The organism is Streptomyces sp. NPDC101776 (assembly GCF_044766845.1).
In the GTDB taxonomy this organism is placed as follows: Bacteria; Actinomycetota; Actinomycetes; order Streptomycetales; family Streptomycetaceae; genus Streptomyces.
Genome location: NZ_JBIWMV010000016.1, coordinates 7,921 through 65,591, shown reverse-complemented (window position 1 = coordinate 65,591; position 57,671 = coordinate 7,921). Strand labels below are relative to the sequence as shown.

Sequence of the window (57,671 nt, the reverse complement as noted above, 5' to 3'; positions counted from 1 at the left end):
GGTGACAAGGGTGGCGGTCTTGTTCTTGCTGCCGGCCGGGAAGTCCAGGTCGAGGATCTTGAAGGAGAGAGTGCTCATGCGTGCTTCCTCGGGTGAAGGGTGATGGTCGGGGGAATCGCCTCGCGGCGAGGTGTACGACGTGAACCGGATCGAGGCAGGCAGCCCGTGTCGAGCAGGGGTTCAGCCTTGGGCGCCGTGTACATCGCCGATGCAGGGACTCAGGCGGGCCCTGCAACGGTCGAGGGCGGCGCGGCTTCTTCGCGAACGCGTTCTTGAGGCAGTCGTCCTGCCCAGACCTGTCACCGCCGGTGAAGACGACGTACCGGCCGCCTTCGGCCACGGCCTGCCGGTACAGCGCCCGCAACCGGGCCTCCTCGCTTGAGCCGGTCCGCTCGGCGGTGGAGGAGGTGGCGGCGTCCGCCGAAGTGGGTGCCGCAGACAGGCCGGACGCGAGGACGCCGTCCATGGGAGCTGCGACGCCGGAGGCGGCCAGGACGCGCTTTCCCATGGGTGGGCTCCACATCTGTGGGGTGGACACGGTGAAGTATCTGCCGACGCAGACAATATATCTGCTGCAACAACTGTTGCAACGGCAGATTCTTCCATGCCTGTCCTTCTGTCATCCTTGAGGAGTGAATGAACAACTGCTGAACGATGACGACGTGACGCTCTTCGGTCTCTTCGTGGAGGCCCACAGCCGTATAAAGCCCCTGGTGAACCGCGATCTCGATATACCGCAGACCTGGTTCGAAGTGCTGCTGCGACTGGGCCGCACCCCCGGCCACCAGCTCCGCATGACGGACCTGGCAGAGGCCGTGTCCTTCAGCTCGGGCGGCTTCACCCGGCTCGCCGACCGCATGGAAAAGGAAGGACTCATCCGCCGCGACCCCGATCCTGCCGACCGACGAGCCGCACTCGCCGTACTGACCGACAAGGGCGGTCAGGCGCTCGACCACGCACTGACCGCCCACGTCTCCCACCTGCGCAACCACCTCGCCGGACCACTCTCAGCCGAGGACCGCCGCCACCTCGAGCGCATCCTGCGCACGCTCCGCGACGCGAACGCGTAAGTTCCTGTCCTTGATCCTGATCACCGTCGCGGGAACGGCCGCCGCCAGAGCCTGCCCTGGCTCCGCATGACGGTTCCTCAGGTGCTTTTGATCCCTGGCCGTGAGGTGTGTGCGGGCTGGATCATCTGGGTGGCGGGGGCCGACAGGACGGCTCGGCGGTATCGCCAGGAGTGCGGTGGTCCGCTGCCGTGGACGATGGCGGCGAAGGCGTCGGCAGACCGGTGAGCGAGTCATCGCGATGCAGCGTGGCGAGCAAGCGGAGTGCCCGGTATGTGGCAGGTCGCGGACGGTGGGGGTGGAGCGGTCGAGGACGGCTGTGTACCGCTCGGACCGTTGCCGGGTGCGGGCATGCCGTCAGCGACGGGCTTCTCGGAACGGCGTTACGGAAACGCCGCGGCCGAACGCGGTGTTCGGCGTCCTGCCGGCGGACCGATCTTGGCGAGCACGCTGCGGTAGCCGCGTCCCGGCATCCTGAGCCCCGCTGGGCCTACGACGGCCGTCACGACCGGTGCCGTACGCCCAGCTCCTCGCACTGATCGAGGCCGCGTCCAGGCCCAGCCCCAGAGCCTCACCGACACCCCCGACCACGAGGTCACCCGTTCCTGCACGGGCGCCGCTCCCCCCTCCCCGCCGCGGCCCGTCAAGGTCACCGACGAGCGGGGCACCGTCCTGGCCGCCGCGGACGGCGGGGTCCTGCGCCTGCGCCGCGTCCTGGACCCCACCGCACCCGGCATCCGCCCCGAGACGGCGGCCGGCCGGGTCGGCTGCGCCCGGGAGGCGGCCGACGGCACCCACGCCCGGGCGGTGTTCGCCACCGTGCGCACCGACCGGCCGGCACGGGGCCGACGGGCGGGGCCCCGGCCTCTAGAACATGCCGTTGCCGTTGGCGGAGGTCTCCGGGACGTTCTGGATGACGTCCCAGTGCTCGACGATCTTGCCGTTCCGCACCCGGAAAAGGTCCAGGATCGCCGTGCCTCGGTCTCCCGGATAGTTGACGTAGTCGCTGTGGATGGCCACCAGGTCGCCCTCGGCGATGATCCGCTTCGGGGTGACCGTCAGCTGCGGTGCCGAGGCGAAGTAACCGCCGAGGCCGGCCTTCGCGGCGGGCACGCCGCTCTGCATCTGCGTGTTGTGCTGGAGGTAGCCGGGGTCCCAGTAGCGGTCGAGGGCGGTCAGGTCCTTGTGGACGATGAGCTCGTCGAAGGCCTTGACGACCAGCGCCTCGTTGGCCTGGGTGAGCCGGTGGTCCAGGGGCTGCGAGACCTGCGGCGAACTCAGCGTGGAGAACATGTCGTTGCCGCTGGCCGTGGTGTCCGGCACGTTCTGGATCACGTCCCAGTGCTCGGCGATCTTCCCGCCCTGGAAGCGGAAGATGTCGATGACGGCCGCGCCCTTGGTGCCCGGGACCAGCACCACGTTGGAGTGGAGCATCACGAGGTCGCCCTGCGAGATGACCCGCTTGACGTTGTAGCGGGCGTCGGGGAACTGCTGGTGGATCGAGGTGGCCAGGGCCTTCAGGCCCGCCGCCCCGTCGGCCGCGGTCGGGTTGTGCTGGATGTAGTCGGGCCGTACGTAGCGGTCGACGACCGCGGTGTCACCGTGCTCGAACACCCTCTTGGTGACGGTGATGGCGATGGTCTTCTGGTAGCCGAGGCGGGCGGCATCGCCGTAGCCGCCCCGGCTGTGCGCCGTGTGCCCGGCGGCCGGGCCGTGCGGGGCCGCCACGGCGGGTACGGCGGTCGCGCCCAGGACCGCGGCGGCGGCGAGGAAGGCGACGGCGGCTCTGCGGGCGGGAGTGGTGGGGGCAGTAAGGGGCATGGTGCGCTCCAAACGTCTCATGCGTGCGAAACCAGGGAGTAACTTGAAGTTTCAAACTCTGCATCGGCAGACAATCACCGAGAGGCGTCCCTGTCAATCACCTTTGCCGCCCCTTGGCGTTCCTTGACCATTCTCGACGCTCCTGCCTGGAGCGCAGGGTGAAGGTGCTGTCCTTGGCGAGAGCCGGCGTGCCGGTGCCGGACACGCGAAGGGCTCCTTCGCCGTGCTGCCCGCCGGGCGCCGGGAAAACAGCGTCGGGGGCGGCAACCTTCTCGCCCTCTATGGCAACTGGGAGCCGGAAGGTCGAGTCGAACAACCGGATGGACGGGCATGGCGGCAACGAAGCACGCCGCGCCGCAACCTTGCGCGACCGCCGTTCGAATCCCGGGCCCGGCACTGCTAGGCTGCGTCCTCCATTGTTGTTGAATATGCAACCAATGCGCACGTCATGGCAAGGAGAGGGCGACCGGGGGATGGTCCTCGATGACGCGTCCGCGGAGTTCCACGAATTCTTCGAACGCCACTACGCCGAACTCGCCCGTCTGGCACACCTCCTGACCGGCGAGTCCGACGCGGCGGACGACCTCGCGGCGGATGCCCTGGTCGCCCTGTGGCAGCGTTGGGACCGGTTGCGGCAGGCCGACCACCCGCTCGCCTACGCCCGCGGTGTGGTGGCCAACCTGGCGCGGGGACGGATCCGCAGCACAGTCCGGGAGCGACGCCGCATCACACGGTTCCGGTCCCGCGGTCCGGAGAAGGTGGAGGGGCCGGACACGGCGGCTGTGCTGGATGTCCGCGCGGCGCTCGCCCGGCTGCCGTACCGCAAGCGCGCCTGCGTGGTGCTGAGACACGCCCTGGACCTGTCGGAGAAAGAGACGGCGGCAGCGCTGGGCATCTCGGTCGGAACGGTGAAGAGCCAGACCTCGAAGGGAATGGCCGAGCTGGAAAAGCTCCTGGGCGCACACGCGGCCGGGGACCTGGTGCCAGGGAGGAGGAACCGGTGAACGAGGAGATCGACCGTCGGCTGCGCGAGGCCGCCGAGGCCCACCGGCCCGACCGCGCGCGGATGCTGGCCCGGGTGGAACGCGGCATGGCCGGCCCCGCCGTCCGTCACCGCGCGCGACCGTTCGCACGGTCCGGGACCAGGGTCGCCCTCGCCGGGCTCGCCGCCGGCGGCATCCTGACGACCGGCGGCCTCGCCGTCGCCGCCATCGTCGCGACCCCGCCGCCGACGCCCACCGTGACCACGCCTGCCACGCCGTCCCCGACCGTCAGCTCCCCGCACCCGACATCGGCCCGCCCCACCCCGGTCGCGCCGCCCCCGGTCACCAGCCCGGGCAGCTCGCGCCCGACTCCCTCGGCCACCAGCCCCTCGCCGACCGCCGACGAGAGCCGGAACGGGCCGCTGTGGTCGGCCGGTTCGCTGGATCCGAAGAGCACTGTCTACTGGACCCAGAGCAACCTCGTCCTCAAGGCGACCCAGCCGCTCACCTCGCTCACGGTCGAGATCCGCATCGTGCAGACCGGCGGGGCGAAGAGCACCGGGACCTGGCAGACCCTGCCGGGTGACGACTTCACCGTCACCGTCCAGGAGGTCGGCGGCGCGCTGGTCTACCGCTGGGTCCTCAAGCCGGGCCTGACCGTGCCGGCGGGGAACCATGAGTTCGCCGCGCAGTTCAACAACGGCGCGGGCGGGCACAGTGCCGCGGGCGACGGCTACCGCGTCGGCGCGCGGGGTTCGGGCGGTTCCGCGTCGGTCCGGGGAGGGTTCGTCCCGACACGGTGAACGCCGCTGAGCGGCAACCTTTGTGGGCGTGGCGGCAACTGGCGGGTGACCGGGACCGGATCAAGTCCCGCTGTGCCAGAAGGCCATGCCGTTGTCAGATCAGAACCGCTCTCATCGTCGCCGCCCGGCGATCCGCCGCGTGATCGCCGCCTCCGTGGTCCTCGCCGCCGCGGGCGCCGCCGTACCACTGGTCGCCCTGGCCGCACGCACGCCGGAGGCCGCCGCACCGGCCACGGCCGCCGACGCGGCGGCCGGCAGCGGCCGTTACTTCGGCACGGCAGTGGCCGCGGGCAGGCTCGGCGACTCCACGTACTCCGCCGTTCTCGACCGAGAGTTCAAGATGATCACCCCGGAGAACGAGATGAAGTGGGACGCCATCGAGCCTTCCCGCGGGTCGTTCACCTTCGCCGCCGACTCGATCGTCAGCCACGCCTCCGCGCACGGCCAGCGCCTGCGCGGCCACACCCTGGTGTGGCACTCCCAACTGCCGGGCTGGGTCAAGTCCATCACCGACGCCGGCACCCTGTGCACGGTGATGAAGAACCACATCACCCAGGAGATGACCCACTACAAGGGCAAGATCTACGCCTGGGACGTGGTCAACGAGGCCTTCGCCGACGGCGGCAGCGGCCGGCACCGCAGCTCCGTGTTTTAGGACGTGCTGGGCGACGGCTTCATCGAGGAGGCCTTCCGTACCGCCCGGACCGCCGCCCCCTCCGCCAAGCTCTGCTACAACGACTACAACATCGAGAACTGGTCCGACGCCAAGACCCAGGGCGTCTACAAGATGGTCAAGGACTTCAAGGCGCGCGGCGTGCCCATCGACTGCATCGGCTTCCAGAGCCACTTCGCAAGCAGCGGCCCGCCGGCGAGCTTCCAGACCACCCTGTCCAACTTCGCCGCGCTCGCCGTGGACGTCCAGGTCACGGAGCTCGACATCGCCCAGGCGTCCGCCACCGCGTACACCAACGCCGTCCAGGCGTGCGTGAACGTCGCTCGCTGCACGGGCATCACGGTATGGGGCATCCGCGACAGCGACTCCTGGCGCACCAGTGAGAACGCGCTGCTGTTCGACGCGGGCGGCACCAGGAAGCCCGCCTACAGCGCCGTACTCACCGCCTTGGGCAGCACCGGGAGTACCGGCAGTGGCGGCACACAGGCCGGGGACATCACCTCCGGCACCGTCTACACGCTCTCCAACGCGGCCGCCGGACGCGTTCTCGACGAGCCCGCGGGACAGAGCGACAACGGCACCCCGCTCCAGGTGTGGGACGCCGGCGGCGCCTCCAACCAGCAGTGGCGGGCGGCCCGGAACAGCGACAGCTCCTACACCCTGACCAACATCGCCAGCGGCCGGGTGGTGGACGAGCCGGCCAACCAGACGGCCAACGGGACGAGGCTGACGGTCTGGGACACCAACGGCGGTGCCCACCAGCACTGGAAGGCCCACCGGAACAGCGACGGCTCCTACACACTGACCAACGTCGCCACCAGCCTGAACGGTCCGTGGACCCCACAGGCCGCCACCGAGTCCAACCCCTTCGCCGGCAAGGCCAACAGCGGCGCCACCTGGACCAACGACATCAGCCACGGCGACCTGGTCCGCAACAACCCCGACCAGACCATGACCATCGACCCCTGCAACCTGCAGTTCCTCTACCAGGGCAAGACCCCGAACACCCCGCCGAGCACCTCCTACGACAACCTGCCGTACCGCCCCGGCATCCTCACCCTGAAGCGCTGACCCGCCTCCCGGAGTCTCCAGCCCGACGAAGATGACGAATGGCGCCCCCATCGAAGAGATGGGGGCGCCATTCGTGGTGAGTGCTGCGCCGCTACTTAAGCGCTGTACCACCCGAGTTGTGATAGGCGATCGTCTTGTTGATCAGGTTTCCGCCGTCGGACTCGACCGTGGTCTGTTCGTCCTGCCCTGCACCGAAGAACAGGCCGGCGACGTGGGCGTTCGCGACCTGGTCCATGTGGGCGAAGAACCAGTCCACCTTGTCGTCCTTGTAGTGGTTGCGGGTGTTGTTCTGCGCCATGTTGCCCAAGGGGATCTGCCACAGGACCACCGGCTTGCCCACGGACTCGGCCATCGTCCTGTAGAACTTCAGCGCGGCGGCGGCCTTCTGGTCGTTCCAGAAGTGGTCACTGCCGCCGTGGGCCGACTGCGCGTACCAGCCCGCGTCGCGGTCCGACACATCGGTGGCCAGGAAGTCGGCGTTCTTCGCCCCGAAGCTCGCGTAGTCCTTGACGCACGCCTGCGTGTTGGTCTCCCAGTCGAAGCAGGAAAGGTGTATCCCCGCGGCGGTGTTCGGCGCGTACTTGTGCGCCATCGAGATCAGGCACTGGGCGAGTCCGGCGGCGCTGTTCTCCTGCGATCCGCAGTCCTTCGGATTCGCGCCCGAGACCTGTGCGGGAACCTGGTGCGGATCGCCGAGCGAGCGGACGAAGCCCCAGAAGTCGGGCTCCAGGTCGATCGCGTCGTGCGACGTGCCGATCTTCTGGAGGAAGAAACGGTAGTCGTTCAGGTAGCGGGTGAGCAGGTCGAGCCGGTTGATGGCCTTGACCTCGCCCGGACCGTCGCCCTCGCCTGCCGCATCCCCGAGGTCGCGCAACGAGTACCAGGTCCAGAGCATCTTCTGCGGCCGCGGGCTGCCCTTGTACGTCGCATGGGCCGCCACGTCGTCCCGCCAGGTCACGTACGTGCCGGGCGCCGTGGTGCTGCCGTTCCAGCAACCCCACCAGCCCGACCACCCGTCCTGGCATTTCGCTGCCGTGTAGTAGTCCGACGAGGGCGCGGGCTGGCTGTGCACATAGGCGTAGCGCGCGTCGAACGGTGCGGCGGCCGCCGAGGCGTCGGACATCGAGCCGCCGATGAGCACGGTGTCACTGCCCATGAACCGCTTCGCCGAACCACCGCTGCCACCCGCGGGCGACGAAGGCGAAGGCGATGGTTGATTGTGGCTCGGAGTCGGGCTTGCGGGAACGCCGCCGGCCGGCGCGGTGGGCGTACCGCCGCCGCCGACACTTCCGGCCGGGACGAGTTGCCACTGCTGATCGGCGCCGCCTTGGTCGCGGTTCTGGACGACGCCGCCCCCGTCGGCCTTGGCGGCGTTGCGGACACCGACAGCCATGCCACTGAAGCGATTGACCAAACGCACGTATCCGTTGGACGACTTGGCCAGCTTGAACTGCTGATTCCTGCCGTTCAGGTCTTTCCACTGCACGAGTGCGGAGCCCGCGGTCTTCGACCGGCCGAGGTCGTCCAGCACCTTGCCGGAGGTCCGGTTCTTCAGCCGGTAGTACCCGTCACCCGCGTCGATGAACTGCCACTGCTGGTTGGCCCCGCCGTGGCGCGCCCACTGCACCACCGCCGCGCCGTCGTTCTTGGCGGAGCCGCGGTCGTCCAACACTTTGCCGCTGTTGCGGTTGACCAGCACGTACCACTTCTTCAGATCCAGGGTTTTCTGGTCCGCCGAAGCCTGGCTGACCACGACAGCCGAGCCGGCCACGACCACCATGGCGAGACCCGCCCAGAGTCCCCGACGCGCGAGCAACCGACGACCACGATGCCTCGGACGACCACCGCGCGTGGGTGGACCGGGGACATGTCTGTGCTCTCGTTCCAGGGACATGCCTGTGCTCTCTTTCAGCTGTTGCATCTGACCGGACCACTTGGCCGGACAACGCTGAGTGGTCCGAGAGGCCGAAAAAGGTTGCCGCGAAGAGCCACAGTTTTGTCTCGCCTTGACCGCTTCCCGTTCGCTGCGGAGTGCGGCACGGCTGACGTCGGCGGTGGCGAACGCCTGATGGCCGCTCCCGGCCCTCGCCCGCAGGCGAGTTCACGGGCCAGGGCCACGACGGAGAGTTCGGCGGGCCCGCGCGACGGTTCCATGACCGGTGGGCGTGGTTCGGTGTCAGAGGGTCCGGGCCGCAGCGGCGTCGCGGAGGAGTCCGGCGAAGGTCAGGGCGGCGGGGGTGAGCGAGTGGCCGGCCATGCGAACCAGGAGGATGCGGCGGACGGGGGCCGGCGGCTGGAGGGGCAGGACGTTCACGCCGGGTCGGATGCCCTCCAGGGCCAGCGTGGGAGCAAGGGCGACGCCGATGCCGGCGGCGACCATGGCCTGGGCCTCCTGGTAGTCGTGGGCCTCGTAGGCGATGTGGGGCTCGAAGCCGACGGCGCGGCAGCCGCGCACGAGGGCTCCGGCCACCGGGTGATGCTCGGCGCGGGTGATCCAGGAGTCGTCTGCGAAGTCGGCGAGTGAGGCGGCGTCGCGGCCGGCGAGTGGATGGTGGTCGCCGACGAGAAGGGCCGGCGGGTCATCGAGGAGTGGGGTGACGACGATGTCCTCCCGGTCGATTCGGCTCCAGTCGTAGTCCCACATCAGCGACATTTCGATCTCCCGGTTCTCCAGCATGGTCCAGAGTCCGGCGATGCGGGCGCTGCGGACGGTCAGCCGTACGTCGGGGTGAGCGTCCCGGAAGGCGATCACGGCCTGCGGGAGGAGCGAGGCACCGACGGTGGGGAAGGTGCCGATACGCAGGGTGCCCGCGCGCAGGCCGGCGAAGTCGGCGAGTTCGTTCTCCGCGGCCTGCAGTTCGCGTTCGATCCGTTCCCCTCGTTCGGCCAGGGCCCGTCCGGCGTCGGTGGCGGTGACGCCCCGGGCGTGGCGTTCCAGCAGGGGCTGTCCTGCCTCCGTTTCCAGACGGCTGATCTGCTGCGATACCGCTGACGGTGTGTAGTTGAGGGCGCGGGCGGTAGCGGTCACCGAGCCGCGCCGGGCGACCTCGGTGAACAGCAGGATGCGCCGGACGTCGAGCATGCCGCCACCTCCAGCGTTCACTTCAGCTTAATAGCCATGCAGATTTCCGAGATTGTACTTCACGCTGCCGTAACCCACCGTGGGGGACACCACGCACGGCGAGACCGTCGGTGGGCTTCCCCTTCCCTGGCTGTGAGGAGTCGGTTGTGCTGCGTCTGCAGGGCGAGATGATCCGCGGAGGAACCAGCAAGTGCTGGATCTTCGACCACCGCGACGTGGCCGCCACGGGCGTGGATGTCGATGCCCTGCTGCTCGCCGCCTTCAATGCCGCCGACCCCCGTCAGATCGACGGCGTGGGCGGCGCTTCCTCCACCACCTCCAAGGCAGCCGTCGTACAGGCGTCGACCCGACCCGGTGTGGACATCGAGTACGCCTTCGCACAGGTCGGCATCGGCGACGAACGCGTGGAGTGGGCCAGCAACTGCGGCAACTGCGCCACTGCCGTGGCCCTGTACGCCGTCCACCACGATCTCGTGCCGATCGAGTCGGACACCACCACCGTCCGGATGCTCAACGTCAACACCGGGGCCCGCCTCACCGGCACGATCCCCACCCCCGCGGGCGTGGCCCCGGAGGAGGGGAGGGCCGTGGTGCCGGGTACCTCGGCGCCCGGCGTGCCGGTCCTGCTCGGGTTTCAGGACCCGGCGGGCTCGACGACCGGCCGCGCACTGCCGACCGGCCGGGCACTGGACGAGCTGACCGGCCCGGACGGTCCCGTCGAGGCATCCCTGGTGGACGCCGGCGCTCCGGCCGCGCTGTTCGAGGCCAAGGCGTTCGGCCTGGACGGCACGGAGTCCCTCACCGGGTTCGCCACCGCCGTGCCCGCGCTGACACTGCTGCGCCGCCAGGCAGCGCTGGCCATGGGCCTGACCCGCGAGGGCGACCCGGTCAGCCATGCGGTGCCGAAGGTGGGAATCGTCGCCCGACCTGCCCCCTATCGCACCACACAGGGCACACTCGTCAACCAGGACGAGTACGACCTGGCCGTACGCATGGTCTCCATGCACGCCCCACATCCGGCGATCGGTCTGACCTCCGCCGTGGCTCTGGCCACCGCCGCCGCCACCCCCGGCACCCTCGCCCACCGCGTCGCCCGGCAGACCGCCGACGGCACGCTGCGCCTGGGCACCCCCGCCGGCGTGATCACCACCCAAGCCGTCCCCGCACCGGACAGCGCGTCCCCCACGGTGCTGCTGCACCGCGCCGCCCGGCGTATCGCCCGAGCCGAACTCCTCGTTCCCGTCCTGGAAGGACGCCCCGCATGAGCCGCAACGACGCCGCCCCGGGTACCGTCACCGCGCCACCGGACCGCCTCCGCCGGATGCTGTCCCACCTCTACATCCAGTGCTTGATCGCCGTCCTCCTCGGCGCCGTAGTGGGCTGGCTGTGGCCGTCTGTCGGCGCTGATCTCAAGCCGCTCGGCGACGGCTTCATCGCGCTGGTGAAGATGTTCATCGCGCCGATCATCTTCTGCACGGTCGTCCACGGCATCGCCTCCATGGGCAACGCCCGCGCGGTCGGCCGCGTGAGCTTGAAGGCCCTGGTCTACTTCGAGGTGCTGACCACCGTGGCCATGGTGATCGGCCTGGTCGTCGTCAACGTCGTCAAGCCGGGCAGCGGTCTGCACGTCGACCTCTCGACCCTGACCACCAAGGGCCTGCCGCCGGCGGCGACCACGGCTCACGAGGGCTTTGCCGAGTTCGTCCTCGCCATCATCCCAGCCACCCTGGTCAGCGCCCTGACCGGCAACGAGATCCTGCCGGTGCTGCTGGTGTCGGTGCTGTTCGGCTTCGGCCTGCACGCCAGCGGAGAGGCCGGCCTGGGCATCGCCCGGGGCATCGAGAAGTTCTCCACGGTCCTGTTCACGCTCATCCGCTGGATCATGCGGCTCGCCCCCATCGGCGCGTTCGGCTCGATGGCGTTCACCATCGGCAACTACGGCCTGGGCACCCTGCGCCACCTGGCCCTGCTCGTCGGCTCGTTCTGGCTGACCGCCCTCTTCTTCGTTCTGGTCGTCCTCGGGACCGTGATGCGCCTGAACGGACTGCGGCTGCTGCCCTTCCTGCGCTACATCAAGGAAGAACTGCTGATCGTCCTGGGCACGTCCTCCACCGAGCCCGTCCTGCCGCGCATGATGGGCAAGCTCCAGCACCTGGGCGCCTCGAAACCGGTCGTCGGCATCACGCTGCCCGCCGGGTACTCCTTCAACCTCGACGGCACCGCCATCTACCTGACCATGGGCTCGGTCTTCCTGGCCCAGGCCCTCGGCATCGACCTCAGCCTCACCCAGCAGCTGTCCATGCTCGCTGTCATGCTGCTCACCTCCAAGGGCGCCGCGGGCGTAACCGGCTCAGGCTTCATCGCCCTGGCCGCCACCCTCAGCGCCGTGCCGCACGTCCCCGTCGCCGCCCTCGCACTGATCTTCGGCATCGACCGGTTCATGTCCGAAGCCCGCGCCCTGACCAGCCTCGTCGGCAACGGCGTCGCCACCCTGGCCGTCGCCCGGTGGGAGGGCGAGCTGGACGAGGACCGCGCGAAGGCCGTCCTGCGCGGAGAGATCCCCTACGCCCCCACCCCCGCTCCCGCCGCGGTGACAGCCGAGCCCGAACCGACGGAGACACCAGCACCAACCCACGTCCCCGTCCCCGCCGCAAGCTGACGTCGCGCTGCGACAAGTGCGTGCCAGTCAGCGTGCGTGAGGGACAGTGCGGGCCCTGCCCGTCCACCAGGTCCTCGCCGGCAGTACACCCGTCATGGTCACGACTCAGAAGGTGCTCGTCGCCCGGCCGGGCGACGAGCCTGGGAGCCGGCTGCTGACCTCAGATGGCCACCCCCGACGATCACCGTTCTTGCACGAATCTGGCACCCGGCAATAGATCACCATGCACAGCAAAGAGGCCCAGGTCGCTGACCTGGGCCTTTGTCATGGAGCGGGTGACGAGAATCGAACTCGCACTCTCAGCTTGGGAAGCGACGGCGCTTGCCGAGATGGATAGCTTCTGACCTGGCCGTATGCACTCCGGCCCGGCACCGGGCACAGCGGATCGCGCCGTTGTTGACCGTGACTGACCGGTCTTAAGGGCACGCTATGGGCACGCCGCCCGGCCAGAGGCAGAGGGAGCCCCTGCACGGCGGCCGAGAGGCATTCTGAACCGCACCGGGTGCGAGTGCCGGTCGGCGGTCGCCGTTGCAGAAGCGCACGCCTGGGAGACCGGCTCCGAATGATCAGCAGTCGCTCAAATGTATGGATCGGCCTGATGTCCAACAGACAGGTTGATCCGGTGCGATGCCGCTGACCACGGCATCCTTCGACAGCACGACCGCCGCCGCCCAGGACTCAACCACCTGGCGTTCCACGTCGAGGATGCCGCCATCCTCGAGAAACTGACCGCCGACGCCGCTCAGCACGGCTGGCACCTGATGCTCCCCGAGCGGCATCCATACGCCGACGGCGCACAGCACTACGCCGCCTACCTGGAGAATGACGACGGCTTCGAGGTCGAACTCGTCGCGATCAAGTCACCCGAACGAAACTGAGATCAACTGATCCACAGGTCTTGACGATTACTCCAGGCAACCCGCCCTGACCAGCTAGTCATTCCCTACCGCACAGCGGGGAAACCTCACTTTCAGGCGGTGGACCGAAGGTGTTCCTGCGCCCACTGTTCAAAACTGGTCAGGTCGATGCCCAGCGCGCGCGGGCGAACTGCGGGCGGGCCGGCTGGCCGACCACATTCAAGAACTCGTGGGTGGCGCCCATGTCCGGCATGCCGGCTGCGAGGGCCTGGTCCTCGGTCATGTCCGGCGCCGACAGCGGGACCCCCAGAACGCGGGAGAGGATACCCGCGATCTGCGTCATGGTCAGGTAGTCGCTCGCGAGTTCCAGTTCCACGCAGTGGTACTTGTCGGGCGCGGACAGGGCGGCCGCGGCGGCACGGCCTACGTCCTGTGCCGCTACGAGGGCAAGGTGCGTGCTCGGTTTGATGACGGTGACCAGCCCCCCTTCGACTCCGCGGGGGAAGTAGAACCGCATGGACGGCTCGAAGTTCTCCATGAAGAACGCCGGTTTGATCAATGTCCAGCAGGAGAAGTCCAGTTCGCGCAGGCGGTTCTGGATGGCCGCCTTGGTCCCCAGTGGGGCTTCCATCATCGCCCAGCGTCCTTCGGCCCAGCCCGGGGCCTGGGTGTGCTGCCCCGCCCCGCTAGTCGAAGACTGGACGAACTGCTCGACCCCGGCGGCCCTGGCGGCCGTCATGAGGTTGTCCGCCTGGCTGACCTCGCCATCGAAGTCGACACCCTGCTCGGTGTATGCGGGCATCTGTACAGAGAAGACGGCCCGCACGCCGTCCACGGCCGCTTCAAGCGTCGCCGGGTCGGTCAGATCGCCCACGATCAGGTGGGCGCCGAGTTCTCTGATCGCCTGTGCCCGCGGTGTGTGCGGGTCGCGTACCAGTGCACGCACCGGTGTTCCCTGCGAGAGCAGGGCACGGGCGGTGGCCCCGCCTTGGCGGCCGGTAGCCCCGGTGACAAGGATCGGTATCGCAGCAGTAGTCATGAGTGCATCTCCTCAGCGATCAGGCACAGGCCGTGCCTGCCTCTACGGTTCATCACGCCCTGGCCCGCCATGAGCTGAATCGGTTGCGCTGGATGGACCGGCCCACCGGCCAGGTCATTCGGCGCTACCAGCGAGAGCGCCCCGGCAAACTGGTGCACGTCGGCATCAAGAAGCTCGGGAACATCCCGGACGGTGGTGGCCATCGGACCATGCCCCGGCAACAAGCCGCAGCGAACCGGCAAGCGGCAACCGAGGTGCGCCGGGGCGGCAGCCCCGTGATCGGCTGTAGCTTCATCCGCACCGCCATCGACGACCATTCGGTGCTGGCGGGCCCCTATGGAATATGGCGGGGTGCCAGGTGGCGTTGAAGACCGATGTGGCGGAACTGACAGACGGGGCCAGCCCGACGCAGGATGTCGTCGGAGACGAGGGTCAGGTGGGCCATGTCCCGCTCGGAGCAGGACCCGTTGGGGCGGGCCTTTCAGGCTGCGTGTGGGTGCAGGCGTGCGGCGCTGCGCCTCAGTCGGATGGCTCCGGTGAGCGGGATCACCATGGCGATCAGGAATGCGCCGATGAGTTCGGCGGCGCCGAGGCCGCCGGTGGCAGCGAACAGTGCGGCAGTCGCGGGTGTCACCAGTAGGGGTGAGAGGGAGCAGATGCCGCCCAGTTGCTTGTCCCGCCTGGTCCATGCTGTGGAGCGCCAGATCCGCACGGCGGCAGAGACGGCCAGTACGAGGCCGATGCCGAGGACCCAGAAGAACGGGGCAGCCAGAACCATCATGACCAGGGTCAGAGTGGTGCGCGCGTTGCTTTCCGGCTGCAGCGGGTTGACGCCGGGCTCTTCGGCGATCGCGGCGGCGGCGATCTCTCGGGGGGTGCCGAGCTTGTCCAGGGCCTGCTGGACCGTCGTGTTATCGGCGCCCTGCGCCAGCACAGACTCGATGTGCTCGCGCAGGTCTGCCACCAGGTCTCGGCGCCGGTCGCCGGACAGCACTGCTGCCTCTCTGTCGACCGAGGCCAGGTATGTGCGAACCAGCGGGTGGGTCAGGGGGTCGCTCATTTATTCAGCTCCAGAAACGAGGAAACGGTCGACAGCATCACGGAAACTGGGCCAGTGCCTGGAGAACTCGTCCAGGGCTCGTCGACCCTGGTCCGTCAGCTCGTAGTACTTGCGAGACGGCCCGCTGGCCGACTCCACCAGGAACGTGTCCGCCAGGCCGCTTCTGCGCAGACGGGACAGCAGCGGATACAGCGTCCCCTGGCTGGTCGCCATGACCGGCGTATCCGCAAGGACCTCCAGCAGCTCCACCCCATAGCGGGGCCCGTCACGCAGCAACGCCAGGACGCAGTACTCCAGCACGCCCTTGCGCAGCTGGCTCACACCGCGGGCGTCCTCGTGATTGCTTGCTTTGCCAGCTACCATGCAATGCATACTATGCGAGCGTGTCAACCCCGACACTGGCGACCTCGCATGATCGAGAGTCGCGCATCCCTTGCCCGATGAGGGCTCGTAGTCACCGTGTGTGGCCGTGGGGAGCGTAGCGACTCCAGGTTCCTCCGGCTTCTGCGACGAGGCGGGCGTTCAGGCCACTGGGCGGATCCGACCACCGGTCGTCTCTCGCAACGCGGCTTCCATCCGGTCACGGGCCTCGGTCTGGGCAGCGATCCGTTCATTGAGGACCACCAGCCGTTCCAACGCGACCCGCCCGCCCTTGTCCGAGGGCCGTGCGGCGGCCACATCGCCCTCCAGGCACGGCAGGAACACCCGCACGTCGTCCAGGGTGAGCCCGGCGGCCAGATATTGCGGGCCCGCACCACCGCGCGCTCGTCGTAGACGCGGTAGCCGTTGGGGGTCCGCTGCGAGGAGATCAGTCCGGCCTGCTCGTAGTGCCGCAGCCCACGGGCGCCGGTTATCCTGGCCAGCTCACCGATCCGCACCCCTCCCACCTCCCGGGCCACGGGCAACGCCCTTTGCCTTGGCCACTCGTTGGTGCTTGTGGTCCGAGCCCACCATTCGGTGACCTCTCGACACGTCCGAGCCGTCCCAGCTCCCGCACAGACCGGGAGCGGCTCTCAGGCGAGGCGCTTACGGCCCCAGAAGAAGAGGAACACCGTGACAGTGGCCGTCAGGACCAGCAGGATCGACGCGCCGAACCACTGCAGGCCGTTCATCTGGGAGACCGGCAGGTAGTCGACCGACCAGCCGACGACATCGGCCTTCTTCATGCACAGGTCATGCGCCTGTTCCGTCTGTGCTTCATTGCAGGTGCTCCAGCCGAGGAGTTTCCCGTCGCCGGTGATGTACGGGGGGTTCGACCAGTTCACCTGGTGCGCGCCTGGGGGCAGCGTCGGCATCACGTGTTGGAACGAGACGCCGTTGTTCGTCGTGATCGTGACGACGTTGGCGAGCGACAGCAGGAAGTGCGCCAGGAAGTGGGACCAGGCAATCTGGACGACGACGGTGAAACCGAGGGTGACCACCATGGCCACCAGCGTGCGGCGCAGCACCACGCCGATCGCCACCCCGCCGAAGACGGAGAAGAGGGCAAGGGCGACGGGCACAGGCCCCGTGTTGTTGAAGATGGGTCCGGAGGTCCACTCCGAGCCCGTGGACTCGTCGTAGAGGTTCCACCACCACCCGAACCCGACCGACAGCGCGACCGTGCTGACCACGACCACCAGCGCGGTCAGGGCCAGTTTCGTGGTCAGCCAGCGAGTCCGGCTCACGGACTGGGTGACGACCAGCTTGGCGGTGCCGTTCTCCAGGTCGCCGGCGAACAGCGGGGCACCGAGGAAGACACCGAGCAGGATCGGCATCAGCCGGAGTCCCGTGGACGTGGAGTCGTACCCGGCGGTATGCAGCTGGGAGCGCTGGAAGACGATGTACGCCACGGCGAGCGCGGAGGCGCCGAGGATGGTCCAGAACGCGGCCCGGTGCTGGCGCCAGACCAGCCAGGTCATGCCCTTGAAGGGCTGGGGGAGTCGGGGGAGTCGGCCGGTGCCCGTGGTGCCCGGGGCCGTGGAATTGGTCGTCGTCGAGGTGCTGGTGAGAGAGCTCATGCTGCCACCGTCCGGGTGTTGTACGCCTGGTCCTGGACCTGGGCGGTGGGGGTGATCAGAGATGGTGCGTCGGGTGAGCGGAGATAGGCGAGCAGGAGTTCTTCCATGGTCGGGCCGTCCGTCTCCCAGGGACCGGTGGCCGGGTCATCGGGGCGGATCAGGGCGGTGAACTGCCGGCCGCTGATCCGGGACTCGACGAGGGGGTGGTACGCGAGGGAGGCGGGCAGGCCCTCGCCGTCCTTGGTGCCGGTGACCATGGTGTGTACGGACAGCAGCTCGTCCACGTCTCCGGCGAGGCGTACTCCGCCGTCGGAGAGGACGACCAGGTAGTCGCACACGCTCTCCAGTTCGGCCAGGACGTGGGTGGACATCAAGACGGTGGTGCCGTGCTCGGCAGTCTCGGCGAGGATGGTGCCCATCAGTTCCTGGCGCGCGACCGGGTCGAGGTCCGACATCGGCTCGTCGAGCAGCAGCAGGTCGGGGTGCTTGCCGAGGGCGACGGCGAGGGCGACGCGGGTGCGCTGGCCGCCGGACAGGGCGCCGATCTTCGCGTCGAAGGGCACATTGCCCGCGCGGACGATGTCCTCGGCGGCGCGCTGGTCCCAGCCGGGGTTCAGTTCCTGCCCCAGCCGCAGGGTCTCAGCCACGGTGAACCGGCGGAACAGGGGCTTCTCCTGGGCGAGGAACGAGGTGCGCCCCGAGTCCACCGAGCCCGGTGCCGCGCCGAACCCGCTGAGCCTGCCCTCCGTCGGCTCCAGGACGTGGGCCATGATGCTCAGCAGCGTGGTCTTGCCCGCCCCGTTGGGACCGACCAGCCCGCAGATCCGTCCCGCCGGGAGCCGGAAGGAACAGTCCTTCAGTGCCCATCCCCGGCGGTAGCGCATCCCCAGGCCGTACGCCTCAAGTGCCGACTCCCCCGCGTACATACCGTCACTCACCAGTGCTCCTAGTTGTCGTGGCCGCCGTCTCCGTACCGGCGGCGTACTGCTTCTCCATGGCCGAGGCGACCAACGCGGCCACGTCCTCCTGCTCCAGACCCGCCTCGGCCGCCCGGGACACCCACGCCACCAGCTCCCCGTACAGCGGCGAGTCGGTGCTTGCCGAGGGGCGGGCCAGCGTTCGGCGTACGAACGTGCCCTGGCCGGGTCGCGGTTCGACCAGGCCCTCACGCTCCAGCTCGCGGTACGCCTTGAGGGTGGTGTTCGGGTTGACCGCGCTGACCTCGGCGACGTCCTTGGCGGTCGGCAGCCGGTCGCCCGGCACCAGTACGCCCAGCCGCAGGGCCTGCTTGGTCTGCTGCACGATCTGCTGGAAGGCGGGGACTCCGCTCCGCCTGTTGATGCGGAACTCCACGATTGCCACCACCATTTCACTACTCGATTAGTGGAATGATGATGGAGGGGTGCGCGGGTGGTTGTCAACGGCGATCGGATGCGAATCGACCAGCGGATGAAGGGCTGGCCGGCCTTGCTGAGGCGAGTGGTGGCCGTCCGGATGGCGAAGTCCTCGTCGTCACGACCGAGCAGGCCGCCCCCGCCCGGCAAAAGCTCTCGTGACGCCCAACCAGGCCTCAAACGCAATGACTGCCGCCAGATCTCCGAGACCCGCCAAGGAAGGAATCAATCGAACGAGGAAGTACTCCCTCAAGCGGCTCGACACGGCACAGCAGTCTGGAGACTGTCCCGCAACTGCTGGAAGACCGGGCCTTGAAGGGATCGGAGATTAAGGAACGATCGTTCTTGACTGATCGTTCCCCAACTGTCTAGTGTGGCGGTCATGGGCAGGCCAAGAGCATTCGACGAGGACGAAGCGGTGCGCGCCGCCGTGGATCTGTTCGGCGGGCGTGCGTATGACGGCGTGTCCGTCGATGACCTCGTCAGCCACCTCGGCGTGCACCGCAACAGCCTGTACAAGACGTTCGGCAGCAAACGCGGCCTCTACCTGATCGCTCTGCGCCGCCATCTCGCCGACGACGTCCGTCCCTTGCTCGACGCCCTCGCCGGCGCATCGGACACCGCGGACGCGCTGCGCCTCGTCACGACGGCCGACCTCCGCCTGCTCCTCCTCGCGGCGGTCGAACGCGCACCGGTCGACGAGGAGGTCGCCGGCGAGGTGAAGGCCGCGTTGGCCGCCGTCGACCAGGCGATCGCCGACGCGCTCGGCGTTCCCGCCGACCTGGCCGCCGCCCTCACCGCCGCCGCGCTGGGCATCATCCTGCGCGGCAACCCCGCAGGCGTCGCCACCGCGCTGACACAACACCTCGGCCCTCTCACCTGAAAAAGGAACCCGACATGGCACTGATACGTATCGACGGCGACGACCTCGTGGTCGAGATCGAGGGTCTCGACAAGCTCTGGTCCTTCAAGGGCAGTCTGACCATCCCGCTCGCCAACGTCCGCGGCGCGACCGCCGACCCCGGTATCGCCGCCGAACCCAAGGGGATCCGAACGGCGGGCTCCCACGTCCCCGGTGTGATCACCGCGGGCACCTTCCGTCAGCATGGTGAGAAGGTCTTCTGGGACGTCAGGGATCCGTCGAAGGCCGTCGTGGTCGAACTCGCCGACGAGAAGTACGCACGCCTGATCGTCCAGGTCGACGACCCCCGCGCGACGGTTGCCCTGGTCGAAAACGCCCTGGTCTGAAAGGAGGTAGGCCAATGTTTCGCCACTTGGCAGCGGCTTTGATGGCACTGGCCGTCGTCACCGCCACCCCGGCTGAGGCGACGCCCGGTCTTGTCCCTGCCACTGACCGCGAGGTCGTCTTCACGGCCGACGGTACAATCGTGTACGGCACCCTGCACGTTCCCGAGCATCATGCCGGGCAACGGCTGCGGGCGGCACTGCTCCTGCCCGGCAGCGGACCCACCGACCGCGACGGCAACCAACCGCCCGCATCCTCACCAGACACCCTGGCACAGTTGGCCGACGCGCTCGACGGGGACGGAATCGCCACGCTGCGGTTCGACAAGTACGGCACAGGCCGCACCGGACTCGGCGCCTACCGGGACCACCCGGAAGGACTCGACTACCCAGCATTCGTCCGCCAGGCACGGGCCGCCTACATGGCATTGCGCGATCAGCCGGAGACCGACCCGCACGAACTGCTGCTCGTCGGGCACAGCGAGGGCGCGATGACGGGACTGCTGCTGGGTGGCACCGTCCGCCCGCGCCCGGCCGGCCTGGTGCTGCTGCAACCGCAGGCGATCCGCATGCTGGACCTGGTCGCGCTCCAACTCAAGGCCCAGATCGCCGAAGCGACCCGGCAGGGCCAGTTCACCCCGGAGCAGCAACACGCGGTCAACGAGGCCGTCGACGCTGCCGTCGCCTCCCTGCGCGAACACCGACCGGTCGACGCCACCGACCTGCCCGCCGCGATCGCCCGGCTCTTCGAGGCGTTCCAAGGCCCCAACGCCCGGTTCGTGCTGAGCGATGACGCCGTCTACCCACCGGACACCGCCGCCGCGCTCCGGCCGGGAACCAAGGTGCTGCTGACGTGCGGCACGAACGACGCCCAGGTCCCCTGCATCACAACGAACGCCCTGACGACCGCCCTGCGTCACGCGCATGCCGGTGGACCGGGCCGAGTGACGCTGCCGGGAGTGGACCATCTGCTGCACGACGCCGACCACCCGGACACGCTCGCGCCGCCCGTACTCGACGCCCTGCGCCGGTTCGCTCGACACTGACGCCAGCGACTGGACGACCGAGGGGTCCTGAACGGGTTCGTGTGGAAGTTCCGCACCGGGACTGCCTGGCTGGATGTTCCGACTGCCGCCAATTGCATCAGATGCGAATTGGCGACGGTATGCGAACCGGTCCCAGACAGGGCATCAAACGCCGTGTGGCTCTGTGGAGTTGGGCGCCTGCATTACCGGTGACGATAGCGGGCGGCGGGGGCCTGTTGCTACATACCCAGGGGGCTGACCTGCGGGTCCTCTGGCGACTCGCATGGGATGCGGTTTTCTCGCATCTGATGCGAGTCACGGAGAGTGGTGGACCAGTGGGGACCAACGGGCCGATACCAGGTGCGGCGAGACTGCTCCTGGTGGACGGGGTCGCGCTGCTGCAGCCAGAGGAACAGGTCTTCACGGCGATGCTGACCGGGTTCGCCAATCAGCAGCTGGCGCGGAACCTGGCCCGCACGACCGTGGAAGGCCGGGAGAACACAGTGAAGGCGTTCATCGCGTACGTGAACACCTACCCGTGGAACTGGACGCCGGCGATGGTCGACGAATGGCTTGGTGACCTGCGCTCACTGCGCGATCTGAAGCGCTCGACGATCCGGTCGTACTCCGAGGCGGTCCGGTCCTTCTGCCACTTCGTGACCGACCCTCTCTATGAATGGACCGCGACCTGCGAGGAGCGTTTCGGCACTCACCCGGTCCAGGTGGTACGCGAGTGGAACACTGCGGTGCACGTCCAGGACAACGGGTCCGACCCGAAGAAGCGCGCGTTCACCAAGGCTGAACTGCATGCCTTCTTCGCCCACTGCGACGACGAGGTCGCCCGCATCCGCTCACTTGGCCGCAAGGGCTGGCTGCCTGCGTTCCGCGACGCCACCGTCTTCAAGACCGCCTACGCCTACGGAACCCGGCGCAACGAGACACGGATGCTCGACGCGGCCGACTTCGGCCGGAATCCGCACGGGGTCGAGTTCGGCGAGTTCGGCCGGTGCCAGGTGCGGTTCGGAAAGGCCAAGAAGGGCTCGCCGCCCAAGCGCCGCGGAGTACTCACGGTGTTCGACTGGACCCCTGACGTCCTGGACGAGTGGTTCACCGAGGTCCGGCCCCAGTTCGGGATCGACGGCAATCCGGCCGCCTGGCCGTCCGAGCGGGGCCTGCGGATCGGCTGCCAGCGGATCAACTCCCGTTTCAAGGCATACCGCGAGGCCCTCGGTTTGGACGACGGCCTGGACTTCCACTCGCTGCGAAGGTCTTAGAGGTCCTAACAGAGGGTGTGTCAATTTAACGACACTCCCACCTTGCCGGGACAAAACGCCTCTTTGGGCCGTGTTTGAGAAGTCGGTGATCTGGCTGGTTGGCCGTCCCGGAGTAGTGGCGGCCCCATCAAGATGGTGACGTCGCGGGTGATGTCGTTGATGCTGGTCGAGGTGATGGCCTCGTGCTCGTTTCGGGTGGGGGCACGGCGGACGACCTCGTGGCCGTTTTCGTCCAGGACGCCGACCAGGCGAACCAGATGAGGTCGTCCACAGCGGTGGACGGCGGAGACGGACGGTTGCGGCCGGCCTGCCCCCAAGGGGACGGACCGGCCGCGAAGGGGTCTACGGGGTCACGGTCACCCCGGGTGCCATTTCGGCGGTCCCGTTGGTGAGCTTCCCGGAGCCGATGGCGCCTTCGGAGCTGACGAAGCGCAGCTCGTGGTTGGTGCCCCCCGCGTTGCCGACGGCGAGCAGGAGCGTGGACTGACCTGCCGTGTAGGCGTTCTGGACGAAGGAGGTGATGTCGACGGTGATGTCGCGGCCGTCCACGGGGTTGGCCTGGTGGTTCCCGCTGCCCTCGGCGACGACGGTCGAACCGAGGTTGAAGGTGGCCGACTTGGCGACGGAGGAGGTCGTGGCGGTGAAGCTCGGCCGGTTCTGCCAGGTCATCGTGGAGACCGGGCAGGACGTACCGCCGCCGGTGCAGGTGGTGTCGGTGACGGGTTGCACGAGGAGTTGGTCGGTGTCGGTCGACGGGACCGTCGCATAGCGGTGGCCGACGTAGGTGAGATGGAGTGTCGCCTGGCTCGGTGCCCTGGTGAGGCTGCTGAGGGGGAACTGGATGTAGGAGAGCTTTCCGTCACCGGACCCTGTGGTGTACTGCTCGCCCACCAGTCCGACGCCGGTGTTGCGGGTGATGAGGGTCAGGTCGGAGGAGTTGTTCTTGGTCTGGTCACCGGTCCACGCACCCACCCAGGTTTCGCCGTTGGTGAGGGAGCCGGGCTTGACGTTCCGGGTCTGGCCGTTCGCGTCCGTGTAGGTGGTGGTCAGCGTGCCGATCCCGCTCGGCGCCAGCGGGAACTGGCTGGTGTATTCGACGGGTTGGTTCGCGACGCTGAGGTTGTTCAGCGTCACGTTCGTGGTGCCGTTCAACGGGCTGCTCGTCTCCTGCTGCGAGAACCACACGTTGTCGAGCTTGAAGGTGCTGATCGGGGTCTTGGTGTACGTGTACGTGGTGCCCGAACCGTCGGGGTTGGCGGCGAACCCGTAGGTCGCCTGGTCGTCGGCGGTGATGGTCTGGGTGGATCCGTTGCCGCCGTTGAGCCTGATCGGTCCCGACGGGTACCGGGAGGTGTCGAACGAGCTGTTCTTGATCACGATGCTCGAGATGCGCGGGTACGGCTTGGGGCTGTTCTGCGTGAAGATGCCGCCGGCCCCCTGCGAGATGGAGTTGAAGTTGTCGAACGTGTAGTTGTTGAGTTTGTATCCCCACGAACTCCAGCCGATGCGGATCGAGTTGCCGGCACCAGAGGACCAGCTCAGCGTGTCGCTGACCGATATGTTCTTCGAGTCCGCGTTGTCCCAGTGGTAGCTGTCGAACCCGAGCTCGTCGGCGACGGCGTCGTGGGCACCCACCGCGTTGGCATAGCCCTGGATGTCGGGGGTGGCGGTGCCGAGCGCGAAGTTGCCCCACACACTGGAGGCCATCGGGGTGAATCCGTCGCTGGGGTTGTAGTGGCCGGAGGCGAACGCGTCGTCGTTGCCGAGGGTGAAGACGCCGTTGGCGGTGATGTCCTGGCCGCTCGCGAAGTCCGTCCCGTCGATCCACGGCTGGGGGTACGGGGTGAGGCCCTTGATGTTGTTGAACGTCACCCTCTTGGCGGTGTGGGTCTCCCAGTTCCACTGCTTCGAGTCGCGCAGGTAGGTTTCGTTGAACGTGATGTCCGACGAGTGCATGACCATGACGCCGCCCTGGTGCACGCTGCGGTAGGCGTCGTGCGAGTCCATGCGGTAGTTCGCCACGCCGTTGCCGTCGATGATGCCGCGGCCGTCGATTTCGATGTTGCTCGAGTTGATGATCCCGGCCGCCGGCTCGAACGCCTCCATGAACCCCTGGATGCGGTTCTTCAGCAGGGCCCCTTCACCGGTGTAGATCTTCAGCTTGCCGCCCTTGAGCTTGCTGCCGTCCACGCCGTTGACCAGGAGACCGGACGACACGTATGTGCCGTTCGGGAAGTAGAGCGTGTTGAGCGCCGTGGGGTTGGCTTTGATGGTGTCGATGGCGGCCTTCAGGGCGAACGTGACGTCGTCGGCGGCCATGACCCGCACATTCGGGTACCGCACATTGGTGCTGCTCGCGCTCACCAGGGTCCCGGCCGAGCTCTTCTGACCGGCGGGTATGGCGGTGCCGTTGACGGTCTTGCCGGCCATGGAGCTCGTCGTCGCCGCGGGAGCCTGCTGCGCCGTGCTGTTCGGGTGTGCCGCGAGGTACTTCACCGCGAACTGCTGGAAGTTGAGGACACCGGTCTGCAGGTTGACGCCGGAACCGTCCGGTGCGCTCGTGGTGTCCGGACGCTGCGCCGGGTCTTCCAGAGGGTCGTTGATGACCGCCAGGTAGGGCTGTCCCGTCACGCTGGTCGAGTCGCCGTTGACCATCACGATCGCTTGGTTCAACCCGGCGGCGGCTGACATCTGGAACGTCAGGGTGTGCTTGTCCGTGCTCACCGAGATGCTGCTGGACGGGTAGTAGCGTTCCGGGTAGACGTGCACCGTGTCGATCGTGGTGCTGGGCAGCGTGACCGTGATCGTCGGTGTCCGGGAGTCCGACGCGAAGCGCGCGATGTCGAAGTTGTTGCGGTTCGCGGTGTACCGCACAGCCTGGACGGGCGTGCCGGCGACTTGCACCTGGTACTTGGTGGACGCCTGGTCCGGGGACGTCGTCGTACCGCCTCCCACGCCCGTCGCTGCGTAGGTGTGGACGGTGGTGGCGGCGTGTGCGGGGGCGATGCTGGTGAGCATGAGGCTCGCCGCCGCGATGGTGGCGCCGGCAGCGGCCGCGATGAGGCGTTTCACCCGCGAGCCGCGGCGCGCCGGGGCGGGGTTCGGGTCGGCGTCGCCGCCGGCTGGTCTGGTCATGTCTGTCTCTCCTAGGACGAGACCTCTCCAGGTCTGTTCAGGCGCTGGCCGCCTGCTGGAGGGGGCGCGGAGCATGCGTGACGCCGCGGCCGGAGCGCGGCCGTGGCCGTCGCGACCGAGAGGACCACCCCGACGCACCGAGCGCGGGAGCGCGAGGTGACATCGAGTGTTGTTGCGCGCGGTGGGCCAGGGGGCCCCACTTCGTGGATCGATCCATGGAAGTGGCGTGGCGGGGACGTTACTGCCGCATTTCCGAAACCGTCAATGCTCCGTGCACGCCAAGTCGCGGAAACACCCCCTACCCACTGATCATGCCCTCGCCATGCTCTGTAACGGCTGGATCACGGCCGCGACGCGAGGCCTTGCCCTGCTGGGACAGTCGCCCTACAGTGACGCCACTTTCGTGGATCGATAAAAGTTTTGGGAGTCGACGTGGTGACGATGGCGGATGTGGCCACGAGGGCGGGAGTCACCAAGCAGACCGTCTCCAATGTGGTGTCCGGCAAAAAGGTACGGCCGGAGACCCTGGCGAAGGTGAACAAGGCGATCTCCGAACTCGGCTACAAGCCGAACCTGGTGGCGCGCTCACTGAGGACCGGCAGCACCTCGACCGTGGGCCTGTTCGTGCCGCGGGTGGCCAACGCGTTCTATTCGGAAGTGGTCGAGGAGGTGGAGAACGTGCTGGTCGGCCATGGGTACAACCTGCTGCTTGCCACGACCCGCGACGACCCCGACTACACCCGGGTCCACCTGGAGAACCTCGCCGCGCGTTCGGTGGACGCACTGCTGGTCGCCGGGGACAACGCCGTCGAACAACAGTTGCCGATGCTCGTCGAGGCCGCCTTCCCCGTCGTGCTGTGCGCCTGGGAGGGAGACGCGCCCACCACGCTGCCCGTGGTGTCCATCGACTACGAGCACGCCGGGTTACTGGCCGGACGCTACCTGCGGGATCTCGGCCACCGGAACGTCGCGGTGATCGCCGATCTCCCCGCGCACTCGCCGCGGGTACGTGGGTTGCGCCGGGCGTTCGCCGACGACGGGCTGACCATCGACGACCGCCAGGTGTTCGCCTGCACCAGAGACGACGCGGCGGGCGGATTCGCCGCGAGCTCCGCGGCGCTGGAGGCCGACCCGGACGTCACGGCGATCTTCGCCACGCACGACATCCTGGCCGTCGGTGCCATAGAGGCGGTCGTCCGGTCGGGACGGCGGGTCCCCGACGACATCAGCATCGTCGGCTTCGACGACATCGCCCAGGTCGGACAGATCAAGCCGGCGCTGACCACGGTCACCTTCCCGAAGCGGGAGATGGCGCAGCAGGCCGTCGAACTGCTGCTGCGCGCCGTCGACTCCGGCCGGCCGCCGACCAACGTACTGACACTGCTGCGCTCGACCCTGACCATCCGGGACAGCAGCGGCCCACCACCGGCGCGCGGGTAGACCTGCACACCACCCCTGTGACCGGACCTGCGCACGACCCCTGTGAGGCGACGGCCGATCCTGCCTCGCCCCCGGCCGTCACCGTCACGAGTTCCGAGAGAAAGCACCTCCACTGATGAAAGACCTCGACTCCGACGCCTACGTCGAAGACCGGTCGCCGGGCACCGGACGGCTGCGGCCGCGCGCCGCGTTCGCCACCGGCCTGCCCACGATCGCGCTCGACGGCGACTGGAGATTCCGGCTGGCGTCAGGGCTGGACGACCTCACCGGGGACTTCGCCGCGCCGGACTTCGACGACACCTCCTGGGACCTGCTCGCCGTACCGTCCTGCTGGCAGATGAACGGCCTGCCCGGCGAGCCGCGCTACGGCACGCCCGCTTACACCAACATCCTCTACCCGTTCCCGGTCGACCCACCGCGGGTCCCCCGGGAGAACCCGACCGGCGAGTACCGCCGCGAGTTCGACGTACCGGACAGGTTCCCGGCATCGGCCGCGGTGCTCCGGTTCGAGGGCGTCGACTCCGCGTTCGCGGTGTGGGTCAACGGGATCCGGCTCGGCGACGGCAAAGGCAGCCGGCTGGCCACCGAGTTCGATGTCTCTGCCGCTCTGCGGCCCGGCCGGAACGTACTCGCGGTGCGCGTGCACCAGTGGTCGTCCGGCAGCTACCTGGAGGACCAGGACATGTGGTGGTTGTCCGGGATCTTCCGGTCGGTGTCCGTGGCCGCCCGCGGCGTCGAGGACTTCTTCGTCCACGCCGCCTACGACCACACGACCGGGCAGGGCACCCTGGCCATCGACGTCACCGCCCCTGCCCGGGTGTTCCTGTCGGTGCCCGAGCTCGGCATATCCGCCGCCGATCCGGCCGGCCCGCACATGATCGACGGCGTCGAGCCCTGGTCGGACGAGCAGCCGCGCCTCTATGCGGGGGAACTGGTCTGCGAAGCCGGGGAGCGGATACCGCTGCGCATCGGCTTCCGCACCGTGGCCGTCGCGGACGGCGTCCTGACCGCGAACGGCAGGCCGATCTCCCTGCGGGGCGTCAACCGCCACGAATGGCATCCGCTGACGGGGCGGACCCTGACCGAGGACACCATGCTGACCGACGTGCTGCTCATGAAGCAGCACAACATCAACGCGGTACGCACCAGCCACTACCCGCCCGACCACCGTTTCCTGGACCTGTGCGACGAGCACGGTCTGTGGGTGTTCTGCGAGGGCGACCTGGAGACGCACGGCTTCGAACCCGGCGGCTGGCGGCGCAACCCCAGCGACGACCCCGCCTGGCGCGAGGCCTACCTGGACCGGACCGCGCGGCTGGTGGAGCGCGACAAGAACCATCCCTCGGTCATCGTCTGGTCGCTGGGGAACGAGTCCGGTACCGGAGCCAACCTGGCCGCCGCGGCCGCATGGATCCGACAGCGCGACGACAGCCGCCTGATCCACTACGAGGGCGACTGGGCGAGCTGCGCGTACGTCGACCTGTACTCGCGTATGTACATCGGCGTGGACGAGCTGTCCGCCGTGGGACGCGGCCAGGAGGCACCTACAGCTGATCCGGCCGACGACGCACACCGCCGCGCCCTGCCCGCCGTGCTGTGCGAGTACGGACACGCCATGGGCACCGGCCCCGGCGGGCTGTCCGAGTACCAGCAGGTCATCGAGGCACATCCGCGCCTGGCCGGTGGATTCATCTGGGAGTGGATCGACCACGGGATCGTCCGGCTCACCGGGCAGGACGACCCCCACTCGTTCTACGCCTACGGCGGCGACTTCGGCGAAGAGGTACACGACGGCAACTTCGTCGCCGACGGACTGCTCTTCCCCGACCGCACGCCGTCGCCTGGCCTGACCGAGTACAAGAAGGTCATCGAACCGGTCCGGATCCGCATCGACCCGGCGACGCGGCAGATCAGCGTGCACAACCTGCACCACGTCCGCGACAGTGGCTACCTGGAATTCCGGTGGACCGTCGAGGACGGCGGCGAGCCGACGGGCTCCGGCGGCCTCACCGTGCCCGCGACCGCTCCGGGTACGACGACAACCCTCGCATGGCCCGCCGACGTCAGCGCCGCGCTCGACGCGGCGCGCAAGAACGACTCCGGCCACGAGGTGTGGCTGACCGTGACCGCGGCACTCGCCGCCGACGAGACCTGGGCCGGGGCCGGCCACGAGATCGCCTGGGCCCAGGGACTGGTCGCGGCTTCGGCCGCCTCGCCCGTCCCGTTCACCCCGGCACCGGCGATCGCCCACGACGGGTACATCGCACTGGGTCCCGCGCGGTTCGACGCCCGCACCGGGACGCTGACACGGCTCGGTGACCTGGAGCTCGACGGCCCCAGGCTGGACATCTGGCGGGCCCCGATCGACAACGACCTGCTCAACGCCTTCGGCGAGCCGCAGGCCGACGCCTGGTTCGCCGCCGGACTGCACCGGATGCGCCACGACGTCCTGAGTGTCGAGCCCGACGTGTCGGGACTCACGGTCATCGCCCGCCTCGCCGCCGCGGGGTCCTCGTCCGGCCTCGGCGTGGTCTGCCACTGGACGGCCTGCGACACGCCGCATGCGGACCAGGCCCGGCTCCGGCTGGAAACCGTCGTCACCCCCGACGGCCCGTGGCCGATGCCGCTGCCCCGACTGGGCGTAGCGATGTCGCTACCCGGCACCGACGCCGACGTCGAGTGGTTCGGCCCCGGTCCCGGTGAGGCGTACCGCGACTCCCGCGCCGCGGCTCGCGTCGGCCGCCACCGCTCGACCGTCTCGGCGATGCAGATCCCTCAGGTTCGCCCGCAGGAGAACGGCAACCGCCACCAAGTCCGCCGCGCCAGGATCACCACCCCGGCCGGCACCCTGCTCATCACCGGCGACCCGGTCATCGACCTGACCGTTCGCCCCTGGAGCACCGAAGCCCTGGCCGCCGCGGCCCACCAGCACGACCTGGTCCTCGACGGCCGACTCCATCTGCACCTCGACCACGCGCACCACGGTCTGGGCAGCGCGGCCTGCGGTCCGGGCCCGTCGGCACCGGACGTCCTGGCCGCGGTCACCACCGCGTTCGGCGTGGAGTTCGGCACCTGCCGGTAGGCGGGCCTAGCCCGCCCGCCCACCGGCCATCCAGCAAGTCCGCCTCTGTCACAGAAGGTTCCTCACATGAACAGCACCACCATACGCACCCGCAGACTCCTGACGATCACCACCGCGGCGCTCCTCGTGGCCGGCCTCGGCGCGTGCAGCAGCACCAAGAGCACCTCCGGCAACACGGAGAAGAGCCAGGCCGGGCCGGTGAAGATGGAGTTCTGGGGCTGGGCCGGCTACGAGAAGATCGTCGACCAGTGGAACGCCTCCCACCCGAACGCCAAGGTCACCTTCAAGAAGATCCCGTCGGGCGGCACGGGCGGCTACACCCAGATCAGCAACGCGATCACCGCCGGGCAGGGCCCGTGTCTGGCCCAGATCGAGTACCAGGCCATCCCGTCCATGCTCGTGAAGAACACGGTCATGGACATCACGAAGTACGCGAGCGCCGACATGGCCAAGTACGCCCCGTCGGCGGTCTCCTCCTCCAGCGTCGGCGGCAAGATCTACGGCATCCCGGTGGACGTCGGCCCGATGGTCCTCTTCTACCGCAGCGACCTGTTCGCCAAGTACGGCATCACCAAGCCGCCGGCCACCTGGGCCGAGTACAAGGCCGACGCCGAAAAGGTCGCCGCCGCCGATCCGAGCGTGAAGTTCGGCAACGCGCCCAGCGAGGGCAACGATCTGGCGGCCTACACCCTGCAGACCGGCCAGTCCTGGTACTCGGTCAAGGGAGACAGCTGGACCGTCAGCATCGACAACCCCGGCACCCGCAAGGTCGCCGAGTTCTGGGAGGGCCTGAAGGACAAGGGCCTGGTGCAGAAGTCCGGCAACGCCTGGGACCCGAAGTTCGACAAGGCCGCCACCGCCGGCAAGGTGCTGACGTTCGTCAACGCGTCCTGGGCCGCCGGCGGCCTGAAGTCCGACCTGAAGGGCCTGTCCGGCAAGTGGCGGGTCGCCCCGATGCCGACCTGGGCGGCCGGCGACGGCAAGAGCTCCAGCAACGGCGGCTCGGCCACCTCGGTCATGAGCGGGTGCAAGACGCCCGACGAAGCCGCGAAGTTCGCCGATTTCATGTCCAGTGACCCGCAGGCCGTGAAGACGGGCATCGAAAGCGGGCTGTACCCGGCGTCGAAGGCCGGACAGGAAGACCCGTCGCTCACGGGAGGTGACCCGTACTTCGGCGGCCAGAAGGTCGGCGACGTGTACAAGGCCTCCGCCGCGCAGGTGCCCAGCACCTGGACCAACGGCCCGACCTATCAGCAGGTCCAGACGGACCTCACCGGCGCCATGGGCAAGGGCACCCTGCCGGACGCGGTCACCGAGGTCCAGGCCTCGACGGTCGCCGCGATCAAGAAGCTCGGACTGTCGGTGACCAACGGCTGAGGCAGCGGGACCCCAGCCGCCCCGAAGAGTTCCCGCGGCCGCCGGTACCCGGCGCCGCGGGGACCCGCTCCCTGACGACGAACCGCCCAGCGAGGTCTCCATGAGCAGTCCCAGCAGCACCGACACCGCGTCACCGCCGCGGTCCGTGCCCGCGGTCACCCCCCGCAACTCCCCTGCCGGTCGGCGTCGGCGCGCAGGCCGCCGTACCGCGTTGACCGCGTCGGGTTTCCTGGCGCCGTTCGCGGTGCTCTTCCTGACCATGATGGTCGCGCCGATCTGTTACGCGATCTACCAGAGCTTCTTCACCGTCCACCGCAGCGGGCTGTTCGGCGGTGCGCAGTCCACGGAGTTCGCGGGACTGTCCAACTACGCCGCCGCCTTCAGCGACCACGACTTCACCGCGTCGATCGTCCGGGTCGTGCTGCTGGGCTGCGTCCAGGTCCCGGTCATGCTCGGCCTGGCCCTCCTGCTCGCGCTCCTGCTCGACTCCCGCTCGGCCCGGCTGCGGAAGACCTACCGGCTCACGTTCTTCCTGCCCTACGCGCTGCCGGGTGCGATCGCCGCGTTGATGTGGTCCTTCCTCCTGGCGAAAGACCTCTCGCCGTTCACCGGACCGCTGTCCCACCTCGGGATCGACGTCGACTTCCTGTCGCCGTCGTGGGTCCCGTTCTCGATCGGGAACATGATCACGTGGGGCTGGACCGGCTACAACATGCTGATCATCTACTCCGCGCTGCAGACGATCCCGGCGGAGGTGATGGAGGCCGCCGCGCTCGACGGCTGCACCGGATGGCGCCTGGCGTGGGCGGTGAAGATCCCGCTGGTACGTCCCGCGCTGGTACTGACCACGATCTTCTCCATCATCGGGACGGCGCAGCTGTACACCGAGCCGGCGGTGCTGGTCAGTGCGCGCATCCCGGGCGTCGACCCGAAGTTCTCCCCGATCATGAACGCGACCCTGGGCATGGACGTGGGCGGCCAGAACCTGGCCGCCGCCCAGTCCGTCGTGCTCGCGGTGATCACCCTCGTGCTCTCGTTCGGCTTTCTCAAGTACAACCAGCGCAAGGGAGCGATGGCATGAGCGTGATCTCGGTCGGCCGACCGACTCGACCGGCCCGCCGCGGCACGGACATGGCGAGCAAGGTCGTCGTCAACGGCATGCTGGGCCTGATGGCCCTGTACACCATGATCCCGCTGTGGTGGCTGTTCGTCTCCGCGACCAAGGCCTCGGGCTACCTCTACACCGGTACGCCGCTGTGGTTCTCTCACTTCGACCTGGTCACCAACGTCAGAGACGTGTTCACCTTCGAGGGCGGCATCTACCCCACCTGGCTCGCCAACAGCGCGCTGTACAGCTTCGTCGGCGCCACCGTCGGCACCCTGCTGTCCGCGATGGGCGGCTACGCGCTGTCCAAGTTCAGCTTCCGCGGCCGGGAAAGCGTGTTCAACGTCGTCCTGGCCTCGGTTCTCATCCCGGCGCCGATGTTCGCCCTGCCGTTGTTCCTGCTCATGGCCAAGCTCGACATCACCAACTCCTACTGGTCGGTTCTGCTGCCCAGCTGTGTCAGCCCGTTCGGCGTCTACCTGTGCCGGATCTTCGCCGCGGCGTCCGTCCCGGACGAACTCCTTGAGGCCGCACGGCTCGACGGAGCAGGCGAACAGCGCACCTTCTTCCGGATCGCCCTGCCGCTGATGTCCCCGGCACTGGTGACCGTCTTCCTGTTCCAGTTCGTCGGCATCTGGAACAACTACCTGCTGCCCTCGCTCATGCTCAACTCCTCCTCACTGCAGCCCGTCACGGTGGGCCTGGTGCAGTGGCGCGCGGAGTTCGCCAGCGGAGTCCCGCCGCTGCTGCCGATCACCGGTGCGTTCCTGTCGCTGATCCCCCTGCTCGTCGCCTTCATCAGCCTCCAGCGGTTCTGGCGCAAGGGCCTGACCGCAGGCGCCGTCAAATAGCACGTCCGCTGCCCACCCCGTCCCGCACTGCAAAGGACTACCGCATTGCCCCGCGCCCACATCGAACTCGACAGGCGGGCCGTCATCGCCCCCGTCCGGCGCCGTACCTTCGGCTCGTTCGTCGAACACCTTGGCCGCTGCGTGTACACCGGGCTCTACGAGCCGGAACACCCGAGCGCGAACGACGAAGGGTTCCGCATGGACGTCGTCGCGCTCGTCAGGGAGCTCGGCAGCACGACCATCCGCTACCCAGGCGGCAACTTCGTCTCCGGGTTCCGCTGGGAGGACTCGGTCGGCCCGCGTGACAAGCGCCCGGTGCGCCGCGACCTCGCCTGGCACTCGCTGGAGTCGAACCAGGTCGGCCTGGACGAGTTCGCCCGCTAGCTCAAGCTCACCGACTCCGAACTGATGCTCGCGGTGAACCTCGGCACGCGGGGCATCCAGCCCGCCCTGGACCTGCTCGATCGAGTACGCCAACCACCCGTCCGGTACGGCGCTGTCGGATCTGCGTATCGCCAACGGCAGCCCGGAACCGCACAACGTGCGCATGTGGTGCCTCGGCAACGAGATGGACGGGCCGTGGCAGACCGGCTTCCTGACGGCCGACGACTACGGCAAGATCGCCGCCCGTACCGCCGCCGCGATGAAGATGGCCGACAAAGACCTCGAACTCGTCGCCTGCGGCTCCTCCGGGTCCGGCATGCCGACCTTCGGCGACTGGGAACGCATGGTGCTGGAGCACACCTACGACCACGTCGACTACGTCTCCTGCCACGCCTACTACCAGGAGCACGACGGCGACCTCGGCTCCTTCCTCGCCTCGGCGACCGACATGGACTACTTCATCGACACCGTCGTCGCGACCGCCGACCACGTGGGCTACAAGAAGCGCTCCAGCAAGAAGATCAACATCTCGTTCGACGAGTGGAACGTCTGGTACCAGAAGGAGCACCACGAGTCCGACGAGGTCAACGACGAGTGGCGGCACGCCCCCCGGCAGTTGGAGGACGTCTACTCGGTGGCGGACGCCGTCGTCGTCGGCAACCTGCTGATGACCCTCCTCAAGCACAGCGACCGCGTCACCTCCGCATCGCTCGCGCAACTCGTCAACGTGATCGCGCCGATTATGACCGAGCCCGGCGGCCCCGCCTGGCGGCAGACCACCTTCCACCCGTTCTCGATCACGAGCCGGCTCGCCTCCGGCGAGGTGATCCGGCCCCTGATCCAGGCACCGGTGTACGACACCGCACGCCACGGTGAGGCATCCGTCATCGACGCCGTCGCCACCGCCGACGAGGACCGGGCCGCGGTCTTCCTCGTCAACCGCGACCTGCACGAGCCCGCGCTGGTCACGATCGACGTCCGGAGCCTCGGCTCGACGCACGTCACAGAGGCGGTCACGCTCGCCGACGCCGACGTGTACGCCAAGAACACGCTCGCGGAACAGAACCGCGTGACCCCGGTCCCGAACACGACCGCGAAGCTCGCCGACGGCGTGCTCACCGTCGAACTGCCACCGGTGTCGTGGACCGCCATCGCGCTTGACTGAGTACCGCGACTGTCGACGGCGTCCAGTGTCGTCGCAACACCCCAGCTCAGGGGATGCGTTGGACTAGGCCGTGTTTTAGACCCAGCCGCTACACATCTGCACCAGGCCCCTGGCACGGCATCCCTGCCGGGACGGGCGAGCGCCTGCCTCCTACTCGATTCGCCATGCAAGTGCGCCGGATTCCCCTTTGCCTCCCGAGCCTCAGCTGGAGGCCCGCCCGGCTGGAGCCGGGACAGCCCGCTGGCAGGGCCCCTCTGGGCCCAAGATGGGTCCGGAAGGACAGTGAAACGCCGTGAACGATCAACACGGCCCGGATACTTTCATGTCTCCTGACCTGCGCAGACGTGGAAAACGGTGATGCTCGGTAAGCCCGGGGCACCGCTCTGGCGATCTCGTAACGCGTAGGTCTCGGGTTCGAATCCCGAAGGAACTGGTCGGCCGGGCCCGGTTCACGACCAGGTGAGGGTCGCGGCACTCCATGTGCGCTCGGCGGCGTCGCCGTTGAGGAGTACGTCGGCGAAGGCGGTGACCTGCCGGACGACGTCGGTGAAGCGTTCGGGGTAGCCGGTTGCAGCGAGACCTTGCCGACGGCGCCAGGCGGCGTACGAGGTCTGGCGACGTTCGCCGAGGTCGCTGACGGCGGTGCTGAGGGGTTTCAGGGTGATACCCCGATGTGCGGCGGTGGCGGTCAGCGCGGCGGTGAGTTCCTGGCCGTCGAGGTCGTTGAGGGTGAGCAGGCGGTAGAGGTCGCCGTAGTCGCGGTCGCGGGTGTTGAGGTCGCCGAGTGAGACGGCGGTGGAGAGCTTCTCGGCGATGACGGTGGCGAGTGGGTAGCCGAGGAGCTGGAAGCTGTCCGTCGTGAGCTGCTGTGGGTAGTCAATGGTCCGGGGGCCGGGAGTGACCGGGTCCCCGAAGCTGACGTCGAGTTGGAGCTTGAGTCGTGCTCGGGCGATGGAGGCGGCCATCGACAGGCGCAGGCCGTGGTACTCGTCCTCCTCGCGGATGGGCACGGTCTTGAGCGTCGCGGGATCGAATACGACTCCGTCGTCGATCTCGGTAGCGGCGATGGCCGCGATCCTGTGGACGATCTCGGTTTCGGTGCCAGGGAACGAGCGGCCGAGGATGTCGATGTCGCGGGTCATCCGGCGTGCGCCGAACTGGGCGAGGAGTAGGCCGCCCTTGAGGACGAAGTGTTCCCGGCCGAGGTGCGATGCGGCCAAGCGGTAGAGGAAGCGTTCGAGGACGTACTCGACCATGATCTCGTCCGTGGACCGGCTGGCGCGGCGAGCCAGGTTGCGAAGGTCGTTGTAGACGCGACCGGCGGTGGTGTCACGCGTGGGGTTGGCCATCAGGCGAGTACCGCCTCAACGGCAGGGCGGATGACGGAGAGAGCACCCAACTCGCGTGCGACTTCCTGGAGTTCGCCGACGTTACGGCGTCCGCCCTGGCGCAGATAGCGGCCGAGCGCGGACAGGGCGAGGGTCTCGCCGATGCGGCTGCGGTGGCGCATCGCGTCGACGACGCTGCGGGCGGCGTTGTACACGGGGATGGTTTCTCCTGGGGCTGCTTCGAATCGTTCGACGCCGAGGGCGAAGGTAGTCGGGGCGTACTGCGCCACTACGGTCTGCGGGTAGGAAATTGTGGGGCGGCGTGTACCGCGCGGCACGGCGATGTGTACCGCTGCAGGGATGTCGTCGACAAGTTCATGCAGGGCCAGGGCGGACTCACCGCACACCACGGCACGCGGAGCCCGCGCGCACACGGCCAGCAGATCGGCGTGCGCTGTCTCTGGTGCGTCTGCCCGTCGGTAGACCCCCCGGGATAGTTCGTCTATCTCTCCCGCCGCGACCAAGGACGTCAGATCACGGGGGGAGAGCAGGGCCTGACGTGCTTGTGCCGTCGTGAACGTGGGGGGCAGGCCTGCCAGCCGCTGCTCCAGACGCGAGTTCTCCGCAGCACTCATGTATCGAATGGTACCCCTCCGGTGGTGTCGGGGGATCGATTTGATACATCCTGGCGGCTGTCGGCGGCCCTGGTAAAGAAGGGTAGTGATCGAGGGTGTTGCGGACCCCCAGGTCAGACGCACATCCCGTGGGACTTCCTGGGGATTTTTCGGGGACTTTCAAGCCTGTCCCAGGGACTTTTCGGGGATTTTCCGCCGCGTAAGCAGGGAAAGCCCTGACAGCGCCGAAAGACAAGAACGCGCTGCTCAGGGCGCATCCCTCAACACTCGATGATGTTCACCGCAAGCCCGCCCCGAGCCGTCTCCTTGTACTTCACGCTCATGTCCGCCCCCGTCTCCTTCATCGTCTTGATGACCTTGTCGAGGGACACCTTGTGCGACCCGTCCCCCCGCATCGCCATCCGCGCCGCCGTGACCGCCTTCACCGCGGCCATGCCGTTGCGTTCGATGCAGGGGATCTGGACGAGGCCGCCGACGGGGTCGCACGTGAGGCCGAGGTTGTGTTCCATGCCGATCTCCGCCGCGTTCTCGACCTGTTCGGGAGAACCGCCGAGGACCTCGGCCAGCGCGCCCGCCGCCATCGAGCACGCCGAGCCGACCTCGCCCTGGCAGCCGACCTCGGCGCCGGAGATGGAGGCGTTCTCCTTGAAGAGCATGCCGATGGCGCCGGCGGCGAGCATGAAGCGGACGACGCCCTCCTCGTCGGCGCCGGGCACGAAGTTGATGTAGTAGTGCAGGACGGCCGGGATGATGCCGGCCGCGCCGTTGGTCGGGGCCGTGACGACTCGGCCGCCCGCCGCGTTCTCCTCGTTCACCGCCATCGCGTAGAGCGTGATCCACTCCATCGCGTGCGCCAACGGGTCGCCCTCCGCCCGGAGTTGGCGTGCCGACATGGCCGCCCTGCGGCGGACCCGGAGTCCGCCGGGCAGGATGCCCTCCCGGGACATGCCCCGCGAGACGCACGCCCGCATGACACCCCAGATCTCCAGCAGCCCGGCCCGGATCTCGTCCTCCGTACGCCAGGCCCGCTCGTTCTCCAGCATCAGCGCGGAGATCGACAGGCCGGTCTCCTGGGTGAGGCGCAGCAGCTCGTCGCCGGTGCGGAAGGGGTACTTGAGGACCGTGTCGTCCAGCTTGATGCGGTCGGCGCCCACCGCCTCCTCGTCCACGACGAACCCGCCGCCCACCGAGTAGTACGTCTTGGCCAGCAGTTCGGTGCCCGCCGCGTCGTACGCCCACAGCGTCATGCCGTTCGCGTGGTACGGCAGCGTTTTACGGCGGTGCAGTTTCAGGTCGTTGTCGAAGGAGAACGGGATGTCGTGCTCGCCGAGGAGACGGATGCGGCCCGACTCCTTGATCTGCTCCACCCGTTCGTCGGCCCCCTCCACGTCCACCGAGCGCGGCGACTCGCCCTCCAGGCCCAGCAGCACCGCTTTCGGCGTGCCGTGCCCGTGGCCGGTCGCGCCGAGCGAGCCGTACAGCTCGGTGCGGACGGAGGCGACGGAGCCGAGCAGTTCCTCGTTGCGCAGCCGGAGCGCGAACATACGGGCCGCCCGCATCGGGCCGACCGTGTGGGAGCTGGACGGGCCGATGCCGATCGAGAACAGGTCGAAGACCGAGATGGCCACGGTGACTCCTCAGAACGCGCAGGACAAGCAAGGTGGTGCAAGGGGTGGGGGTCCGCGCACACCTCCCAGTGTGCGCGGCGCCCCCGGTGGCCGACTACGGCCGGACGGGCCGACTACAGCCCGGGGTACAGCGGGTACTTCTCCGCCAGCGCGGTGACGCGGGCCTTCAGACCCGCCACGTCGTACGACGGCAGAAGCGTCTTCGCGATGACGTCCGCGACCTCGGCGAAGTCCTCGGCCGAGAAGCCGCGGGTCGCCAGCGCCGGCGTACCGATGCGCAGGCCCGACGTCACCATCGGGGGCCGCGGGTCGTTCGGGACGGCGTTCCGGTTGACCGTGATGCCGACCTCGTGGAGCCGGTCCTCGGCCTGCTGACCGTCCAGCTCGGAGTTCCGCAGGTCGACCAGGACCAGGTGCACGTCCGTACCACCGGACAGCACATCGACCCCTGCGGCCTTCACGTCGTCCCGCACCAGGCGCTCGGCCAGCAGCCGCGCACCCTCCACGGTACGCCGCTGCCGCTCCTTGAAGTCCTCGCCCGCGGCGACCTTGAAGGAGACCGCCTTCGCGGCGATCACATGCTCCAGCGGACCGCCCTGGAAGCCGGGGAAGACGGACGAGTTGAGCTTCTTCGCGAAGGCCTGCTTGGCGAGGATGATCCCGCCGCGCGGGCCGCCCAGAGTCTTGTGGGTGGTGGACGTGACGACGTCCGCGTAGGGGACGGGGTTCGGGTGGAGGCCGGCCGCCACCAGGCCCGCGAAGTGCGCCATGTCGACCCACAGATACGCCTCGACCTCGTCCGCGATCCGGCGGAACTCCGCGAAGTCCAGCTGGCGCGGGTACGCCGACCAGCCCGCGATGATCACCTTCGGGCGGTGCTCCTTGGCGAGCTTCTCGACCCCGGCCATGTCGACGAGACCGGTCCGCGTGTCCACGTGATAGGCGACCACGTCGAACTGCTTGCCGGAGAAGTTCAGCCGCATCCCGTGGGTGAGGTGGCCGCCGTGCGCCAGGTCCATGCCGAGGATCGTGTCGCCGGGCTGGGCCAGCGCGAACAGCGCGGCCTGGTTCGCCGAGGCGCCCGAGTGGGGCTGCACATTGGCGTACTCGGCGCCGAACAGCTCCTTGACCCGGTCGATCGCGATCTGCTCGGCGACGTCGACGTGCTCGCAGCCGCCGTAGTAACGACGGCCCGGATAGCCCTCGGCGTACTTGTTGGTGAGGACCGAGCCCTGCGCCTCCATGACCGCGACCGGAGCGAAGTTCTCCGAGGCGATCATCTCCAGCGTGGACTGCTGCCGGCGCAGCTCGGCGTCGACCGCGGCGGCGATGTCCGGGTCGAGCTCGTGCAGGGGCGTGTTCAGAACAGACATGGGGACTACGACTCCTCAGGCGCCGGTGAAGGCGGCGTACTCGTCGGCGGACAGCAGGTCGCCCGGCTCGTCCGCGGTCCGTACCTTGAAGAGCCAACCGCCCTCGAACGGCTCGGAGTTGACCAGCGCGGGCTCGTCCACGACGGCCGCGTTGACCTCCACGACCTCACCGGTGACCGGCGCGTACAGGTCCGACACCGACTTGGTCGACTCCAGCTCGCCGCAGGACTCGCCCGCGGTCACGGTCGCGCCGACCTCCGGGAGCTGGACGTAGACGACGTCACCGAGCGCGTTGGCCGCGTGCTCCGTGATACCGACCGTCGAGACGCCGTCGACGGCGTCCGTCAGCCACTCGTGTTCCTTGCTGTACCGCAGATGCGTGGGGTTGCTCATGGCCTGAATTCTCCTGTACGCGGGGGAGTGCTGATGAAGAGGGGACTGCGGAGGGCATCGCCGAACAGGGGCGATCAGCCCCGGTCACGGACGCGACGCTACGACGACTGTCACTTCTCGCGCTTGTAGAACGGCAGCGCCACGACCTCGTAGGGCTCGTGACTGCCCCGGATGTCCACGCCGACACCGGCCGTGCCCGGCGCCGAGTGCGCGGCGTCGACGTACGCCATGGCGATGGGCTTGCCCAGCGTGGGGGAGGGGGCTCCGGAGGTGACCTCGCCGATCACCCGGCCGTCGGCGACGACGGAGAACCCGGCGCGTGGGACCCGGCGGCCCTCGGCGACGAGCCCGACCAGGACGCGCGGCGGCTGCGAGGCGGCGCGCTCGGCGGCGGCCTCAAGAGCCGTACGCCCGACGAAGTCGCCGTCCTTCTCGAACTTCACGACCCGGCCGAGCCCCGCGTCGAACGGGGTCAGCGAGGTCGACAGCTCGTGGCCGTACAGCGGCATCCCGGCCTCCAGGCGCAGGGTGTCGCGGCAGGAGAGGCCGCACGGGATCAGCCCGGCCGCCGCGCCCGCCTCGGTCAGTGCCAGCCACAGCTTCTCGGCGTCACCGGGGGAGACGAACAGTTCGAAGCCGTCCTCGCCGGTGTAGCCGGTGCGGGCGATCAGCGCGGGGACGCCCGCGACCGTGCCGGGCAGACCGGCGTAGTACTTCAGGCCGTCGAGGTCGGCGTCCGTGAGCGAGGCGAGGATGCCGGGGGACTCGGGGCCCTGGACGGCGAGCAGCGCGTACGCGTCACGGTCGTCGCGGACGACCGCGTCGAAGCCCGCGGCCCGCTCCACCAGCGAGTCCAGGACAATCTGCGCGTTGGACGCGTTGGCGACGACCATGTAGGAGGTGTCCGCGAGCCGGTAGACGATCAGGTCGTCGAGAATCCCGCCGTCGGCCTGGCAGATCATGGTGTAGCGGGCCCGGCCGACGCCCACGGAGGCGATGTTGCCGACGAGCGCGTAGTTCAGCAGGTGGGCCGCCTGCGGTCCGGTGACCGTGATCTCGCCCATGTGGGAGAGGTCGAAGAGGCCGGCCCTCGTGCGGACGGCGAGATGCTCGTCGCGCTCCGAGCCGTAGCGCAACGGCATGTCCCAGCCGGCGAAGTCGGTCATCGTCGCACCGAGCGAGCGGTGCAGCGCGTCGAGCGCGGTGCGGCGCTTCTCAGGGGTGGCGGTACTGCTCATCGGTCGGTCTCCCAAGGCATGACGGCGAGGTCGTTCCTCCCCATCTGTCATCGGGACCTGAGAGGTTCGCCATGACCGCGCGGGCCATGGGTTGCACCTTGGGTGGGACCACCGGGAACGGGGGTCCGCTTTTCAGATGTGCCTCGCCCGCGCGGTAACGGGGCCTGAGAGATTCAAGGGAGGGACTTGCTCCTTCGGCGCCCCAGACGCCCTACGACCGATGTCGTACGACTGGGGACTCTCCCGCGCGGATTCAAGCGGCCGGTATGCAGTTGGCGGGCACATCATCGCACAGGCTTTGTAACAGGCCTGTGGCCGGAAGCGAACGGAACCGCGAGACACCGTGCATTACCTTCTCTTTACGTTCAGTGGGGAGAACCTTTCCTGACCCCGCAGGGAGGACGATCACGGTGACAAGGACCACGGTGTACGCCACGACCTCGGCCGTAGCGCTGCCGAAGCAGCCCTCGGCCCCGGCCAGGGAGGCATGCACGGCCCGCCCGGTACCGACCGTCCGCGACCTCCGCGAGCGGGCCGGCCACAGTCCGCACGGTCTGCGCTTCGGCGCCCGCGACCTGGTGGTGGTCACCGGCCTGCCCGGCAGCGGCAAGTCCACGCTGATGCGGCGCGCGGTGACCGGCGACGGCGCCCGCGTCGACAGCCAGGACACCCGGGACCGCTGGGACGCCCGTATGTCCCGCATGCCGACGGCCCTCCCGTACGCGGTCTACCGCCCCCTGGTCCGCCTCGCGCACTACGCCGGACTGCGCCGCGCGCTGCGCTCCGCGTCCGGCGCCGTCGTGCACGACTGCGGTACGCAGACCTGGGTGCGCGGCTGGCTGGCCCGCGCCGCCGGGCGCCGGGGCGGCGCGCTGCACCTGGTGTTCCTCGACGTCAGCCCGGACACCGCGCTCGGCGGCCAGCGCGAGCGCGGGCGCGGAGTCTCGCGGTACGCGTTCCTGCGCCACCGCAGGGCCGCCGCCCGGCTGCTGCGCTCGGTGGAGCGCGGTGACCTGCCCCGGGGCGTGCACTCGGCGGTCCTCCTGGACCGGGACGCGGCGGACGTGCTGCGCCGGATCGACTTCGCGGACTGAGCCGCTAGCCTTTTCAGCCACAGCAGGGTTACAGCAGGCGGTTTCACCAGCAGGCGGTAGGTAGATGGACTTCCCGGCGGACTTCCCCGGTCAGGCGTACCCCCACCCGCATCCGCACGGCGGATGGCCGGGCAACGAGCTGGAGGAGGTGCTCTCGGTGTCCCTCGGCATGCCCTCGGCCGGCGGCCGGATCGTCGAGGTGCTCGGCCGCAGCTTCGTCTGGGTCCCGCTCCCCAGCGGCGGCGGCCCGCAGAGCGGCCCCCTCGACCTGCCGACACTGGACATCGAGGGGCAGGCGTACGTCCCGGTCTTCAGCTCCGAGGAGCAGTTCCGGCAGGTCGTCGGCTCGCATCTGTCGTTCACGATCGCGCCCGCGGTGGAGTTCGCCCGCGGGCTGCCCGCGCAGGTCGGCATCGCGGTGAACCCGGGCGGCATGGTCGGCGTCCCCCTCCCGCCGCTCGCCGTGGCCGAGCTGTGCCGGATCGGCCGCACCGCTCTCGACGGCCCCACCAGCGGCGGCCGGGTCCGCCTCTTCGAACCCGACTGGCAGGACGACCCGGTCGACTTCCTCGCCGCGGCCGCCGCCGAGTTCGCCGCCATCGGCGTGGTCGGCTCGGCCCGCCGCTGCCTCGCCGCGATCGAGACGGCCGCCCCCGTGATGTTCGTAGGCGTAGAACTCACCAACTGGGACGGCGACTTGAGAGCGGCCCCGATGGAGGCGCTGGCACGGGCGCTGGGCCAGGTGACGGTCCAGTGGCAGGTCAACCTCGTCCTGCTCGACGTAACGCAAGACCCGGTGGCGGACTGGTTGAGGCAGACAGTGCGTCCCTTCTATACGCAGGGTCACTGAGGCGCCCCGAAGGGGGCGCGAGGAACTGCGCGCCCAGCCACACTCGACCGCCACTCGCGAACGCACCCCGGGCCCCCACCCCTTGGGCGCTTAAGCTGTTCCTCAACGCAGGGCACCTACAAAAAGGAGCGGACACGTGAGCGCCAGCGGCACCGCGACCGGCCAGGTCGAGCACATGCTGCGCCAGGTGACGCCCGGGCGCTACGACGCCTACGAGGCACTCCTCCGCGCCCTCGCGACCCCCCACTCCGGCCAGATCTGGATGCTCCTGTGGCACGGCCAGTCCGGCTCCCCGGACGCCCAGTACGGAAACATGCAGGTCGACAAGTACGGCTACGCCCCCTGCGTCACCTCCGCCCAGGAACTGTCGGCGAGCGGCTGGAACCGCTCCTACGAGGTGGTCGACGGCCTGGACGTGGCCCGCACCCTCTACCCCGACCACTTCGGCCTCTGGCTCAACCCGCACGCCCCCGGCGGCGGTGTCGGCATCCCCTGGCTCGACCTGCGCCGGATCGCCACCGGCCTGGAGCGCCAGCCCGCCGGCCCCCTCCGGCTGTCGGAGCCGGGCATCGAGATCCCGCAGTTCTACGGCCTGCTCACGCAGAACGCCCACCGCACCCCCGCGGTCCGCTCGCTGCGCCGCGCCTGGGTGCAGCCCGCGCTCGGGGCGCCGTATCTCGCGATCGGTCTGGACGTCTACGACACCAGCCCGCCGGCCGTGGACTCGGTGCGCGGCATGATGCAGCAGTCGATCGGCGCGGTCCCCGACGGGCTGCCGGTGTCGACCGTGGCGATGTCCGACGAGTACGACCCGGTGGCCCTCTGGCTGCGCGCGAACGCCCGCCCGTTCTACGACCGCGAGGCCCACGCTGCGCCCGCCCAGGCGGGTGGGTACGGATACCCACCCGTCCGTGGTGGATACTGACCCGGCGAGTCCTCTTCCCCGCTTCTCCGCAGGATTTACGTCTACGACACATTTCTTCGCGCGTAGATAGCGGTGAGATGCCCAAAATGGCGTCGATTCGGCTTTGTGTCCCAAGTGTCTTGCGTCCGGGGGGCGTTACCCACTGTCCGTATAACGGAACCCTCCAGGCTGCATCACGTTTGCGCATCCATTCGCCGCCAACCCTGGCAGCAGATCACCAAAGCGTTGAAGACTCCCGCACCAGGGGCCGTTCGCCCCGATGTACGACGGACTGATCACGCCGCCACAGCGGCAAGTGTGGGCCGGCTACCGCCGGTTGAGAGGGGTCCCTGCCAGATGACGGCACCATTGCACGAGCCGACTGCGGATACGGCCCCGAGTGCGGCCGAGGAAGCGGCGGCAGTGAGCGCCGAGGCGAAGGCGGTCCAGGGGCGTTCCCTGGGCCGGATCGCCTGGGAACGGCTCAAGCGGGACAAGCTCGCCCTGACGGGCGGCATCGTCGTGCTCGTCCTGATCCTGCTCGCCCTGCTCGCGCCGGTCATCACCCACCTGCTCGGGCAGGACCCCGACGCGTACAACGAGAGCCTGATCGACCCGCTGTTCGGCACCCCCAAGGGGTCGCTGGGCGGCATCAGCGGCGATCACCTGCTGGGTGTCGAGCCGGTCAACGGCCGCGACATCTTCGCCCGCATCCTCTACGGCGCCCGCGTCTCGCTCCTGGTGGGCTTCCTGTCCGCCATGGTCGCCGTCGTCCTGGGTACCGTCCTGGGCATCCTGGCCGGCTTCTTCGGCGGCTGGGTCGACTCGCTCGTCAGCCGCGTGATGGACGGCCTGCTGGCCTTCCCGCAACTGCTGTTCACGATCGCCCTGGTCTCGGTCATGCCGAACGACATGCTGGGCCTGTCCGGGTCCAACGTGCGCGTGTTCGTGATGATCCTGGTCATCGGATTCTTCGGCTGGCCCTACATCGGACGCGTGGTGCGCGGCCAGACGCTCTCGATGCGTGAGCGCGAGTACGTGGAGGCCGCCCGTTCCCTGGGCGCCGGGCGCTTCTACATCCTGTTCAAGGAACTGCTGCCCAACCTGGTCGCGCCCATCATCGTGTACACGACCATGATGATCCCGACGAACATCCTCACCGAGGCCGCGCTCAGCTTCCTCGGCGTGGGCGTCAAGCCGCCCACCGCGTCCTGGGGACAGATGCTGTCGAGCGCCATCGACTACTACGAGTCAGACCCCATGTACATGGTGGTCCCGGGTGTGGCGATCTTCATCACCGTCCTGGCCTTCAACCTTTTCGGCGACGGCGTGCGCGACGCGCTCGACCCGAAGGCGTCCCGCTGAGCATCCGTACCACCCCCATCTGTTCCCGTGGCACCAACACGGGGTCTCTCATCTAGTCCGGAGGATCCGAGATCGTGACAACCCAACGCACTCCAGGGCGGCGCAAGAAGGCATTCGCCGCCGCTGCTGCGGTCGCCGCACTGCTGACCACGGCGGCGTGCGGCGGCGGTGGCGGCGACGACAACAACGGTTCGAAGACCGGCGCCGCCGGCTTCGACGCCGCGAACAACAAGGTCGCCCAGGCCTCGCTGGTCAAGAAGGGCGGCACGCTGAAGTTCGGCGGCGCCCAGGACGCCGACTCGTGGGACACCACGCGTGGTTACTACGGCTTCATGTGGGACTTCGCGCGCTACTACAGCCGCCAGTTGGTCACGGGCAAGACGGAGCCGGGCAAGGCCGGCGCCGAGCTCACCCCGGACCTCGCCACCGGTCTCGCCAAGGTCACCGACGGCGGCAAGACCTACACGTACACCCTGCGTGACGGCGTCACGTGGGAGGACGGCAAGGCGATCACGTCCAAGGACGTGAAGTACGGCATCGAGCGCGTGTGGGCGCAGGACGTGCTGTCCGGCGGCCCGACGTACCTCAAGGACTTCCTCGACCCCAAGGGCGAGTACAAGGGTCCCTACAAGGACACGTCCAAGGACAAGCTCGGCCTGAAGTCGATCACCACTCCGGACGACAAGACGATCGTCTTCCACCTCCCCGAGGCCAACTCGGACTTCCAGGAGGTGCTGGGTCTGGTCTCCGCCTCCCCGGTCCGCCAGGACATGGACACCAAGTCCAAGTACGGCCTGAAGCCGTTCTCCTCCGGCCCGTACAAGTTCGAGTCGTACAGCCCCGGCAAGAGCCTGACGCTGGTGCGCAACACGAACTGGAAGCAGTCCTCGGACCCGGTCCGCAAGGCGTACCCGGACAAGATCACCGTCCAGTTCTTCTCGGACGCCAACCAGCTCGACCAGCGCCTGCTCAACGGTGACATCGACCTGGACATCAACCAGACCGGCATGTCCCCGCAGGGCCGCACCACCGCCCTGAAGGAGCACAAGGCCAACCTGGACAACCCGGTCTCGGGTTACATCCGTTACGCGACCTTCCCGACGAGCGTGGCGCCGTTCGACAACGTCGAGTGCCGCAAGGCCGTCATCCTCGGTGCCGACCACGTCTCGCTGCAGACCGCGCGCGGTGGCCCGATCGCCGGTGGTGACATCGGCACCAACATGCTCCCGCCGTCCGTCCCGGGCGCCGAGGGCCAGAAGTACGACCCGTACAAGATCGCGGGCGCGAACAAGAACGGCAACATCGCCGAGGCCAAGGCGGCCCTGAAGGCGTGCGGCAAGCCGAACGGCTTCTCCACCACCATCGCGGTGCGCAACAACAAGCCGGTCGAGGTCGCCACGGCCCAGTCGCTGCAGGCGTCGCTGAAGAAGATCGGCATCAACGCGCAGATCGACCAGTTCGACGGTTCGCAGACCAGCGGCATCATCGGCAGCCCTTCGAACGTGAAGAAGAAGGGCTACGGCATCATCATCATGGGCTGGGGCGCCGACTTCCCGACCGTCCAGGGCTTCGGTCTGCCGCTGTGGGACAGCAAGTACATCCTGCCGAGCGGTAACAACAACTTCGCCCTGATCAAGGACAAGACCATCGACGGTCTGTTCGACAAGTTCGTCACCACGCTGGACGAGTCGGGCAAGACCCAGATCTCGACCGAGATCAACCACAAGGTCATGGAGGGCGCGTACTACCTGCCCTTCACCTTCGAGAAGTTCATCAACTGGCGCAGCGACAACCTCGCGAACGTCTACACGACGGACAACTACAGCGGTACGTACGACTTCGTCAATCTCGGCCTGAAGAACCCGAAGAAGTAAACCGGCACACCCGCCGTACGGCACGAAAGGCAGGTGAAGGCCGGCGCGGCGTGGTCGCGGGCCACCGGATGACCTCCGGTGGCCCGCGGCCCCGCGGCGGGCCGTAAGCTGTGCTCGCTTATCTCATCAGGCGGCTGTTCGCCGCCGCAGTGATGCTCGTGGTCATCGTCATGGTGGTCTTCGGCATCTTCTTCCTCGTCCCCAAGTGGGCGGGCGTCGACATCGCCGCGAGCTTCGTGGGCAAGCAGGCCGACCCGGCATCCGTCGAGGCCGTACGGGAGAAGCTGGGCCTGAGCGACCCGATCTACTCCCAGGTCTGGGAGTTCTTCAAGGGCATCTTCGCCGGTCGCACCTACTCCGGCGGTGGCGATGTCACGCACTGCGCCGCACCCTGCTTCGGCTACTCCTTCCGCAGCGAGCAGGCCGTCTGGCCGGTGCTCACCTCCGCGTTCCCGGTGACCCTGGGGCTCGCACTCGGTGCCGCCGTGCTGTGGCTGGTCTTCGGTGTCGCGGCGGGTGTGCTCTCCGCGCTCAAGCGGGGCACCATCTGGGACCGCGGCGCGATGGTCGTCGCCCTCTCCGGTGTCTCCCTCCCCATCTACTTCACCGGCATGCTCAGCCTGGCGATCTTCACCTACGGGCTGCACTGGCTGGACGCCCAGTACGTGCCGCTCGACCAGAGCATCGGCGGCTACTTCGGCGGCATGATCCTGCCCTGGATCACCCTCGCCTTCCTGTACGCGGCGATGTACGCCCGGATCACCCGAGCGACCATGCTGGAGATCCTCGGCGAGGACTACATCCGCACCGCCCGCGCCAAGGGCCTCACGGAGCCGGTCGTCATCGGCAAGCACGCCATGCGCTCCACGCTCACCCCGCTCCTGACCATGCTCGGCATGGACCTCGGCGCCCTCATCGGTGGCGCCATCCTGACCGAGTCGACGTTCAACCTGCCCGGCCTCGGCCGACAGGTGCTCACTGCCATCCGCAACCAGGACCTGCCCATCATTCTGGGCGTCACCCTGATCACTTCTCTCGCGGTGCTTCTCGCCAACCTCGTGGTGGACATCCTGTACGCCGTGATCGACCCCCGAGTGAGGCTCTCATGACGGAACTCAGCAAGAGCGGGGCAGCGGTGGGCGAACCCACGTCCGCCTCGCCCGCGCCCTCGGCCTTCCTCGAAGTGCGCGACCTCAAGGTGCACTTCCCGACCGACGACGGTCTGGTCAAGTCCGTCGACGGGCTCAGCTTCGCGCTGGAGAAGGGCAAGACCCTCGGCATCGTGGGCGAGTCCGGCTCCGGCAAGTCGGTGACCTCGCTCGGCATCATGGGCCTGCACACCGCCGGCCAGTACGGCAAGCGCAAGGCGCAGATCTCCGGCGAGATCTGGCTGGACGGCACCGAGCTGCTGTCCGCCGACCCCGACCACGTGCGCAAGCTGCGCGGCCGGCAGATGGCGATGATCTTCCAGGACCCGCTCTCCGCGCTGCACCCGTACTTCACGATCGGCGCGCAGATCGTCGAGGCGTACCGCATACACCACGACGTCGACAAGAAGACCGCGAAGCGCCGCGCGGTCGAGATGCTCGACCGGGTGGGCATCCCGCAGCCCGACAAGCGCGTGGACAGCTACCCGCACGAGTTCTCCGGCGGTATGCGCCAGCGCGCGATGATCGCCATGTCGCTGGTCAACAACCCCGAACTGCTGATCGCGGACGAGCCGACGACCGCCCTGGACGTGACCGTCCAGGCGCAGATCCTCGACCTCATCCGCGACCTCCAGAAGGAGTTCGGCTCCGCGGTCATCGTCATCACCCACGACCTGGGCGTCGTCGCCGAACTCGCCGACGACATCCTGGTGATGTACGGCGGCCGGTGCGTCGAGCGCGGTCCGGCCGAGGACGTGTTCTACGAACCCCGACACCCCTACACCTGGGGCCTGTTGGGCTCGATGCCCCGGCTCGACCGTGAGCAGCAGGAGCGGCTGATCCCGGTCAAGGGCTCCCCGCCCTCGCTGATCAACATCCCGTCCGGCTGTGCCTTCAACCCGCGGTGCCCCTACGCGGACCTCCCGAAGGACAACCTCACCCGCACGGTCCGCCCCGAGCTGGCCGAGGTCGGCAGTCGGCACTGGGCCGCCTGCCACCTGGACGCGGAGCAGCGCGAGCGTATCTGGATCGAAGAGATTGCGCCGAAGCTGTGAGCGAGAAACCCAAGGACACAGCAGTGAGCATCCCTGTGCAGAGCGAAGGCAGCGTGGCCGTCAAGGGCGGTGTCGCCCCCGGCGAGACCCTGCTGAAGGTGACCGGGCTGCAGAAGCACTTCCCGATCAGGAAGGGCCTGCTGCAACGGCAGGTCGGCGCCGTGCACGCGGTCGACGGCCTCGACTTCGAGGTCAAGTCCGGTGAGACGCTGGGCGTCGTGGGCGAGTCGGGCTGCGGCAAGTCGACGATGGGCCGGCTGATCACCCGGCTGCTCGAACCGACCGGCGGCACCGTCGAGTTCCAGGGCAAGGACATCACGCACCTCGGGGTGGGCGGCATGCGTCCGCTGCGCCGGGACATGCAGATGATCTTCCAGGACCCGTACTCGTCGCTGAACCCGCGGCACACCATCGGCACGATCGTCGGTGCTCCCTTCAAGCTCCAGGGCGTCGAGCCCGAGGGTGGGGTCAGGAAGGAAGTGCAGCGGCTGCTGGAGGTGGTCGGGCTCAACCCCGAGCACTACAACCGCTATCCGCACGAGTTCTCCGGCGGTCAGCGCCAGCGCATCGGCATCGCCCGCGCGCTCGCGCTCAACCCGAAGCTGGTCGTGGCCGACGAGCCGGTGTCCGCGCTCGACGTGTCGATCCAGGCGCAGGTGGTCAACCTGCTGGACGACCTCCAGACGGAGCTCGGCCTGACGTACGTGATCATCGCGCACGACCTCTCGGTGGTCCGGCACGTCTCGGACCGGATCGCGGTGATGTACCTCGGCAAGATCGTCGAACTCGCGGACCGCGAGCTGCTGTACAAGGCGCCGATGCACCCGTACACCAAGGCGCTGATGTCGGCGGTGCCGATCCCGGACCCGCGGCGGAAGAACGCGAAGAGCGACCGCATCCTGCTCCAGGGCGACGTTCCCTCGCCGATCTCCCCGCCCAGCGGCTGCCGTTTCCACACCCGCTGCTGGAAGGCGACCCAGATCTGCACGACGACCGAGCCGCCGCTTCTTCAGCTGCAGCCCGGCCAGCAGGTCGCCTGCCACCACCCGGAGAACTTCGCGGACCAGGCTCCGCAGGACACGGTCCTGCTGACCGCCGCGAGGGAGGCCGAGAAGCTGGTCGGCGACGCGGTGCTGGAGGAGTCGGCGGAGACGTCGGCGGCGGTGGCGGCCACGCTCGCCGAGGAATCTGCCGAGTCGGCGGAAGCCGCGGAGCCCGCTGCGGAAGCTGCGGAACCCACCGAGCCCGCTGCCGAGTCCACCGAGCCGGAAGCCGGACCCGGCGAGGCGAAGTAGGCGGCAACAGGCCATCTGTACGCCCCCGTTGACCGATCCAGGTCACCGGGGGCGTTCGCATGCCGCGGTCGGTCACGGTCAACTACCCTGTGACGCATGACAAGTTGGTAAAGTCATGTACATGACGTATGAGGTGAGGGCAGAGTCCTGCGTGTCCGACTGATCGGAAACACGCACCGAAGGGACGACTTCATGGCACTCTCCCGTTCGGCACGTCTGGGGGCCCTCGCTACCGCGGCGGCCTCTTTTCTTGTCATAGCCGCCTCCTCCGCCCCCACCCCCGGCGCCGACGGCATCGGTGACCCCTACTTCCCGCAACTGGGCAACGGCGGCTTCGACGCCCGGCACTACGCCCTCGACGTCGCCTACAACCCCGACACCGACCGCCTGGACGGGCGTACGACGCTCACGGCCCGCGCCACCCAGAACCTCTCCTCCTTCGACCTGGACCTCCAGAAGCTGGAGGTCACCAAGGTCCAAGTGAACGGAAGACGCGCCCAGTTCACCCGCACCGGCGACGAACTGCGCATCACCCCACGGGACTTCCTCCGCAAGGGCAGAGACTTCACGGTCACCGTCACCTACGGCGGGGTACCCGAACCCCTCAACGGACCCATCGTGTTCGGCTCCGACTACGGCTGGATGAAGACCGCCGACGGAGTCTTCGTCGCCTGCGAACCCAACGCCGCCTCGACCTGGTTCCCGTCCAGCGACCACCCCTCCGACAAGGCCACCTACGACATCCGTATCAAGGCCCCCAAGGGCCTCACCGGAGTCTCCAACGGCCGCCTCGTCTCGACGTACGACAAGGGCGGCTCGACGTACTCGCACTGGCGCGAGTCGAAGCCCATGGCGACCTATCTCGCCACCGCCACCATCGGGAAGTTCGACGTGAAGACGGGGACGACCCCCGGCGGCACCCCGATCTACGTGGCCATCGACCCGGTCCTCGCCAACAGCAACAGCGTCGACGTGTACGCCGTGACGGCCGCCGCCACCGACTACTGGTCGCAGGTCTTCGGGCCGTACCCCTTCGAGGAGACCGGCGCGATCGTCGACGACATGCCGGAGGCGGGGTTCTCGCTGGAGGTGCAGAGCAAGCCCGCCTACTCGGCCGTGCGCAGTGAGACGACGATCGTGCACGAGCTGGCCCACCAGTGGTTCGGCGACTCCGTGTCGGTCGCGCACTGGAAGGACATCTGGCTCAACGAGGGCTTCGCGACCTACGCCCAGTGGCTGTGGGCCGAGCACCAGGGCACCCGCTCCGCGCACGACTCGTTCCTGGCCGGCTACAACTCCCGTCCCGCCGAGAGCGCGTTCTGGGGGACCGTCGTGGCGGACCCGCAGCGCGACACGATGTTCGCCTCCGCCGTCTACCAGCGCGGCGCGATGACCCTCCAGATGCTCCGCGAACGCATCGGCGACACCGCGTTCTTCAAGCTGCTCCCCGCCTGGACGAAGCTGCACCGCTACGGCAACGGCGACACGGCCGGCTTCATCAAGCTCGCCGAGAAGATCAGCGGTCAGCAGCTCGACGACCTGTTCCAGACCTGGCTCTACACGACGGGCAAGCCCACCCTCTGACGACCCACGGGTAACAATGTGGGGTGCTTCAGCAACTGTTCAGCCCCTCCGTCCAGCACACGCTCGACCTCGTCGGCATCTTCGTGTTCGCCATCTCCGGCGCGCTGCTGGCCGTCCGCAAGAACTTCGACGTGTTCGGCATCGCCGTGCTCGCCGAGGTCACCGCGCTGGGCGGAGGGCTGTTCCGGGACCTCATGATCGGGGCGGTGCCCCCGGCCGCCTTCACGGACCTGGGGTACTTCATCACCCCGCTCTTCGCCGCGCTCCTCGTCTTCTTCCTCCATCCGCACGTGGAACGCATCCAGGCCGGCGTCAACGTCTTCGACGCGGCGGGCCTCGGCCTGTTCTGCGTCTCGGGCACGGTGAAGGCGTACGACTACGGGCTCAGCCTCACCTCCTCAGCCGCCCTCGGTCTCGCCACCGCCGTAGGTGGCGGTGTACTGCGTGACGTCCTCGCCAACGAGACCCCGTCCCTGCTCCGCTGGGACCGCGACCTGTACGCGGTCCCGGCGATCGTCGGCGCCACCATCTCCGTCCTGTGCATCCACTACGGCGTGCTGACCCCCCTCACCAGTGGGTTCGCGATCGTCACCGCTTTCGTGCTGCGCCTGCTCGCGATGCGGTTCCACTGGCGAGCTCCGCGTGCGTGGAACCGGCGTTCGACCGTCCGTGAGGAGTAGTGCTCCCGGTCTTCGCGTGCGGGTGGTTCTTGCCCATCTCCAGCGTCAGCCAGCGGAACACGGCCTTCACCTGCGGCCGCCACAGCGCCATCGTGTGACCGCCGTCGCTGCGCGGCAGGAAGACCACGTGCACGGTCGTCGGCGCCTCCGCGACGGAGGCCAGGGCGGTGCCCGCCTCGTAGCCGTCGCCGGACTCGCCGGAGATGTACAGCGCGATCGGCGGCGGGGTCCTCTTCGCCTTCAGCAGCAGGTACGGGTTGTTCGCGGCGCGCAGCGCCGGGCCGGCCGCCGCGAGTGAATTGCGTTCGGCGATCGGGTCGTTGTAGCCGGACATGCCCACGGCCGCGCGGTAGCGGTCCGGGTGGGCCACCGCGAGCTTGACCGCGCAGTGCGCGCCGGCCGAGTAGCCGGCCACCGCCCAGCCCGAAGGAGCGGGCTCGGCGCGGAAGTTGTCCATGACCATCTTCGGTACGTCGACGCTCAGCCAGGTGTCGGCGTTGACCGTGCCGGTGATGTTGGCGCAGCCGGTGTCGACGCCGGCCAGCAGGTTGGTGCGCGGCGCGACCAGGATGAAGGGCGCGACCCGGCCGCTCTTCATCAGCGGCAGCAGTTGCGCGTTGGCGTGCAGCGACCCGAACCAGGCCTTCGCGGAGCCGGGATAGCCGGGCAGCAGTTCCACCACCGGGAACTTGTGATGGCGGTAGGCGGGCTCCTTGTACTGCGGCGGCAGCCACACGTACACCTCGGCGTCGACGCCGGAGACCTGGCCCTTGAGCTGGGTGACCTCCACCCCGCCGGCCGCGCGCATGCCGGGGCCCTCGGCGGGGGAGAAGTCCTGCCTGACCTTGGGCAATCGTTTCAGCGAGATGTTGCCGGTGCCGTTCCTGCCGAGGTTCGCGGCCTGCTGGACGTGATTGCCGGTGCCGAGGAGGTCGGCCCAGTTGTCGTAGAGGTTGTTCTGGTTGTTGACCATGACGAAGACCAGGGTGACGGCCGTGGCCTGCGCGAACAGCAGCATCAGGGCCCGTGCCGCCACGCGTACGGCCTTGGGGCCGCGCATCCGCGACCACAGCACGAGCGGCAGTATGAGGGCGACGATCGTCAGCACGACGGCGGTGTAGAGGAACGGAGTCCCGGTGAGGCTCATGTCCCCAAAGAGGGGGATCACCGGCCGCGGGTCACGGACGAGAACGGACACTTACCAAGAAATTGCCGGTTCCTCACCCGAGTAGCCGATGGTTTGGCGGTGTTTTCATATGCCCGCAACAACAAAGCTACCGCTTAGTAATCACCTGTTGTACGGTTCACCCATGCGAGAAGCAGCATCCGCGCCGGCGCCCGTGCGGGCCACGATCGGCGACAGCGAGTTCGACCGCGACACGGCGGTCGCCCGTCGCGCCCCGGGCGTCTACGACATCGACCTCTCGGCCGGCTGGACGATCATCAGCGCGGTCAACGGCGGCTACCTCCTGGCCGTCCTGGGCCGAGCCCTGGCGGACGCGCTCCCGCACCCCGACCCGTTCACGATCTCCGCGCACTACCTCACGGCGTCCCAGCCGGGCCCGGCGGTCATCCGCACGGAGCAGATCCGCACCGGCCGCACCCTCTCCACCGGCCAGGCGTCCCTCTTCCAGTACGACGAGGAGGGCGCGGAGGTCGAACGCATCCGCGTCCTGGCCTCCTACGGCGACCTGGACGCGCTCCCCGATGACGTCCGCACCACGGCTCGCCCTCCCTCTTTCCCGCCCCTGGACCAGTGCTTCGGCCCGGATGACGGCCCCGCCCCCGTCGACGGCAGCTCGGCCATCACCGACCGCCTGATGCTGAAGCTGGACCCGTCCACCCTCGGCTGGGCCCTGGGCGCCCCCTCCGGCAAGGGCGAGATGCGCTCCTGGTTCGGCCTGGCCGACGGCCGCGACGCGGACCCTCTCTCCCTCCTCCTGGCGGTGGACGCGCTCCCCCCGACCGCCTTCGAGATCGGCCTGAAGGGCTGGGTCCCCACGGTGGAACTCACCGTCCACGTCCGGGCCCGCCCCGCCCCGGGCCCCCTCCGCGTCTCCATCACCACGCGCAACCTGGCGGGCGGCTTCCTGGAGGAGGACGCGGAGGTCTGGGACAGCACGGACCGACTGGTGGCGCAGTCACGGCAGTTGGCACGGGCGAGACTGACCTGAGGGGGCCGACTCCGGGCGGGGTCGGTGAGTTCCGGGGCGGCGTTCGGGCCGGGGTCGTCGCCGGGCGATCGACGGTGCGCCCCGGCCACCCGCTCGGCCCGCGCCGGGCAGGTCGGACCCGTGCCGGTCGTCGGACGGACCCGGCCGGTTCCGGACCCTGCCCGCGACCGACTCAGCCGATCGGCTTCCGCCCCAGCCAAGCCGCCAACTGGCCGTAGACGTCGGCTCCTTCGGGGATCGGCTGGGCCGTGGCGAAGGGGGTGCCGGCGTCCCGTTGCTCGTCCGGGAGGGCCCTGCGGGCGAACGTCAGCGCGAACTCGGCGAGTTCCGGGTCGAGTTGGAGGGGGTGGCCCAGGGCTTCCGAGAGGTCCCAGGTGTGGGTGACGCCCTCCATCACATAGCCGGAGAGGGCGATGCGGCCCGGTGCCTCGCCCCAGGGGACCCGGACCAGGGCGTCCAGGCGGGCGTCGTCCGACCAGGCCTTGGCGACCCGGGTGCGGGCCTCGTCGTATGCCGTCGGCCAGCCCTCGTCCGGGATGCCGTCCACGAAGGGGCGGACGGCCATGCCGTCGCCGCCCTCGCCGACCGTCGCGATGCGGTGGGTGCCGCCGACGAGATGGCTCAGCAGGGTCCGGACGTCGAACTCCGTGCACGGGGTGGGGGAGTCGAGCTGCTCCGGTCGTACCGTCCTGATCAGCGCGGCGACCTGCTCGGTGGCGCGGATGTACAGGGGGCGGGGGTCGTTCGTCGTGGTGTTCATGGGCTCGATGCTGGCCTCATAACCTGACAGTTTCCGTCAACATTTGCGCCGGGGTTTCGGGAGGCCGATCCTGGGGGCGTGAAGGCCGACCGACTCCTCTCGATCCTGCTGCTTCTCCAGACCCGGGGCCGCGTCCCCGCGCACGAACTCGCCGACCGGCTGGAGGTGTCGGTGCGGACGATCTACCGGGATGTCGAGGCGCTGTCCGCCTCCGGGGTGCCGGTGTACGCCGAGCGCGGGCGGCACGGCGGGATCGAGCTGCTCGCCGGGTTCCGTACGGACGTCACGGGACTGACCGCCGACGAGTCACGCGCCCTGTTCATCCTGGCCGCGCAGGGCACCCATGCCGCCCTCGGCCTCGACGACGCGCTCGGCTTCGCGCTGCGCAAGGTGATGGCCGCGCTGCCCGCGCCGTACCGCCCGGCCGCCGAGGTGACCTCCCGGCGCATCCTCGTCGACTCCACGCGCTGGAAGGGCGGACCCCAACCCGCCGTGGATCTGGACGTGTTGCAGGATGCCGTCTTCACCGACCGGCGGCTGCGCCTGCGGTACCGGCACAGCGGCGCCAAGGAACCCAACACCTACACCGTCGACCCGTACGGCCTCGTCTCCAAGGCCGGCGTCTGGTACCTGGTCGCCGACCGCCGGGCCGGCCCCCGCCTCTTCCGCGCCGACCGCGTCCACTCGGCCACCCTCCTGCCCGAGCCCGTGAAGCGTCGCCCGGGCGTCGAACTCGCCCAAGCCTGGGCGGAGTTGCGCCGCCAGGTCGAGGATCGCCCCGGCGGACTCGACGTCACCGTCCGGGTCCGCCGCGCCCGCCTCGACATGTTCCTGCGCCTCAGCGCCTCCTCGCTCGCCGAACTCCCCACGGACGACGGGGAGAACGACTGGGTGACGGTCCGGCTGTCGTACGGCGTCGTCCGCGAGGCACGCCAACTGCTGCAGTTCGCCGACGCGTTGGAGGTCGTATCACCGCCGGAGGCACGCGCGGAGGTGGCCGCCGCGGCCGCTTCTGTCACGGAGCTGTACCAGCGAGTAGGCGAGCCCCGATCCTGAAGTCGCAGGTCAGGAAGGTCTCTTGGGCTGTCCTTTACTCGGCGCACAGGGTGGGGACAGGGCGCCGACAACGAAGCCTTAAGGGGCGTTGATTGAGTTCCCGTCACCAGGCTTCCTCATCGTTTTTGGAGTTGTTTCTCATGAAGCGTGCGCGTCTCCTCCCCGCAGTGGCCCTGCTGGCGCTCTCGCCCCTGGCCCTGGCGGCCTGCGGCTCGAGCGACTCCTCGTCGTCCTCCGGCAGCGGCAACTCCGGTTCCACCCAGTCCTGTTCGGCCGCCTCCGGGATGCCGACCGGCAATGCCACGGCACGGCCCAGCGGTGCCCCGTCGGGTGCGCCCACGGGCGCCGCGGCCTCGGGCAGGCCGACGGGCATGCCGACCGGCAACGCCTCCGGCATGCCGAGCGGTGGCCCCGGTGGAGGCGGCGGGCGGGGCGGCGGCCCTGGTGGTGGGTGCGGCGGCGGGCCCGGCGGCGGCCAGATGAGCGGGGCCCCTCAGCAGGGCTGACCGCGGCTCCCGTACGACAGGGGCGGGCCCCCCCGGGGCCCCCGGCGGGCCCCCCCCGTCGGGCCCGCGCCCCCCGGGTGGCCGGGGGGCAGCCCCCCCACGGGCCCCCGCCCCCGCCGGAGAAACCCCCCAGGGGCCT

At 68.8% G+C, this 57,671-nt stretch carries 46 protein-coding genes, 5 pseudogenes and 1 riboswitch (1 of these 52 running past the window's edge); of the genes and pseudogenes, 31 read left to right on the top strand and 20 right to left on the bottom strand.

All coding sequences use genetic code 11. The features are described from left to right. On the bottom strand, positions 1-78 hold the 5' portion of the coding sequence (locus tag ACIRRY_RS36655) for an MBL fold metallo-hydrolase (protein ID WP_403981625.1). 729 nt of this gene lie to the left of the window's left edge; 78 of the gene's 807 nt are visible here — the first part of the coding sequence; its start codon is at positions 76-78; its stop codon lies beyond the left edge, outside the window. 554 nt (positions 79-632) lie between these two features. Between ACIRRY_RS36655 and ACIRRY_RS36650 the strand changes: the two genes are divergently transcribed. Further along, positions 633-1,070 (top strand): MarR family transcriptional regulator, encoded by a 438-nt coding sequence (locus tag ACIRRY_RS36650; protein ID WP_359430993.1) that lies wholly within the window; start codon positions 633-635, stop codon positions 1,068-1,070. Between the two features lie 864 nt (positions 1,071-1,934). Here the strand turns inward: ACIRRY_RS36650 and ACIRRY_RS36645 are convergent. Continuing rightward, on the bottom strand, positions 1,935-2,888 hold the full coding sequence (locus tag ACIRRY_RS36645) for an ester cyclase (protein ID WP_403981622.1): 954 nt from the start codon (positions 2,886-2,888) through the stop codon (positions 1,935-1,937). Between the two features lie 473 nt (positions 2,889-3,361). On the opposite strand from ACIRRY_RS36645, the gene ACIRRY_RS36640 reads away from it, so the two are divergent. From ACIRRY_RS36640 to ACIRRY_RS36630, 3 genes and pseudogenes are all read left to right on the top strand, one after another. Continuing rightward, positions 3,362-3,892: a SigE family RNA polymerase sigma factor gene (locus tag ACIRRY_RS36640; protein ID WP_403981619.1), complete on the top strand. Its 531-nt coding sequence runs from the start codon at positions 3,362-3,364 to the stop codon at positions 3,890-3,892. Then, complete coding sequence (locus ACIRRY_RS36635; RefSeq protein ID WP_403981616.1) at positions 3,889-4,674, top strand: hypothetical protein; 786 nt, start codon at positions 3,889-3,891, stop codon at positions 4,672-4,674. Before ACIRRY_RS36640 ends, ACIRRY_RS36635 begins: the two co-directional genes overlap by 4 nt. 85 nt (positions 4,675-4,759) lie before the next feature. Beyond that, positions 4,760-6,418, top strand: a pseudogene (locus ACIRRY_RS36630) (non-reducing end alpha-L-arabinofuranosidase family hydrolase). A 91-nt stretch (positions 6,419-6,509) separates the two neighbouring features. On the opposite strand, the gene ACIRRY_RS36625 reads toward ACIRRY_RS36630, so the two are convergent. Together ACIRRY_RS36625 and ACIRRY_RS36620 are read right to left on the bottom strand one after the other, a co-directional pair. Next, positions 6,510-8,198, bottom strand: a complete 1,689-nt coding sequence (locus ACIRRY_RS36625) for an RICIN domain-containing protein (protein WP_403981613.1) — start codon at positions 8,196-8,198, stop codon at positions 6,510-6,512. Positions 8,199-8,594: 396 nt separating this feature from the next. Further along, on the bottom strand, positions 8,595-9,500 hold the full coding sequence (locus tag ACIRRY_RS36620; RefSeq protein ID WP_403981611.1) for a LysR family transcriptional regulator: 906 nt from the start codon (positions 9,498-9,500) through the stop codon (positions 8,595-8,597). Positions 9,501-9,646: 146 nt separating this feature from the next. Here ACIRRY_RS36620 and ACIRRY_RS36615 point away from each other — a divergent pair, with 146 nt between their 5' ends. The 3 genes from ACIRRY_RS36615 (at position 9,647) to ACIRRY_RS36605 (ending at position 13,037) form a co-directional block, all read left to right on the top strand. Next, positions 9,647-10,765, top strand: a complete 1,119-nt coding sequence (locus ACIRRY_RS36615) for a PrpF domain-containing protein (RefSeq protein WP_403981608.1) — start codon at positions 9,647-9,649, stop codon at positions 10,763-10,765. Next, a complete protein-coding gene (dctA, locus tag ACIRRY_RS36610; protein WP_403981606.1) occupies positions 10,762-12,159 on the top strand; it encodes a C4-dicarboxylate transporter DctA in 1,398 nt (465 codons plus the stop codon). Before ACIRRY_RS36615 ends, dctA begins: the two co-directional genes overlap by 4 nt. Before the next feature lie 614 nt (positions 12,160-12,773). Beyond that, positions 12,774-13,037, top strand: a complete 264-nt coding sequence (locus ACIRRY_RS36605) for a hypothetical protein (RefSeq protein WP_403981603.1) — start codon at positions 12,774-12,776, stop codon at positions 13,035-13,037. Positions 13,038-13,129: 92 nt separating this feature from the next. Here the strand turns inward: ACIRRY_RS36605 and ACIRRY_RS36600 are convergent. Further along, positions 13,130-14,055: pseudogene (locus ACIRRY_RS36600) on the bottom strand (NmrA family NAD(P)-binding protein). A 32-nt stretch (positions 14,056-14,087) separates the two neighbouring features. Here ACIRRY_RS36600 and ACIRRY_RS36595 point away from each other — a divergent pair. Beyond that, a pseudogene (locus ACIRRY_RS36595) lies at positions 14,088-14,384 on the top strand (IS481 family transposase); the annotation flags it as partial. A 152-nt stretch (positions 14,385-14,536) separates the two neighbouring features. Here ACIRRY_RS36595 and ACIRRY_RS36590 read toward each other — a convergent pair. The 6 genes and pseudogenes from ACIRRY_RS36590 to ACIRRY_RS36565 all read right to left on the bottom strand — a co-directional run bounded on the left by ACIRRY_RS36590 (position 14,537) and on the right by ACIRRY_RS36565 (position 18,483). Next, on the bottom strand, positions 14,537-15,115 hold the full coding sequence (locus ACIRRY_RS36590) for an HAAS signaling domain-containing protein (protein ID WP_403981601.1): 579 nt from the start codon (positions 15,113-15,115) through the stop codon (positions 14,537-14,539). Further along, positions 15,116-15,478: a PadR family transcriptional regulator gene (locus ACIRRY_RS36585; RefSeq protein WP_403981598.1), complete on the bottom strand. Its 363-nt coding sequence runs from the start codon at positions 15,476-15,478 to the stop codon at positions 15,116-15,118. 159 nt (positions 15,479-15,637) lie between these two features. Further along, positions 15,638-15,993 (bottom strand): annotated as a pseudogene (locus tag ACIRRY_RS36580) (MerR family DNA-binding transcriptional regulator). 135 nt (positions 15,994-16,128) lie between these two features. Next, complete coding sequence (locus ACIRRY_RS36575) at positions 16,129-17,115, bottom strand: ABC transporter permease (protein ID WP_403981595.1); 987 nt, start codon at positions 17,113-17,115, stop codon at positions 16,129-16,131. After that, positions 17,112-18,041 (bottom strand): ABC transporter ATP-binding protein, encoded by a 930-nt coding sequence (locus ACIRRY_RS36570; RefSeq protein ID WP_403982003.1) that lies wholly within the window; start codon positions 18,039-18,041, stop codon positions 17,112-17,114. The genes ACIRRY_RS36575 and ACIRRY_RS36570 overlap by 4 nt, the downstream gene beginning before the upstream one ends. A 4-nt stretch (positions 18,042-18,045) precedes the next feature. Beyond that, entirely contained in the window at positions 18,046-18,483 is a 438-nt protein-coding gene (locus ACIRRY_RS36565; protein WP_403981592.1) for a GntR family transcriptional regulator, read from the bottom strand. 408 nt (positions 18,484-18,891) lie between these two features. On the opposite strand from ACIRRY_RS36565, the gene ACIRRY_RS36560 reads away from it, so the two are divergent. The 4 genes from ACIRRY_RS36560 to ACIRRY_RS36545 all read left to right on the top strand — a co-directional run bounded on the left by ACIRRY_RS36560 (position 18,892) and on the right by ACIRRY_RS36545 (position 22,053). After that, on the top strand, positions 18,892-19,392 hold the full coding sequence (locus ACIRRY_RS36560) for a TetR/AcrR family transcriptional regulator (RefSeq protein ID WP_403981589.1): 501 nt from the start codon (positions 18,892-18,894) through the stop codon (positions 19,390-19,392). 14 nt (positions 19,393-19,406) lie between these two features. Further along, a complete protein-coding gene (locus tag ACIRRY_RS36555; protein ID WP_403981586.1) occupies positions 19,407-19,757 on the top strand; it encodes a hypothetical protein in 351 nt (116 codons plus the stop codon). 14 nt (positions 19,758-19,771) lie between these two features. After that, positions 19,772-20,800, top strand: coding sequence for an alpha/beta hydrolase (locus tag ACIRRY_RS36550; RefSeq protein WP_403981584.1), 1,029 nt, complete (start codon positions 19,772-19,774; stop codon positions 20,798-20,800). Positions 20,801-21,159: 359 nt separating this feature from the next. Further along, complete coding sequence (locus ACIRRY_RS36545) at positions 21,160-22,053, top strand: tyrosine-type recombinase/integrase (RefSeq protein ID WP_403981582.1); 894 nt, start codon at positions 21,160-21,162, stop codon at positions 22,051-22,053. A gap of 342 nt (positions 22,054-22,395) precedes the next feature. Here the strand turns inward: ACIRRY_RS36545 and ACIRRY_RS36540 are convergent, their stop codons facing one another. After that, complete coding sequence (locus ACIRRY_RS36540; protein ID WP_403981580.1) at positions 22,396-25,188, bottom strand: DNRLRE domain-containing protein; 2,793 nt, start codon at positions 25,186-25,188, stop codon at positions 22,396-22,398. 441 nt (positions 25,189-25,629) lie between these two features. Here ACIRRY_RS36540 and ACIRRY_RS36535 point away from each other — a divergent pair, with 441 nt between their 5' ends. The 6 genes and pseudogenes from ACIRRY_RS36535 to ACIRRY_RS36510 all read left to right on the top strand — a co-directional run bounded on the left by ACIRRY_RS36535 (position 25,630) and on the right by ACIRRY_RS36510 (position 34,592). Beyond that, the gene (locus ACIRRY_RS36535) at positions 25,630-26,628 is read left to right on the top strand and encodes a LacI family DNA-binding transcriptional regulator (RefSeq protein WP_403982001.1); all 999 of its coding nucleotides are present in this window, start codon (positions 25,630-25,632) and stop codon (positions 26,626-26,628) included. A 115-nt stretch (positions 26,629-26,743) separates the two neighbouring features. Continuing rightward, on the top strand, positions 26,744-29,710 hold the full coding sequence (locus ACIRRY_RS36530) for a glycoside hydrolase family 2 TIM barrel-domain containing protein (RefSeq protein WP_403981578.1): 2,967 nt from the start codon (positions 26,744-26,746) through the stop codon (positions 29,708-29,710). A 66-nt stretch (positions 29,711-29,776) separates the two neighbouring features. Further along, positions 29,777-31,087 carry an ABC transporter substrate-binding protein gene (locus ACIRRY_RS36525; RefSeq protein ID WP_403981575.1) on the top strand — a complete coding sequence of 437 codons (1,311 nt, stop codon included), beginning with the start codon at positions 29,777-29,779 and terminating at the stop codon, positions 31,085-31,087. 100 nt (positions 31,088-31,187) lie between these two features. Beyond that, positions 31,188-32,168, top strand: a complete 981-nt coding sequence (locus ACIRRY_RS36520; RefSeq protein WP_403981573.1) for a carbohydrate ABC transporter permease — start codon at positions 31,188-31,190, stop codon at positions 32,166-32,168. After that, a complete protein-coding gene (locus tag ACIRRY_RS36515) occupies positions 32,165-33,043 on the top strand; it encodes a carbohydrate ABC transporter permease (protein ID WP_403981570.1) in 879 nt (292 codons plus the stop codon). Before ACIRRY_RS36520 ends, ACIRRY_RS36515 begins: the two co-directional genes overlap by 4 nt. A gap of 45 nt (positions 33,044-33,088) precedes the next feature. Continuing rightward, a pseudogene (locus tag ACIRRY_RS36510) lies at positions 33,089-34,592 on the top strand (alpha-N-arabinofuranosidase). A gap of 449 nt (positions 34,593-35,041) precedes the next feature. On the opposite strand, the gene ACIRRY_RS36505 reads toward ACIRRY_RS36510, so the two are convergent. The 6 genes from ACIRRY_RS36505 to gcvT form a co-directional block, all read right to left on the bottom strand. Next, positions 35,042-35,941 (bottom strand): nucleotidyl transferase AbiEii/AbiGii toxin family protein, encoded by a 900-nt coding sequence (locus tag ACIRRY_RS36505; RefSeq protein ID WP_403981567.1) that lies wholly within the window; start codon positions 35,939-35,941, stop codon positions 35,042-35,044. Next, positions 35,941-36,555, bottom strand: coding sequence for a type IV toxin-antitoxin system AbiEi family antitoxin domain-containing protein (locus ACIRRY_RS36500; protein ID WP_403981564.1), 615 nt, complete (start codon positions 36,553-36,555; stop codon positions 35,941-35,943). The genes ACIRRY_RS36505 and ACIRRY_RS36500 overlap by 1 nt, the downstream gene beginning before the upstream one ends. 260 nt (positions 36,556-36,815) lie before the next feature. Continuing rightward, a complete protein-coding gene (locus ACIRRY_RS36495) occupies positions 36,816-38,183 on the bottom strand; it encodes an L-serine ammonia-lyase (protein WP_403981561.1) in 1,368 nt (455 codons plus the stop codon). A 113-nt stretch (positions 38,184-38,296) separates the two neighbouring features. Then, complete coding sequence (gene glyA / locus ACIRRY_RS36490; RefSeq protein ID WP_403981558.1) at positions 38,297-39,556, bottom strand: serine hydroxymethyltransferase; 1,260 nt, start codon at positions 39,554-39,556, stop codon at positions 38,297-38,299. A gap of 15 nt (positions 39,557-39,571) precedes the next feature. Further along, complete coding sequence (gcvH, locus tag ACIRRY_RS36485) at positions 39,572-39,949, bottom strand: glycine cleavage system protein GcvH (protein WP_403981556.1); 378 nt, start codon at positions 39,947-39,949, stop codon at positions 39,572-39,574. A gap of 110 nt (positions 39,950-40,059) precedes the next feature. Further along, entirely contained in the window at positions 40,060-41,187 is a 1,128-nt protein-coding gene (gene gcvT, locus ACIRRY_RS36480) for a glycine cleavage system aminomethyltransferase GcvT (protein WP_403981553.1), read from the bottom strand. Positions 41,188-41,329: 142 nt separating this feature from the next. After that, positions 41,330-41,443: riboswitch (glycine riboswitch) on the bottom strand. Positions 41,444-41,591: 148 nt separating this feature from the next. On the opposite strand from gcvT, the gene ACIRRY_RS36475 reads away from it, so the two are divergent. The 10 genes from ACIRRY_RS36475 (at position 41,592) to ACIRRY_RS36430 (ending at position 53,036) form a co-directional block, all read left to right on the top strand. Further along, positions 41,592-42,281: an AAA family ATPase gene (locus ACIRRY_RS36475; RefSeq protein WP_403981999.1), complete on the top strand. Its 690-nt coding sequence runs from the start codon at positions 41,592-41,594 to the stop codon at positions 42,279-42,281. A 64-nt stretch (positions 42,282-42,345) separates the two neighbouring features. Further along, a complete protein-coding gene (locus ACIRRY_RS36470; protein ID WP_403981551.1) occupies positions 42,346-43,131 on the top strand; it encodes an enhanced serine sensitivity protein SseB in 786 nt (261 codons plus the stop codon). A 136-nt stretch (positions 43,132-43,267) separates the two neighbouring features. After that, on the top strand, positions 43,268-44,056 hold the full coding sequence (locus ACIRRY_RS36465; RefSeq protein ID WP_403981548.1) for an enhanced serine sensitivity protein SseB C-terminal domain-containing protein: 789 nt from the start codon (positions 43,268-43,270) through the stop codon (positions 44,054-44,056). A gap of 336 nt (positions 44,057-44,392) precedes the next feature. Beyond that, positions 44,393-45,400 (top strand): ABC transporter permease, encoded by a 1,008-nt coding sequence (locus ACIRRY_RS36460; RefSeq protein WP_403981545.1) that lies wholly within the window; start codon positions 44,393-44,395, stop codon positions 45,398-45,400. Between the two features lie 74 nt (positions 45,401-45,474). Beyond that, positions 45,475-47,274: an ABC transporter substrate-binding protein gene (locus tag ACIRRY_RS36455; protein ID WP_403981542.1), complete on the top strand. Its 1,800-nt coding sequence runs from the start codon at positions 45,475-45,477 to the stop codon at positions 47,272-47,274. 110 nt (positions 47,275-47,384) lie between these two features. Next, a complete protein-coding gene (locus tag ACIRRY_RS36450) occupies positions 47,385-48,383 on the top strand; it encodes an ABC transporter permease (RefSeq protein WP_403981539.1) in 999 nt (332 codons plus the stop codon). After that, entirely contained in the window at positions 48,380-49,477 is a 1,098-nt protein-coding gene (locus ACIRRY_RS36445; protein WP_403981537.1) for an ABC transporter ATP-binding protein, read from the top strand. The genes ACIRRY_RS36450 and ACIRRY_RS36445 overlap by 4 nt, the downstream gene beginning before the upstream one ends. Positions 49,478-49,500: 23 nt before the next feature. Next, the gene (locus ACIRRY_RS36440; RefSeq protein WP_403981535.1) at positions 49,501-50,772 is read left to right on the top strand and encodes an ABC transporter ATP-binding protein; all 1,272 of its coding nucleotides are present in this window, start codon (positions 49,501-49,503) and stop codon (positions 50,770-50,772) included. Between the two features lie 192 nt (positions 50,773-50,964). Then, complete coding sequence (locus ACIRRY_RS36435; RefSeq protein WP_403981532.1) at positions 50,965-52,356, top strand: M1 family metallopeptidase; 1,392 nt, start codon at positions 50,965-50,967, stop codon at positions 52,354-52,356. 23 nt (positions 52,357-52,379) lie between these two features. Continuing rightward, positions 52,380-53,036 carry a trimeric intracellular cation channel family protein gene (locus tag ACIRRY_RS36430; RefSeq protein WP_403981530.1) on the top strand — a complete coding sequence of 219 codons (657 nt, stop codon included), beginning with the start codon at positions 52,380-52,382 and terminating at the stop codon, positions 53,034-53,036. Here ACIRRY_RS36430 and ACIRRY_RS36425 read toward each other — a convergent pair. Next, positions 52,945-54,183 (bottom strand): alpha/beta hydrolase, encoded by a 1,239-nt coding sequence (locus ACIRRY_RS36425; RefSeq protein ID WP_403981527.1) that lies wholly within the window; start codon positions 54,181-54,183, stop codon positions 52,945-52,947. The genes ACIRRY_RS36430 and ACIRRY_RS36425 overlap by 92 nt on opposite strands. A 163-nt stretch (positions 54,184-54,346) precedes the next feature. Here ACIRRY_RS36425 and ACIRRY_RS36420 point away from each other — a divergent pair, with 163 nt between their 5' ends. After that, positions 54,347-55,210: a thioesterase family protein gene (locus tag ACIRRY_RS36420; protein ID WP_403981524.1), complete on the top strand. Its 864-nt coding sequence runs from the start codon at positions 54,347-54,349 to the stop codon at positions 55,208-55,210. Positions 55,211-55,382: 172 nt separating this feature from the next. Here the strand turns inward: ACIRRY_RS36420 and ACIRRY_RS36415 are convergent, their stop codons facing one another. Then, a complete protein-coding gene (locus ACIRRY_RS36415; protein WP_403981521.1) occupies positions 55,383-55,970 on the bottom strand; it encodes a TIGR03086 family metal-binding protein in 588 nt (195 codons plus the stop codon). Between the two features lie 78 nt (positions 55,971-56,048). Between ACIRRY_RS36415 and ACIRRY_RS36410 the strand changes: the two genes are divergently transcribed. Together ACIRRY_RS36410 and ACIRRY_RS36405 are read left to right on the top strand one after the other, a co-directional pair. After that, entirely contained in the window at positions 56,049-57,026 is a 978-nt protein-coding gene (locus tag ACIRRY_RS36410) for a helix-turn-helix transcriptional regulator (RefSeq protein ID WP_403981519.1), read from the top strand. 140 nt (positions 57,027-57,166) lie between these two features. Then, the gene (locus tag ACIRRY_RS36405; RefSeq protein WP_403981517.1) at positions 57,167-57,532 is read left to right on the top strand and encodes a hypothetical protein; all 366 of its coding nucleotides are present in this window, start codon (positions 57,167-57,169) and stop codon (positions 57,530-57,532) included. Positions 57,533-57,671: the final 139 nt, after the last annotated feature.

Excerpts from the sequence above, each read along its gene's own strand:
- ACIRRY_RS36555 (WP_403981586.1), top strand. The coding sequence starts at position 19,407 with ATGGCACTGATACGTATCGACGGCGACGACCTCGTGGTCGAGATCGAG.
- ACIRRY_RS36505 (WP_403981567.1), bottom strand. The coding sequence starts at position 35,941 with ATGGCCAACCCCACGCGTGACACCACCGCCGGTCGCGTCTACAACGAC.
- ACIRRY_RS36425 (WP_403981527.1), bottom strand. The coding sequence starts at position 54,183 with ATGAGCCTCACCGGGACTCCGTTCCTCTACACCGCCGTCGTGCTGACG.
- ACIRRY_RS36540 (WP_403981580.1), bottom strand. The coding sequence starts at position 25,188 with ATGACCAGACCAGCCGGCGGCGACGCCGACCCGAACCCCGCCCCGGCG.
- ACIRRY_RS36550 (WP_403981584.1), top strand. The coding sequence starts at position 19,772 with ATGTTTCGCCACTTGGCAGCGGCTTTGATGGCACTGGCCGTCGTCACC.
- ACIRRY_RS36460 (WP_403981545.1), top strand. The coding sequence starts at position 44,393 with ATGACGGCACCATTGCACGAGCCGACTGCGGATACGGCCCCGAGTGCG.
- ACIRRY_RS36415 (WP_403981521.1), bottom strand. The coding sequence starts at position 55,970 with ATGAACACCACGACGAACGACCCCCGCCCCCTGTACATCCGCGCCACC.
- ACIRRY_RS36525 (WP_403981575.1), top strand. The coding sequence starts at position 29,777 with ATGAACAGCACCACCATACGCACCCGCAGACTCCTGACGATCACCACC.
- ACIRRY_RS36535 (WP_403982001.1), top strand. The coding sequence starts at position 25,630 with ATGGCGGATGTGGCCACGAGGGCGGGAGTCACCAAGCAGACCGTCTCC.
- ACIRRY_RS36515 (WP_403981570.1), top strand. The coding sequence starts at position 32,165 with ATGAGCGTGATCTCGGTCGGCCGACCGACTCGACCGGCCCGCCGCGGC.
- ACIRRY_RS36570 (WP_403982003.1), bottom strand. The coding sequence starts at position 18,041 with ATGTACGCGGGGGAGTCGGCACTTGAGGCGTACGGCCTGGGGATGCGC.
- ACIRRY_RS36445 (WP_403981537.1), top strand. The coding sequence starts at position 48,380 with ATGACGGAACTCAGCAAGAGCGGGGCAGCGGTGGGCGAACCCACGTCC.
- glyA (WP_403981558.1), bottom strand. The coding sequence starts at position 39,556 with ATGTCTGTTCTGAACACGCCCCTGCACGAGCTCGACCCGGACATCGCC.
- ACIRRY_RS36645 (WP_403981622.1), bottom strand. The coding sequence starts at position 2,888 with ATGCCCCTTACTGCCCCCACCACTCCCGCCCGCAGAGCCGCCGTCGCC.
- ACIRRY_RS36405 (WP_403981517.1), top strand. The coding sequence starts at position 57,167 with ATGAAGCGTGCGCGTCTCCTCCCCGCAGTGGCCCTGCTGGCGCTCTCG.
- ACIRRY_RS36565 (WP_403981592.1), bottom strand. The coding sequence starts at position 18,483 with ATGGTGGTGGCAATCGTGGAGTTCCGCATCAACAGGCGGAGCGGAGTC.
- ACIRRY_RS36640 (WP_403981619.1), top strand. The coding sequence starts at position 3,362 with ATGGTCCTCGATGACGCGTCCGCGGAGTTCCACGAATTCTTCGAACGC.
- ACIRRY_RS36530 (WP_403981578.1), top strand. The coding sequence starts at position 26,744 with ATGAAAGACCTCGACTCCGACGCCTACGTCGAAGACCGGTCGCCGGGC.
- dctA (WP_403981606.1), top strand. The coding sequence starts at position 10,762 with ATGAGCCGCAACGACGCCGCCCCGGGTACCGTCACCGCGCCACCGGAC.
- ACIRRY_RS36585 (WP_403981598.1), bottom strand. The coding sequence starts at position 15,478 with ATGGTAGCTGGCAAAGCAAGCAATCACGAGGACGCCCGCGGTGTGAGC.
- ACIRRY_RS36435 (WP_403981532.1), top strand. The coding sequence starts at position 50,965 with ATGGCACTCTCCCGTTCGGCACGTCTGGGGGCCCTCGCTACCGCGGCG.
- ACIRRY_RS36590 (WP_403981601.1), bottom strand. The coding sequence starts at position 15,115 with ATGAGCGACCCCCTGACCCACCCGCTGGTTCGCACATACCTGGCCTCG.
- ACIRRY_RS36520 (WP_403981573.1), top strand. The coding sequence starts at position 31,188 with ATGAGCAGTCCCAGCAGCACCGACACCGCGTCACCGCCGCGGTCCGTG.
- ACIRRY_RS36500 (WP_403981564.1), bottom strand. The coding sequence starts at position 36,555 with ATGAGTGCTGCGGAGAACTCGCGTCTGGAGCAGCGGCTGGCAGGCCTG.
- ACIRRY_RS36620 (WP_403981611.1), bottom strand. The coding sequence starts at position 9,500 with ATGCTCGACGTCCGGCGCATCCTGCTGTTCACCGAGGTCGCCCGGCGC.
- ACIRRY_RS36575 (WP_403981595.1), bottom strand. The coding sequence starts at position 17,115 with ATGAGCTCTCTCACCAGCACCTCGACGACGACCAATTCCACGGCCCCG.
- ACIRRY_RS36625 (WP_403981613.1), bottom strand. The coding sequence starts at position 8,198 with ATGGTGGTCGTGGCCGGCTCGGCTGTCGTGGTCAGCCAGGCTTCGGCG.
- gcvT (WP_403981553.1), bottom strand. The coding sequence starts at position 41,187 with ATGAGCAGTACCGCCACCCCTGAGAAGCGCCGCACCGCGCTCGACGCG.
- ACIRRY_RS36420 (WP_403981524.1), top strand. The coding sequence starts at position 54,347 with ATGCGAGAAGCAGCATCCGCGCCGGCGCCCGTGCGGGCCACGATCGGC.
- gcvH (WP_403981556.1), bottom strand. The coding sequence starts at position 39,949 with ATGAGCAACCCCACGCATCTGCGGTACAGCAAGGAACACGAGTGGCTG.
- ACIRRY_RS36560 (WP_403981589.1), top strand. The coding sequence starts at position 18,892 with ATGGGCAGGCCAAGAGCATTCGACGAGGACGAAGCGGTGCGCGCCGCC.
- ACIRRY_RS36470 (WP_403981551.1), top strand. The coding sequence starts at position 42,346 with ATGGACTTCCCGGCGGACTTCCCCGGTCAGGCGTACCCCCACCCGCAT.